The organism is Roseovarius sp. MMSF_3281, assembly GCF_030733685.1.
Taxonomy (GTDB): Bacteria; Pseudomonadota; Alphaproteobacteria; order Rhodobacterales; family Rhodobacteraceae; genus Roseovarius.
In genome coordinates, this window is the sequence record NZ_JASHIM010000018.1 from 1 (window position 1) to 55615 (window position 55615).

Below are 55615 nucleotides of genomic sequence, written 5' to 3' on the forward strand. Positions count from 1 at the left end.
CCCCCCCGGCCGGGGGCTTTGCCCCCGGACCCCCAGGATATTTGGAAAAAGAAGAAATCGGGGATTACTTGAGTATGATGACATTGCGCCGCGCCGTGCCTTGCTTGGTGTCGGCGATGGCCTCGTTGATCTGGTCCAGTGTCCAGCGGTTCGAGATCAGCTCGTCGAGTTTGAGCCGGCCCTGTTGGTACATGTCGATCATCCACGGGATATCGCGCTTGATCACCACGTCGCCCATTTTCGAGCCGACCATGGATTGCCCGGCGGCGGCGAAATTGGCGGCCTCGTAGGTGGAGGCGGCGCCCGAGGCGGGCATGCCCACCATGATCACCTTGCCACCCCCCGCGATGTAGCGCGGCGCCTGATCGTAGGCCTGTGCGGCACCCACGGTGACCAGTACTGCATCTGCCCCGCGCCCCATGGCCGCCTTGGCCGCGCGCCAGGGTTTGTCCTGGGTGGCGAGCACCCCGTCGGTGGCGCCAAAGGCCTTGGCGTCTTCGAGCTTGTCCGCGTTCATGTCCACCGCCACGATGCGCCGGGCGCCCGCGATGCGCGCGCCCTGGATGGCATTGAGGCCGACGCCGCCCGCGCCGATGACCACCACGTCCTGTCCCGCGCGCAGCTTCGCGGCATTGACCACGGCGCCGACGCCGGTGACCACCCCGCAGGCCAGCAGGCTGGCGGCGTCCATGGCCATATCGGCGGGGGCTTTGACCACCTGCGAGTGATGTACCACGACCTTTTCGGCAAAGGCGCCGCAGGCCATGGCCTGGTGCAGCTTGCCGCCGTCGGCCAGTGTCAGCGGGCCTTGATCGCCGTCATAGGGCGTTTCGCAGCCCGTGGGCCGCCCCGACCCGCAGGAGGGACATTCGCCGCAGGCGCGGATGAGCGTGACCACCACCGCGTCGCCTTCGGCCACGCCGGTGATGCCCGCGCCGACGGCGGTGACATGGCCCGCGGCCTCGTGGCCGTAAACCGCCGGAAGCGAGCCGCCCCATGCGCCTTCGGCAAAGGAAATATCCGAATGGCAAATGGCCACGGCCTCAAGCGTGACTTCGACCTCGCCCATTTCGGGGGCGCGCAGATTGACGTTTTCTATGGATAGCGGTTGCCCGAAGGCATGGCAGACGGCGGCCTTGATGGTTGGCATTGTTGTCCTCGCTCCCTGTTCGTTTTTCGCAGGATTACGGGAATGGCGCGCGGGTGCAAGCGGGGAATCTATGCCCTGTCGCGGGCGATATCGTCGATCAGCCGGGCCAGCCGCCCTGGCATCGAGAAAAACGGCGAGTGGCTGGCGGGCAGGGCGTGGACATCCTGCGCGGGCCAGCCTGCCGTCATGCTGCGCTGGTGTTCGGGCGGGATTGCCTGATCGTCGTCGCAGCGGATATAGGTTTTGGGCACGCTGGCATGGGCCTTGCCGAGCCGGATCGGCGTGGCCTGCGGTTTGATGGCCTGCACGCAGAGGTTTTGGCGGGCATAGTCCACTGTGCCTTCGGGGCAATCGTGATAGAGCGCCTTGGCCAGATGGCTGTCGCGGAAGGTGAAGCCCAAGCCATCCGGGGTTTTCTCGATCGCCTCCAAAAGCGGCTGGCGCGGGGCCTCCATCCGCATGTCGACAAGCGAGACCCCGTCGCGCGGCGCATAGGCGCAAAGATAGACCAGCCTTGCGATCTTGGCGGGCGCGGCCTGGGCGGCGGCGGAGATCGGGAAACCGCCCATGGAATGGCCGACCACGACGGCGGGTGTTTCAATCGCATCGAGGATCGCTTGGGCGTAAAGATCAAGGGTGACCTCGCCAAGGGGGCAGGGGGTGGCCCCATGGCCGGGCAGGTCGATGGCATTGACGCGATGCCCCATGTTTGTCAGTTCGGGGATCACATCGCGCCAACACCACGCGCCATGGCAGGAGCCGTGCACGAGAAGGATCTCAGACATGGCCGGTTTCCCTGAGGAAGTCGGTCAATACCTCGGCATAGGCCTTGGGCTGATCGACGCAGGGCAGATGCCCGGCCTTGCGCATCAGGTGAAACCGCGCGCCGGGAACAAGGTTGACCGTTTCGCGCACCAGGTCGGGCGGGGTGGAGCCATCCTCGGACCCGGCAATGCCAAGCGTCGGCAGGCGCAGGCCGCTGGTGGGGGTGTAGAAATCGGTGCCCGCAATGGCCGCGGCGCAGCCTGCATAGCCTTGGGCCGGGGTGCGTTCCAACATGTGCCGCCATGCCTTGATCTCGGGCGTGGCCTGGAAGGCGCGCGGAAACCACCGCTCAAGCGTGGCCCCTGAGAGCGCGGCAACGCCGCCCTGTTCCACCGCCGCGATCCGTTTGGCCCAGATCTCGGGCTGGCCGATCTTGGCTGCGGTGTTCGACAAGACCATGGCGCGCATCAGGTCCAGCCGCTTGACGGCGAGGCCCTGCGCCACCATCCCGCCAATCGACAACCCCACGAAAACGCAATCGCGGATACGCAGGTGATCCAGAAGCCGCTCGGCATCGCGCACCAGCGTGCCCATGGAATAGGGCCCCTTGGGGCAATCCGACAGCCCATGACCACGCATGTCATAGCGAATGATCCGCAGCCCCTCCGGCAAATGCGGCAGCACATCGTCCCAAAGCCGCAGGTCGGTGCCCAATGAGTTGGCAAAGACCAAGGGCGCGCCTTGGGGCGCGCCGTCCTCGCGGTAATGCAGGGCAATATCGCCCAGATCAGCCATCAGCATGTCTTGTCCTTCCTCGGTGCCCAATTGCCTTTGTCCTGAACATCGGGTCAAGCGGTTTAACGGCATGGCCCCGCCACAGGGGTGCGATTGGATCGGGGCACCATGCCGAATGGCCCTTGGTCAAATCACCCCGGTATGATCTTGGTCACATGGACCAAGCATGCCATGCAATTCGAAAAGGCCGCTTGCAGCACCAATCCGCCGCTGCCTAAACTGAACCGGAAATGGAACTGGGTCTTGCGTAGCGAAACGGCCAAGGCATTCCGGGGCTCTCAGAAGACGGGCTAGTTGTAGACAATGCAGTTCCAAGAAAACGGTCCAAGGCGGGAATTGACGTGAAACTTCGAGAACTGGAAGCGTTCGACGCATATATGAAATACGGTACGATGAAGGCCGCATCCGAAGAGATCGGTGTTAGCCAACCGATGATTTCAAGGCTTTTGAGCGCCCTTGAGGCCAAGCTTGGGTTTGCCCTGTTCGAGAAAAAGCGAAACCACCTGAAACCAACGCCGGAAGCGCATCTTTACCATGCTTCGGTCATGCGGCTCATATCGCAGATGAAAGAAACCACGCAGGACGCCGCGGCGATCGCGAACAACCAGCGGGGCAACATCGTTGTCGCGTCACAGCCCACTTTCGTGGACACGTTCCTGCTCGATGCCATTCGCAGTTTCCGCGAAAAGCATCGCGATGTCGGGATCCGCGTGCTTGACGTCGGAATGCGCGAATTGCTCAGGACGCTTGATAAGAAATACTGCGATGTCGCCCTCGGCATTACCCTTGAAACAGGGAATTACAGCGCACGCGTACGAAAGCTTGCCCGCTGCGAGGCGCGTTGCATCATGCATCGCGATCACCCCCTCGCGAAAGAGAAGAAAATTTCGAAAGACATGCTTCTGAATGAGGACTTCATTGACCTCATGCCGGACAGCCCCTTGCGAAAGCGCGTCGATGAAGTGATCCAAACCGAAAGCAAGGATCGCCGTACCGTTGTGGAAATGGGAACGATGCGCGGGGCTTGCGCCCTTGTGGATCGGGGCGTGGGTGTTGCGATTGTCGATCCCTTCGCAGAGCTTCTTCTGGGGGGCACTTCGGTGGTTTCGAAAAGGCTTGTACCGCGTATCGAATGGGATCTTGTCTTTCTGACACCGGATGATGTGCCCATCAGCCGTATCTCTGAATCCATGTTCACCGAGATCCAGTTGCAGGTTGCCAGGCTCAAGGGCATGGGCATTCTCGAAGAATGAAACCCGTCAGCCAACCTCGGCCCCGGCATTGACCTTGCAGGCACTGCCGTCTGCGATGGCTTGCCAATGCCAGCAGCGCACCTTGTGCCCCTTGGTCGCGACATCAAGGGTCGGGGGCTGGGCAACGCATTTCTCGGTACTGAATGGGCAGCGTGCCGCAAAGCGGCATCCTTTCGGAACATCGGAAAGTGACGGGACTTTGCCCTTGATGGTGTAAAGGTCGGCTTGGGGGTCGCTTTCGATGGTGGGCATCGCCTGCATGAGACCCTTGGTATAGGGGTGTAGCGGCGCCTCGAACAGGCTTTCGACGGTACTGTCTTCGATCACCTGGCCAAGATACATGACCGCCACGCGGTCGCAGATTTCCGCGACAACACCCATGTCGTGGGTGATGAAGATGACGCCCATGTCGAAATCGCGTTTCATCTGGGTGATCAGGTCAAGGATCTGGGCCTGCGTCGTCACATCCAATGCCGTGGTCGGTTCGTCCGCGATCAGCAACCTGGGCTCGCATACGAGGGCCATGGCAATCATGATCCGCTGCCGCATCCCGCCGGAAAGTTCGTGCGGATATTCCTTCAGCCGCTTTTCCGGCGATGGAATACCTGTCGCCGAAACCACTTTCAGCGCGGCCTCGGCGGCGGCTTTCCGGCTGACACGGCCATGGGCCTGAAGCGCCTCGATGATCTGATCCCCAACGGTATAGAGGGGGTTCAGCGAACTGGTCGTATCCTGGAAGATCATCGAGATATCCTTGCCCCTGATCCGCGAAAGCCTGTCTTCGCCCAGGGTAAGTAGATTCTCGCCGCCAAAAACGATCTCGCCCTCGAAGTCGGTGATATCCGGGTTGAGAAGCTGCATGATCGCTTCCGAGGTCACGCTTTTGCCGCACCCCGACTCGCCGACAACGCCAAGAATCTCGTTGCGGTCGACGTGAAAGGAAACGTCGTCCACGGCGGTAACCCGGCCCTTCTCGGTGTGAAAATGCGTTCGCAGGTTGCGGACATCAATTACGTGCGAAGCAGACATGGCGAAGTCCTTTCTTTCGGGTTATCGTTTGGACACGGCTTTGTTCGTGTGCGGATCAAGAAAATCGCGCAGGCCATCACCAAGGATATTCTGGCCCAGAACGATGCCAATGATCATCGCGCCGGGAAACACCGTCATCCACCAGGCCGAGGTGATGACGTTCTTGCCGTCATAAAGGATGTTCCCAAGGCTGGGATGCGGCGCCGGAATCCCCACCCCCAGGAAGCTCAACATGGCTTCGGTGATGATGGAGACGGCAAAGACAAAACTGGCCTGAACAATCAACGAGGACACGGTGTTCGGGAAGATATGGCGCCAGATGATGCGCGTGCGGCTTGCCCCCAGCGCGTGAAGCGCCTCGATATAGGGTTGTTCCTTGACGACAAGCGCGTTGGATCGCACCACGCGCGCGATCAGGGGCGTGTAAACCACCACCAGCGTCAGGATGACGTTTTGCGTCGTCGGGCCGAACACGGCGATAACCGAAATCGCCAGCAGGATCGCCGGGAAGGCCATAAGGCCATCGGTGATGCGCATCAAAAGGTGGTCAAGCGGTTTGAAATAAGCCGAGTAAAGGCCGATCGCCACGCCGATGACCGAGGAGAGCATGGCCACGCTGAACCCGATCAGAAGCGAAGCCCGGGTACCGTACATTACCCTGACATAGATATCCCTGCCGAAATTGTCGGTGCCCATCCAGTGTTCCAATGACGGCGGCTTGAGCCGGTCAATCGGGTTGATATCGAGCGGCTCATGCGGGGAAATCAACGGCCCCAAAAGGGCGATCAGGCAGATCACAACCGTCAGGCCAAGGCCGCACACAGCCAGCTTGTTCGCCAAGAAGCGCTTGATCGTCAGGCTGCGCTGTTCGTGTTTCAGGCGGTGTTTCGCGACCTTGAGGTCAGTGGAGAATTGGGGGGCGTCGGTCATTGGTCAAGCCTCACTCGCGGGTCAACGAACCCATAGATCAGGTCGATAAAGAGATTTATCAGCACATAGCCGAACGCCACGAGCAACACCGTGCCCTGGATCACCGGGAAGTCGCGGCGCTCGACCGAGTTGACGATCAGTTGGCCCAACCCGGGAATGTTGAAGACGAATTCGACGACGACGGCACCGGCAATCAGCGTCGTAAAGGTTTGCCCGATAATCTCGAGGATAGGGATAAAGGCATTGCGCAGCGTGTGCTTTATGACAATGACCGGGCGCGACAACCCCTTGGCACGCGCGGTCTTGACATAGGCATTGTTCATCACCTCCAGCATCGCGGCACGCGTGATCCGCGTGATAAGCGCCGCTTGGATGAACCCAAGAGAGATCGCTGGCAGCAACAGGAATTCGAGGTGGGTCAACAGGCCGTCAGACAAGGGCGCGTACCCCGCCACTGGCAACCAGTTGAGGAACACCGAGAAAAACAGGATTAGCAGCAGCCCCATAAGGAAGCTCGGGATCGAGATCCCGACAAGGGCAAAGCTCATCAAGGCGCCATCAATGGTTTTGCCACGGTTGAGCGCGGCAAACACACCCATGGGCAGCGCGACCGCGATGCCGATGATCTGGGCGAAGATGGCAAGCGACAAAGTCGGTCGGAAATAGTCGAGAAAGACCTCGGTGACCGGCGTTTGATTGTAAAGGGAATTTCCCAGGTCGCCTGTCAGGGCATTGCCCAGCCACAGGAAAAACTGCTGTGGAACAGGGCGGTTCAGGCCCAGTTCTTCCCTAAGCCGGTCAACATCCGCAGCCGAGGCATCAGGCCCCAAAATGACGCTGGCAGGGTCGCCCGGCGACAGATGCACCAGGGCGAACACCACCACGGCAACCACCCCGAGGACGGGGATGAGCGAAAGCAATCGCTTGACGATGTAACTTATCATTTGGCCTCCTGGTCGGCTTGAAAATGCACGCGGTCATCGCGTTTTTCGCCCTTTGTCTGGTCGCTGCCGTTGACAAAATCGTTGATCGCCCCGGCGGCGAATTCCGTCGATGTGCGCTTGGTCAGGAAATGCCCTTCCTCGGCGATCCATTGAACCTTGCAAGGCTTGCCTGCGGCGGTCAGGGCTTTGGCCATCGACATGGATTCCGACACCGGAACACGGGTGTCGCTGTCGCCATGAAGGATCAAAAGCGGGCAGCGAATATCGCCGGCCCGGTTCAGCGGCGCGATATGGTCGAAGAACTCGTGATGCGAGGCCGCATCGCCATATTCCATGGCGCGCAGCCTGCGCCGCCATGCAGGCGCCGTTTTCAGGAAATTGCCGAGATGCGACATCCCGGCGATCGCCACGGCAAAACTCCAAAGCGCTGGATGATGCGATATGGCCATCAGGGTCATGAAACCGCCGTAGCTGTGCCCCATGATCCCGACTTGACCGTCCTGCAAGCCGTATTGCGTGCGCAAGTGTTGCCGCAGGGCGATCACATCCCCCAGTGCGTCTGTCCTGTTTTTACCGTCATCAAGCCCGATGAAAGAGCGTCCGTAGCCCGCGCTTCCCCGGATGTTCGGCGCGATTACCGCGATGCCGCGTTCGACCAGACCTTCAAGGATCGGGCAATGCGAGCGTTCGAATTTACTCTCGGGACCGCCGTGAAGATAGATCACCGCCCGGCGGCTGTCGGAACGGCCCATGAGGACGAATTCGATATCGCGGCCATCGAAGGATGTGAAACGGCCAACCCTGTCCCGGCGATCCGCGGGTTTACCCAACGGACCGGCGGGCGTTTCGCCCTGTTGCGCCAGCGTATGTACCTGCGCCGCAGGGGGGCTGAAGGGATTGGATGTCACGGTCAAAAGGTTGTCTTCGCCAATAAAGCACATCGACTGTACGTGGATTGGCGCGCGCGTGAGGGTCTGTATGTCTTCAACGCCATCCAGCGTTGTTGCCACGATCTCGGATGCGCAGGCTTTGCCAAGGGTGATCGCCATGCGCCCCGTTTCCGGATGCAGGCAGAAATCCTGCACATCCTGCCCGGGTCTTTCGAAAACTGTCTCGACCGCTTCGGTGTCGATGGTCAGCTTGTGAATGCCGATCCATTCACCGCCAAGATCGCCCGAGAAAATCACGGTATTCCCGGAAAGGCGGCGCACACGGCCAATGCGCCCGGCCCCTGCGGCTAGCGGGGTTATCGCCACGGAATTCACGTCGAACACGCAAAATCGCCGGTCGATATTCGTCCGCTCTTCCAGCACCAAAAGCCGGTTTGGCGACAGCGCCAAGAGTTCTGTAAATACCGCGTCCGAGGAGGCAAGTTCGCGGATGTCGCCGGTTGAAACATCGGCTTGCATGATCCGATGGCGCGTTTCCGACGCGGCATTCTCCACGAAGCAACAGGTTCCGTCGTACATCTGTCCGCCGAAATAATGATAGGTGTTCGCCGCCTCGATCCAGGGCCGAAGGCTGCCATCATCCAGCAGCAGGAAAAGCTGCTCCCGTTCGGTGCACGCGTGATCGCATGCCAGGACCAGCCGAACGCCGGGCAGATCAACCAGCCAGAACCGTGTGACATTCAGCTCCGGGTCGATCAGCGCCTTGCGCATCCCGGTGCCCGGATCAAAACTCCATAGGCCCGTCGGCCCGGCTTCGTTGCTCAGGTAAAGGATTTCGCGCGCCCGCGCGTCCCAAGCCACCGCCTTCAGGCGCGTGTGCCGGGACGAGGGATCGTCTTTCAAGTCAAGCGGGGTGACAGCGTGATCAAACATTTTCACTCGCTACCTTCGTAAAGGTGGCAGGCGACCTTGTGAGTGCCGGAAATGGTTCGCGATGCCGGTACGACCTTCCGGCAAATATCGGTCGCATGCGGGCATCTTGTATGAAAGCAACAGCCGCTCGGGGGATCGAGCGGCGAGGGCACCTCGCCTGAAAGCTTGATCCGCTGCTTTTCGACCTTCGGGTTCGTCTTGGGAAGCGCCGAGATCAGCGCCTCGGTATAGGGGTGCTTGGGCGCGGCGAACAACTCTTCCGCGGTCGCGACCTCCACCAAGTTGCCAAGATACATGACGCCGATCCTGTCCGAGATGTACTTGACCACCCCAAGATCGTGCGAAATGAAAAGATAGGAAAGATCGAATGCCTCGCGAATGCGCTTCATAAGGTTCAGGACTTGCGCCTGGATCGACACGTCAAGCGCCGAAACCGTTTCGTCGCAGACCACCACCTTCGGGGTGAGCGACAAGGCGCGCGCAAGGTTGATCCGTTGCCGTTGCCCGCCGGAGAATTCATGCGGAAAGCGGAAGTAATGTTCACTGGACAGGCCGACCGTCTCAAGAAGCTCTATCACCCGGTCGGTGCGTTCCCTGCGGTTGCCAATCCCGTGGATGCTCATCACCTCTTCGAGGATCGAGCCGACCCGCATTTTGGGGTTGAGTGACGAATACGGGTCCTGAAACACCATCTGGAGTTCCCGGCGGAACTTGCCAAACTCGGCCTGCGTGGTCTCAAAGATATTCTGGTCCCGGTAATAACACGCACCGTCCGTCGGTTCGATCAGCCGCAAAAGCGTGCGCCCCAGGGTGCTTTTCCCGCAGCCGGATTCGCCGACCAGGCCAAAGGTTTCCCCCTCCATCAGGTCAAACGAAACCCCGTTCACCGCTTTGACATAGGCGTTGGGTTTGAACAGGCCTCGGCGGACCGGGAAATGCTGCCGAATGTCCGTGGCACGTAGCAGGGGCTGCGCGGCGCTTTGCGAAATGTCATGACCAGTGGCGGCACGCGACATGGGGCTTTCCTTTTTCGGTTGCTTGCAAGAGCGAGGCGATGCCGAACGCACCGCCTCGCGCGGGTGGCTTCCGGTCAGTCGGCGACCGACAGGTTCGACAGGATGATATTGTTGGAAACGGTGAAACCCTCGATCTTTTCGGAAAGACCGTGCAACGGCTTGTAGTTGCCATAGCGAATGTAGGGCGTGTATTCCATCACCTCGGCTTGAAGTTCGGTGAAAAGCTCAAGCGCCTTGTCGCGATCTTCGGTCACCCGGATTTCTTCGATCAGGCGGTCGATTTCGGGGCTGTCCGTCCATCCGGCATACTCGTTACGGGAATGCAGGAAGATCGCATTGATCGGCGTCGGCTCGAACGTGAATTCAGACGCGAACATATCCCAGGCTTCCGGGTCCGAGCGGTGTTCGAGCAGCGTTGCCCAATCGTATTCGGCCAGTTGCACGTTCAGGCCGACGTCCTGTAGCTGCTGCTGCACGATAACGGCCGCATAGAAGTGCAAAGGATAGGCGCGCGTGACAAGGAACGTCAGTTCTTCGCCGTCGTAAGACGATTCCGCGATCAGCTTGCGGGCCTTCTCGGCATCATCCTGATTGTAGTTCTCTTCGCCTGCGTCGTTGTACCAAAGCACCTGGTTCGGCGAGGCAAGGGAATGCTCAAGCGAATAGAACCGCTCGTTGCCCAAAGCGCCGTAGAGAATTTCGTTCATGTCGAGCGCCGCGCTGACGGCCTGTCGCAGCTTGATGTCGGTGAAAGGCCCGCTTTTCTTGTTAAAGAACAGGCCAAGGAAGGCATAGTCCTCCGCAAAGATCTTGAGGTCATCCGAGTCAAGCAACTGGTCGGCATTGTCATGCGGCAGGCGCAGGGCAATGTCATATTGTCCCGACCGCAGGCCCGACACACGGGTGGAGTCGTCGGTCACGATTTCCATGTAAACGTCATCGACGCCGGGTTCCTTGGCCCCGGCCAGACCGTTCGGCGGCGTATCGACCGAGCTGTAATCCTCGTACTTGGCAAGGTGCATTTCCTTGTCGGTGTCCCAGTTCGCAACCTTGTAAGGGCCGGTGCCCACGTATTCGGTCACGCCTTGTGCGGGGGCATTCTCGATGATCTCCTCGGGCATGATACCGGCGAATTGCATCGGGTTGCCGATCACCGAAAGCGTAAGCGGCGCCGCCTTGGCCAGCCTGAGTTCAAGGGTCAACTCGTCAACCTTCTCGAACGTGGCGTCCGACAGGGTTCCACGTGCCAGGATCGACTTTTCCTTCCAACGGTTCATGGAGGCAACGGCATCGTCAGCCGTCAGCGGCTCGCCGTTGTGGAAGGTGATCCCCTCGCGCAGCTTGATGGTATAGGTTTTTCCGTCATCACTCACTTCGATGGACTCGGCCAGAACCGGCTGCGGCTCGTAATCGGCATTGAGCGTTACCAGCGGCTCGAAAATCTGCGCGGCAAAATCCATCGTGGAATATGCTGTCGACATATGTGGGTCGATCGTTGGCGGAATGGTGTCATACGCGATGCGCACTTCCGTGCGGTCCTGCGCATGGGCGCCGGTCGCCATCAGGGCGACCGCCACGATGGCTGCGGATGATTTTAGCTTTCTAAGCATTGTCTTCTCCTCTGTTGAAGGTTTGGTTATTTCGCTTGCATGGCGTCTTGAGGTGACATGCAATCCAGCGACAACAGGGCCCGGGTGAAAACGCGGGCGCCGTTGATCGCATCTTGCATCGTGATGTCTTCTTCCGGGCAGTGGCTGCGCCCGTCGAGGCATGGCACGAAAAGCATCCCCGTCGGGCAAAGCCGCGCGATATGTGCCGCGTCATGGCCTGCGCCGCTCGGCATTTTCATCGAACTCAGCCCAAGCGCGGCGGCAGAGTCGGCCAGGGTATCAATGATCGGCCCTGCGCAATCGGTCGGTTGCGACGCGCTGAGAGGGTGGACCTCGATCCGCAATTGGTCTTGCTGGCAAACCGTTTCTTGCGCCCAATCGATGATGGGCTTCAGGAAACTGTCCAGCCGTTGTTGATCATCACTGCGCACTTCCACCGTTATCCGGGCCTCGCCGGGCACGGCGTTGGCGGCATCCGGGCGAATGCTGATCTTGCCGACGGTTGCGACGAGGTACTTGTTCGACGATTGGCAAGCCTTTGCCTGCGCATTGACCCTTTCCACGATCCTTGATGCGCCGACAAGCGCATCCTGCCGAAGGTTCATGGGGGTCGTCCCGGAATGATCGGCGCGCCCCGTGACCACGATTTCGTAGCGCCTGATGCCGACGATATTCGTCACGACGCCGATCTGCGTTTCGGTGGATTCCAGAACCCGCCCCTGCTCGATATGCAGTTCCAGGAAACCCGCCAGTTCGGCGTCGCCACGCAGGGCGCCGTTCAGTTTCCCGGGCGTGCCGCCCGCACGCCTGATGGCGTCGCCAAGCCGTTCGCCCGCTGGGTTGGTGTACTCAAGAAGATCGGCAGGCAGGTTGCCCGACATGGCGCGGCTGCCGATGCAGGAAACGCCATAGTCGCTGGGCTCTTCTGAAAGAAAGTCGATGACTTCCAGCGTGTGGCGCGGCTTTTCGCCACTTTCAACGATAGCCTGCACCGCTTCCAGCGCGGTGACGACGCCCAGGATGCCGTCGTATCTTCCGCCGTCGACAACGGTGTCAATGTGGCTGCCACCCGCCAGAACGCCAAGCCCCGGCTCAGCCCCGGCAAGTGCACCGATCAGGTTGCCACCGGCGTCGATGCGCGTTTCCAGGCCCGCCGCCTCCATCTCTTGCCGCAGCCAGTCTCTTGCAGATGCATAGAGGTCGGTGAAGGCACGGCGCGTCCAGGGGCGCCCGGGCAGGGTGAACTCGGAAAGTTTGTCCAACCTCCGTTGCAGCCGGTTCTCGCTCAGCTCCATTGAATTCTTCAAATCCTGTCTTGTTCACCGCGATGTTTGGGTCGGGAATTCCGGCCCAGACCGAGGCAGTTTTACTTTCGTTCAACCAGCTGCGGCCAGGGCACCCGATTTGCGCAATTTTCGAAGCCACATCCTGTTGCTTCGGACGGGGTGAAGGTTTCCCAGATTGCAATTTTTGTCAAATTATTTTTCTAGAATTCAAATTGGTTATACTGAGATTTAACGCCGTTGATACCGCCGGTGGCGATCCATTCCCCGGGAAATCCGTTGTGAAATCGGGCGGTCCGGCAAGGCCACGCCCCCGGTTGCCGCCGTTTCCATGGCGCGCCATCACGTCAAGAAAAGTTACTCGCCGCGCTGGATAACTTTGCGCGGTATCGTGGTACCCGGCCATCACATATCGCGCCGCCAGACGGCTTTGTTCCGCGGCTTTCCCGGCAGCGGTCAAACCTCAAAACCGATATTTAAAACAGTCACTTATTGGGAAGCGGTGCAGCACCAAGGTGTCATGCATGCAGGGTGCTGGGGCAGGGGGCATATGGCTGTCATAATAGCCACCGGTACGCCCCCGATATCTTGAATTCGTCAGTCACCGGGCCGGTTGAAGCCAAGGCGCTTGCGCCTCGGCCCCCAACTCGGTGAGCCGGTCTTCAGTCCAACCGGATATGCGCCATGATCTGCCCGTGATCCGAGGCCAGCTTGTTGTAAGGCGCCTCGGCGTGGGAGCCATCGGTGATATGATCGTTGAAGACGCTGAAATAGGTCATCTCGCCGATGCGGCCTTCGAAATCGGGGTGGAAATGGCGGCTGAGGTAGATCTGGTCGATGGATTCGAAAACCCCGCCGAAGGCCGTGGTATAGACCATGTCGCGCAGGGATTTGCGCACGAAAAGCCGCTCGGCGGGATGCAGCGACAGGCGCTCGACATCCTCGGTGATCTGGCGGTGTTCCTCGTCTGAATAGCGGCCCGAGCGGGATTGCGCATCGTGGCGCAGCATCCAGGCATAGTTCTTGAACGGGCGTTCCCCGCTGATGATTTCCGAACTCACCGCATGTTCGCCATCGTTGAAATCGCCCAGCACCATGACCGGGTGACCGGCCTCAAGTTCGGCCACGATCTCGCGCCGCAGAACCCAGGCCTCGGCCATGCGGCGGATCGCGGCGCGCAGGCTGCCCATGGCGCGGCCCACCGCGTCGTATTGCGTCAGGTCTTCTTCGGGGGCATGGTCCGCCCCTTGCGGTTTGATATATTCCCCAAGCTTCGATTTGAGGTGGCAGTTGAAGACGGTCACCACCCGATCCCCCACCGGCACACGTGCCTTGAGGATGGGCCGCGACAGGCGGCGCAGGGTGTAGTGACCGGCATCCGCATCTTCCATCCCGCGCAAGGGCGCAAAGGGAATGCGCAGCGGCTCGGGCAGGTCTTGAATGATCTCCGGCTGCCCCGCAAACCCAAAGCGTGACAGGATGGCCAGCCCGGGGCGGCGTTTGCCCGGCACGCCCTCGTCGGCGGCATTGGGGGCAAAGGCAAGGCTGGCCTCGCTATAGGGGTCCACCTTCAGTTTCTGGAAAATGACCTTGCGGTGATAGCGCTTGGACCGGTCGGGGATGGTGGCATCGTTCAATTCCGTGGCGCGCTGGTTGGTCTCCTCGACCACCGCGCGCAGGGCTTCGTCCTCGAAAATTTCCTGAAAACCCACGATATCGGCGTTCATCGACAAGAGTTGGTCGGCCATCCAATCCTCTTTCCACGCGTATTCCTCGGGGGTGTAGGATTGGAACTCGTAATATTCCTTGTCGGGGCCGATCAGGTTCTTGACGTTGAAACTGGCAATCGTGAACTCGGTCATTGGGGTCTCCGTCTGGAAGGTGGGTCAGGGCAGGGTGACAAGCGTATGGTCCAATCCGTCAAGGGCCGTGTCGATCAACGGGGCGATCCTGGCCCAATCGCCGCCCGCCAGGCCTGCGCCGATCATCGGATAGGCGATGCGCGCCCCGGAATGGGCCTGTGCCACGGCACGAAAGGCGCGGGACAATGCATCGTAGTCCACCAAGGGGCCGGGGCCCTGATAGTCGAACTGCGTGTAGGCATTGACCACGGTCAGGCGATGCGCACCGCAGGCCACCGTGGCCTGCGAAATCGTGCCCAGTTTCGCGGGGTCGCCCTTGGGTGTGGCCCGATCGGCGGCAAGGGCCTCGGGGAAGGTCTGGGCAATGATCCGGGCGATCCCGCCGCCCATGTTGTGAAAGCAATTGCAGCCGTGGACGATCACGTCGAACTGCCCGTCCCGGGCCAGTGCGATCAAATCGCCTTCGACCTGTTTCATGCCGGCTCCAGCGTATCGAGCGCGCGGGCAAACATGGCTTGGTCCACATTGCCGCCCGATATGGTGCAGATCACCGTATCGCCCTCGATCTCGTGGCCATGGAACAGTGCCGCGGCAAGGGCCACGGCGCCGCCGGGTTCGGCCACCACCTTGAGCCGCTGCCAAGCCTGCGCCATGGCGCGCAGGGCCTCGTCCTCGCTGACGACGATCCCGGGGCCACACAACCGCGTCATGATGGGAAAGGTCAACTGCCCCGGCGCGGGGGTGACGATGGCATCGCATATCCCGCCCGAGCCTTGCGCGTTCTGCTCGATCCGACCTGAGAGGAGCGAGCGCGCGGTATCGTCGAACCCTTCCGGCTCCACGGGCCGGGCGCGCATCCCCGGCGCCTCGGCCTCAAGCGCCAGTGCAATGCCCGAGGTCAGGCCGCCGCCACCGCAACAGACCAGTACATCGGCCTTCGTGACGCCCAGTTCGGCCGCTTGCGCGGCGATCTCAAGCCCGCAGGTGCCTTGCCCCGCGATCACCTCCGGCTCGTCATAGGGTTTGATCAGCGTGAGGCCGCGCTCGCTGCGCAGGGCCTCGCCCACCTTTTCGCGGCTTTCGCCGCCGGGGCGGTCATACAGCACCACCTCAGCCCCCAGGGCGCGGGTGTTGGCGATCTTGAGGGCAGGGGCGTCAGTGGGCATGACGATCACCGCCGGCACGCCGAATTCCCGCGCCGCCAGGGCCACGCCCTGCGCATGGTTGCCCGAGGAAAAGGCCAGAACCCCGCGCTTGCGCACCTCCGGGTCAAGCGCCGAGACCGCCGACCGCCCCCCGCGATACTTGAAGCTGCCGGTATGTTGCAGGCATTCGGGTTTGACCAACACGCGCCGTCCCGCGATCTCGTCCAGAAAGGGCGAGGACAAAAGCGGCGTGCGCCGCGCGTGACCTTTCAGGCGCTGGGCGGCGGCCCGGATCATGGTGATATCGCTCATAGGCTTTGCTCCAACAGGGTATGGATGGCCTCCAAGGCCTCCGTTTCATCAAGGAAAGGGACATGCCCCCGGTCGGGCACCGTGGCGGCGATCAGGCCGGGGTGACGCCCCTGCATCCTCTCCAATGTCTCGGCGGTCAGAAGGTCCGAGTTCGCGCCACGAATCGCGGCCAGCGGGATATCCTTCAACCCGTCGAACAAATCCCACAGGTTCGGCGCCTCGCCGACGCCGGCCTGACCGATCAATGCATCGCGCAGCTTCGGGTCATAACGCAGGACAAGCCCCGCGCCGGGGGCGTCCTCCCACATGAATTCCGCCTGTTCACGCCAGCGCGAGACCGGTACGCCGGGAAAATCATGCGCATGGCCCGAGGCCAGCGCCTGGGCGGCGGCATCCAGATCGGGGAAGGGGGGCGTTTTGCCCACGTACTCCATGATCCGCTCAAGGCCCTTCGGGTCCACCACCGGCCCGATGTCATTGAGCACCACCGCCTGCAAGCGGTCCGGGTGCGTCACCGACAGCGCCATGGAAATCAACCCGCCGCGCGAGGTGCCGATGATCGTGGCCCGCGCCAACCCCAGGTGATCCAGCAATTCAATCGCGTCCTCGCCCTCGCGCAGGATATTATAGGTCATCGGGTCGCTGGCGTATTCCGACTGTCCGCGCCCCCGGTAATCCATCCGGATAAGGCGCACGCCGGGCAGATGCGGCGCAAGATAGGAAAAATCCGTGCCATTGCGCGTCAGCCCCGCAAGGCACAGCACCGGGCGGCCTTCGCCCTCATCGGTATAATGCAGGCTCAGCCCATCGGATGTGGTGAAACGCGGCATGGTCAGACAAGCTCCGGAATGTTGGTCAGATCGGACAGGATGTGATGCGGCGCGGCGGGCAGGCGATCCACCGGGTCGCCCGCGCGATTGACCCAAGCGGTGGTGAAGCCATAGCCCGCAGCGGCCCCCGCATCCCACCCGTTGGACGAGACGAACAGCACCTCGTCGGGCGCAGATCCAAAGCGCGCGCCAACCATGTCATAGACTACCCGCGCGGGCTTGAAGACGCCCACGCTTTCCACCGACAGCACATCGTCAAGGTGGCCGCCGATGCCTGCCGATTGCACGGCGGCATCCAGCATGTCGGGGCTGCCATTCGACAGGATCGCGCAGTTCATTCCGCGCGCTTTCAGGGTGGCCAGCATGTCGGGCACCTCTGGATAGGCGGCCAACTCACGGTACAACTGCAACAGGCGGCTGCGCAGGTTCTCGTCGCCGTCCAGCTCCGAAGCCTCAAGCGCCCAGTCCAGCCCATCCTTGGTCACCTCCCAGAAATCGCAATGCTGGTCCATGACGGCGCGCAGCCATGAATATTGCAACTGCTTGAGGCGCCAATGCTCGGCGATCTGCGGCCAGTGCCTGGCAAAATCCTCGCGCCCGGGTTCCCCGGCGGCCATGCGCGTGGCGGCGGCCACGTCGAACAACGTGCCATAGGCATCGAAAATGCAGGTCGTGATCGGCATGGCCCCCCCCGTGGCCCCCTTGGCTTCTGACCAGAGAGTTGCATGGATCAGACGCTTGGGAAAGGGGCATTGCAGACCACGCGGGAAATGTTCCGCAGGTTGTTTGCAATCCTTGAGCGCAATGCTTAGACTCTTCGCCAGACAAACCCAAGCACCCGTGCATGGCACGGCCTTGCAAACCCATCCCCAAACAGATTGGATATTTTATGACAGAAGTCAAATCGGGCGACACTGTCCGCATTCACTATACCGGAACGCTGGCCGACGGCCAGACCTTCGACAGCTCCGAAGGCCGCGATCCGCTGGAGTTCACCGTTGGCTCGGGCCAGATCATCCCCGGCCTCGAAGCGGCCATCCCCGGCATGAACGTGGGCGACAAGAAAACCGTCGAAGTCCCCGCCGACGAGGCCTATGGCCAACCCGACCCCAACGCCCAGCAGGCCGTGCCGCGCGCCGAAATCCCCGACGACATCCCGCTCGATCTGGGCACCCAATTGCAGGTGCAAACCCCGCAAGGCCAGGTGATGCCGGTCACCGTGGTCGACGTGACCGAGGAACAGGTGACACTTGACGCCAACCACCCGCTGGCGGGCAAGGACCTGACCTTCAACATCGAACTGGTCGAAATCGCCTGAACCGCGACCGACAGATGGCTTCAAGGCGCGCGCAGGCCCCCCTGCGCGCGCTTTTCTTTGGCGCATCCCGCCTTGGCCGGGGCATGCGCGGATCGGTCTTGTGGAATTAAAGCGTTTCGCGAAAAACCTGAATCACAGATGTTCGCGAAACGCAGTGCTCCGCTCAATCGTTGCACGCGTTCCGCCTTTCGCCGATGTCTCGGGTTAAAGGCGGAACGCTTTAAGCGGCCAAACGGGCCTCTTGTCCAAGCCCGTTCGAACGGGCTTGCAGAACGCGGTTTGAAAACCGCGCATCAAAGCGCCTTGCAAGGCGCTTGCAGAAAGCCGTTTCGAAACGGCTTGCCCCGATGATCAAACCTCCAGCAAAACCGCCCCCGTGCGGCCCGGTGCCATCACCGCCTCCTGCGCCTTGGCGCAATCCCCAAGCGTGAAACGCGCGCCGATTTCGGGGGCCAGTGCGCCCGAGGCCAAGGCCTCGTGCAGCCGCGCGATCATCGCCTGCCTTTGCGCCGGTGGCAGGATATAGATCAGGGTGATGTCGATCTTCAGCGCTTTGAACAGGTAGGGGCCGAAGGGCAGGGTGGGGGCCATCTCCTTGCCCGACCCGTAAGCGGCGATCGTGCCAAGGGGCGCCATGACCTCGGCCAGCAAATCCACGTTAGCCCCGAATTCCACTTCCACTGCGCGGGCCACGCCCTCGGGCGCCGCACCGGTGACCTGCGCGGCCAGCTCGGGGTCGGCATAATCAAAGACATGATCGGCCCCGGCATCGCGCACCCGATCCATCGCCTTGGGCGAACAGGTCGCGATCACCCGCGCGCCGCCGGCCTTGGCCAATTGCACCGCGTTATGGCCCACGGCCCCCGCACCGCCCGCGACAAGCAGGGTTTGCCCGGCCACATCGCCGCCGCCGAATACCACCTGCGCCGCCGTCAGCCCCGGAATCCCCAAGGTCGCCCCGACCTCAAGCGGCACGCCGCCGGGCAGGGCCACCGCCTGCTCGGCGGGCAGGGCGATGTACTCTGCCGCGGTGCCAAAGGCGCGCTGCCACTGGCCGTTCCAGATCCAGACCCGCTCGCCAATACGGCCCGCATCCACATCCGCGCCCACGGCCTCGATCACCCCGGCCCCGTCGGAATGCGGCACGACCTGCGGAAAGGCGGGCTTGGTCACCCCGGGCCGCGCCCCGGCGCGCGCCTTGGCATCCGACGGGTTCACGCCCGAATAGGCCAGCCGTACCAACACCTCGCCCGCGCCGGGGGCGGGGGCCTCTATCTCGCCAAGCGCCAAAACCTCGCTGGCGGGGCCGAAGCTGTCATAAGTGATTGCACGCATGTTGAAGGGCCTTCTTCCGATGTCACATCAAGCACCGGTTTAGCGAAGAGTGACCGGACTTTCCACCAAGGCTTGCGCGCTGCCTGATGTTGCGCGACGCCCGGCACCGACACACCGTTCTGCTGGTATTGCCTGCCGTCTTCGCCGTGCACCCCGGCCTGCATGCGCGTCACCGCCCAGACGCATCTCCCGGGCTGCTCTCGTCGCAAGAACGCCGCTGGGCCCGGGAAATGTCCGGGCCTCCCGAAACGCGTCGCGCGTAATGTAAAGGTTGCGGCCCGAAGGCCTGTCTTACTCGGTGCGCCGCAGACGGATCACCACGTCGACACTTGCAATCTCGGCCCCGTCGGGCGCCTTGGGCAATTGCGAGATCTGCAGTTCTTCCGAGGGCGCATCGGTCAGCCGATCCTCGCCTTCCCAGAAGAAATGCGGGTGGTCATGGGTGTTGGTGTCGAAATAGCTTTTCGACCCATCGACGGTGACTTCCTGAATCAGCCCCGCATCGCAAAACGCCTTCAGCGTGTTGTAAACCGTGGCCAGCGACACGCTTTCGCCCATGTCCTGTACATCCGAAAACAGGCTTTCGGCGGTCACATGGCGATGTTGCCCATCGCCCACCAAAAGCGTGGCCAGCGCCACGCGCTGCCGCGTCGGCCGCAGGCCCGCGCCCGCCAACCAATCGGTGCTTCGTTTCACAGCCTCTGTCGTCATCGCGCAAGTCTTCCTTTATCCTCCTGCATATATAAAAGCCGATACAGGTGAATTTCAAACAATTTCCCCCTCTGCGCGTCGCGGTCGCAGGGGCCAACAGGCTTGCAAGGGCCAATTCCACGGTGATACAGGAGGCCGCAACAGTTCACCCGGACCAAGGAAAGGGCCGCCACGCATGGCCGATTACCCGAGCAGCTTCAACCGCGACGACCTTCTCAAATGCGCCAAGGGCGAGCTTTTCGGCCCCGGCAACGCGCAATTGCCAGAGCCGCCGATGCTGATGATGGACCGGATCACCGATATTTCCGGCGATGGCGGCCAACACGGCAAGGGCCACGTTGTTGCCGAATTCGACATCACCCCGGACCAGTGGTTTTTCGAATGCCACTTCCCCGGCAACCCGATCATGCCGGGCTGCCTCGGTCTCGATGGCCTGTGGCAACTGACCGGCTTCAACCTCGGCTGGCGCGGCTGGCAGGGGCGGGGCTATGCGCTGGGCGTGGGCGAGGTGAAGCTCACCGGCATGGTGCGCCCCGATCGCAAGATGCTCACCTATTACGTCGATTTCACCAAGGCGGTGCAAACCCGCCGCCTGACCATGGGCGTGGCCGATGGCATCGTCGAAGCCGATGGCGAGGTGATCTATCAGGTCAAGGATATGAAAGTGGCGCTCAGCGAAAGCTGAGGCGATACGCCCATGGACCTGCCCCCGTGCCCCGAATGCGCCTCCGGCTACACCTATGAAATGGACGCCCTTCTGGTCTGCCCGGAATGCGGCCACGAATGGTCCGCCTCCGCAGACGCACAAGATGTCATCCGCGACAGCGTCGGCAACCCGCTGGCCGATGGCGATACCGTCACCGTGATCAAGGATCTCAAGCTTGGCGGCACCTCCTCCTCGGTCAAGGTGGGCACCAAGGTCAAGAACATCCGGCTGGTCGATGGCGACCACGATATCGACTGCAAGATTCCCGGCGTCGGCCAGATCGGCCTGAAGTCGCAGTTCGTCAAGAAGGTCGCGAAGTAGCGGGCGGCCCCCGCTTTTTCCTGGCCCAAGTACCCCGGGGGTTTGGGGGCAGCGCCCCCAAGGCCTGCGTGGCCTGAACGCAACCCAACCCCTTGTGGCATCGCCACGCCGCATGGCAATGGTCCTTCGTGCTTGCACCATCGGGCAGCCCTGTCATACACAGTTGCCAACAAACCGAAGGAGGCCACATGCGCCGCGTCGTCGTTACAGGGCTGGGGGTTGTCTCCAGCATCGGCAACAATGCCGAAGAGGTTCTCGCCTCGCTCAAGGCCGGGAAATCCGGGATCACCGCCAACGAGGCCATGGCCGAGCATGGCTTTCGCAGCCAGATTGCCGGTGACGTGAAACTCGACGTTACCGAACACGTGGACAAACGCACCCTGCGATTCATGGGGCCGGGGGCGGCCTATGCCCATATCGCCATGGGGCAGGCCATCGCCGATGCCGGGCTTGAGGAAAAGGATATCGTCAACCCGCGCACCGGGCTTGTCGCGGGCTCGGGTGGGCCCTCGACCTCGGCCATGCTGGTCGCGCATCAAACCGTACTGGAAAAAGGCTCGCCCAAGCGGATCGGGCCCTTTGCCGTGCCCAAATGCATGTCGTCCACCGTGTCGGCCAACCTGTCGACGGCCTACCAGATCAAGGGCATCAACTATTCCATCACCTCGGCCTGTTCGACCTCGCTGCATTGCATCGGCAATGCCGCCGAACAGATCATGATGGGCAAACAGGACGTGATGTTCGCCGGCGGCGGGGAAGAGCTTGACTGGACCCTCTCGTGCCTTTTCGACGCGATGGGCGCGATGTCGTCGAAATACAACGACACGCCGGAAAAAGCCTCGCGTGCCTTCGATGCCGACCGCGACGGATTCGTCATCGGCGGCGGCGGCGGCATGCTGGTGCTGGAAGACCTGGACCACGCCAAGGCGCGCGGCGCCAAGATCTATGCCGAGGTCACGGGCTATGGCGCCACCTCGGACGGTCACGACATGGTCGCCCCCTCGGGCGAGGGGGGCGAACGCGCCATGCGCATCGCACTGTCCACGCTGCCCGAGGATCGCAAGGTGGGCTATATCAACGCCCATGGCACCTCCACCCCGGTGGGCGACGTGGGCGAGGTCGAGGCCGTGCGCCGCGTCTTTGGCGAGGGCACGACACCGCCGATCAGCTCCACCAAGTCCATGACCGGCCACAGCCAGGGGGCCACCGGTGCGCAGGAGGCGGTTTACTGCCTGCTGTCGCTGGAACATGATTTCATCATCCCCTCGATCAACGTGGAAACCCTTGATCCCGCGCTTTCGCCTGCCGAAGTCGCGACGGCCCGCGTCGACAATGCCGGGCTTGATAGCGTCATGACCAACAGCTTCGGCTTTGGTGGCACCAACGGATCGATGATCCTCAGCAAATATCACGGATGATTTTCACATGAGCAATTCCATGCAGGGAAAACGCGGCCTCATCATGGGCGTGGCCAACGACCGCTCCATCGCCTGGGGCATCGCCAAGGCCATGGCCGGGGCCGGGGCCGAGCTGGCCTTCACCTACCAGGGCGAAGCCTTCGGCAAGCGGGTCGAACCGCTTGCCGCCTCGGTGGGCAGCGATTTCCTTGTCGATGTGGATGTCACCGATGACGCCTCTCTGGATGCCGCCTTCGAAAAGCTGGCCACGTATTGGCCGACGATTGATTTCGTGGTGCACGCCATCGCCTATTCGGACAAGTCCGAACTGACCGGCCGCTTCATGAATACCAGCCGCCAGAATTTCAAACACAGCCTTGAAATTTCGGCCTATTCCTTCATCGACGTGGCGCGCCGCGCCTATCCGCTGATGAAGGACAACGGCGGCACACTTCTGACACTGACCTACCAAGGCTCCAACAAGGTTGTGCCCAACTACAATGTCATGGGCGTGGCAAAGGCGGCGCTGGAATCCTCCACCCGCTATCTGGCCAATGACATGGGGCCTGATGGCATCCGCGTGAACGCCATCTCGCCCGGCCCGATGAAAACCCTGGCCGGGGCGGCCATCGGCGGGGCGCGCAAAACCTACAAGCATACCGATATGAATGCGCCGCTGCGGGCCAATGCCACGCTCGAGGCGGTGGGCGGCACCGCTGTCTGGCTGGCCTCGGATGCGGGCGCCTGCACCAGCGGCGAGATCATCCACGTCGACGGCGGGTATCACGTGCTGGGCATGCCGCAGGCGGAAAATCTCTGACCACAAATTACCTCGGGTTTGCCCTATTTGGTCCCAAGCGTGCCCCATTTTCGCCATGTGATGTGGTCAAAATCATGGCATGAGACAAAGAGCATCAACTCAAACCCTGCTGAAATCCGAGAAGGCCCGCCTTCGTCAGGACGCGTATGAGCGCCGCGCGCGCAGCGCGAAGCGTTGGGGGCGGCGCTGCATGTATCTTTGCCTTCTGGGCGGTTTCGTCGCCGTATGGCAGGATCCGGGCTATGGCCCCAAGATCAAGGGCGCGCTTGCCGATGCGGCGCATTCCGCCGATGTCTACCTTGGCGGCGATGGCAACGCGCGTCAAATCGTGCTGGCCGCCCTGACGGATGTGCCGGGCTAAGACCCAACCCCAAACCCGCGATTGTCGGCCGACAGCCACATGGCGGCACGGCCCGCCGATACGCACGGCACAACACCGGGGCGTTGTCATAAAATCGTGACACATGGATCGGTTGATCGCGGCACCACCGATCCCCACCTCTTAATGTATGACACATCAAAACCGCACCCACCCGAACGTGCCCGGCGTGGATCAGTCGGACCGGAACGTTCCCGCGAACCTGCGCCAATCCGGCCCGACCCCTGTGCAAATGCTGATCTCGACCCGGGTGCGCAAATCCCCCTTCTGGCACCTGTCGATCGAGGCCGGCGCATGGCGCGCCACGGTCTATAATCGCATGTATCACCCGCGCGGCTATGCCCGCCCCGAAGACGGCGGCGCGATGGCCGAATACCGCGCGCTGGTCAACGGTGTGACCCTCTGGAACGTGGCCGTGGAACGCCAGATTTGCGTCAAGGGCCCCGACGCCGAGGATTTCGTCAATACCGTCATCACCCGCGACGCCACCAAGATCGAACCGATGCACGGCAAATACTGCATCCTGTGCAACGACAAGGGCGGCATCCTGAACGACCCCGTGCTTTTGCGTCTGGCCGAAGATGAGTTCTGGTTCTCGGTCTCGGACAGCGACCTGATGCTATGGCTGCAAGGGGTCAACACCCCCCGCCGCTGGGATGTCGATATCACCGAACTCGACGTCGCCCCCCTGCAAATCCAAGGCCCCCTGTCCGAAGACCTGATGGCCGACCTCATCGGCGAGGAGGTGCGCAGCATTCCCTATTACGGGATGATGGAGGCCAAGATCGAAGGCTGCCCCGTTGTCATCAGCCAAACAGGCTTCAGCGGTGAAAAGGGATACGAAGTGTATGTCCGCAACGCCTCGGAAACCGCCGAACCCGTATGGTACGGCATTCGCGGTATCGGCGCGCGCTATGGCCTGCGGGTCATTGCCCCGGGCCACCACCGCCGGATCGCGGCGGGTATCCTGTCATGGGGGCAGGACATGGATGCCGAAACCTCGCCCTTTCAGGTCAACCTTGCCTATCAAGTGCCGCGCAAGAAAACCGCCGATTACATCGGCAAACAGGCCCTCGAACAGCAGCGCGCCCAGATCGAGGCGGGGCAATACCCCTTCGCCCTCAAACTGGTGGGGCTGAAAATGGGCGGGTTGCCGATCACCGATTACGCGCCCGATTTCTGGCTTGTGGCCGATGAAAAGGGCAGGCGCTGTGGCTATGTCACGTCGCCATGGTATTCGCCGGACCTAGAAGAAAACATCGCCTTGGCCTATGTGCCGTGGGATCATTCGGCTATCGGCACGCGCCTCAAGGTGGAACTTCCTGAAATGTATCAGGAAACCTCGGGCAAATCCGTCGATGCGGTGGTCAGCGATGTGCCCTTCGTCGCCTCGGAACACCCAAGCGCGCGGGAACGGCGCAAAGCCGGTTAGAACCACTGCCCCGGTTCCATCAGGCCCAGATCCAGCAACTGGCGCGAATGCCACTCGAACCGCGTGGAATTGTGCCACTTGAAGGTTTCGATATCGAAGGTGGAACCGGGGTTCGACTTCAACGCCTTGGCCGTCCGGAACGAGACGATCGCGGCAGTCAGGTTGTGATGCCAAGGGCAGGCATAGGTGTTGTATTCCTCGTCTGAAAACGTGTGGTCGTCGCGCAGGGTCAGTTCGGGCTTGGATTTGAACAATGCGATCCGGTCGATCTTGCGGCGCTTGGCGGGGATGTGCTCTTCATAGCGCCAGCGCAGGCCGCCGAAGAAATCCAACTGCCGTTCCTTGGGATAATTGTGATTGTCCGGATCGTTGCGGGCCAATGCATAGTAGCCCGATTTATCCAGATGCGCGTCTTCCAGCGACACCGCGTTGGGATGCGCCTCTAGGTTCCCGGCATAAAGGTCCACCACGTAGCACAGCATCGCGTCGCGCCGCTCTTCGGTGTGGAAGGTCAGCAACTCTCCAACCGTGCGTGTTTCGCAGAAAGGGTAAAACAAGTATTCGGCGTTATAGCAGTAATACAGCCAAAGCCCCGGCGCGGCGGCGCTGACGCGATTGACCGCATCAAAGCAATCGTCCCCCCGCACCACGTCAAAGTTGATCCGCTCCACCTTGTCGGCCACGTCGTCGGGCAACCCGAAAGCCTCGGGCATGAGGACCAGCAGCGTCTTGAATCCACAATCCAGATGATGCCGCACGGTGCTGCCGATCTCCACGTCGTCCTCGACGAAAATCAAGGCCACCGGCCCCTTTGCAAGGGTCGTGTCGGCTGTTTTCAGAAAGGTATCAAGATTGTCGTGTCGCATCACCGGCCTCGGGTTTTTGGCGCTAACGTCGGCCAATTCGTGGTCCATTGCAAGGCACCCGTTCATTGGTGTAGGGAAGCGCCCTGAAACTCTGCAGGAGCATGCCCGTTATGGCCGATCCGAAAAAACTTTTTATTAAGACCTACGGCTGCCAGATGAACGTTTACGACAGTGAACGCATGGCCGAGGCCATGGGCGGCGCGGGGTATGTCGAAACCAACAGCCCCGATGACGCCGATATGATCCTGCTCAACACCTGTCATATCCGCGAAAAGGCCGCCGAGAAGGTCTATTCCGAACTGGGCCGCTTCCGCAGCCTCAAGGATGAAAACCCCGATCTGAAAATCGGCGTGGCGGGCTGCGTGGCACAGGCCGAGGGCGAAGAAATCATGCGCCGTCAACCGCTTGTGGACATGGTCGTCGGCCCGCAAAGCTATCACCGCCTGCCACAGATGGAGGCCAAGGCCCGCGAGGGCAAGAAGGCGCTCGATACCGATTTCCCGCTGGATGACAAGTTCGAGACCCTGAAAAACCGCCCCAAGGCGAAACGCGGCCCCACCGCCTTCCTGACCGTGCAGGAAGGTTGCGACAAGTTTTGCGCCTTCTGCGTGGTCCCTTATACCCGCGGGGCCGAGGTCAGCCGCCCCGCCACCCGTATTCTCGACGAGGCCCGCGACCTGGTCGACCGCGGCGTGCGCGAAATCACCCTGCTGGGTCAGAACGTCAACGCCTACCACGGCGAAGGCCCCGACGGAAACGATTGGAGCCTTGCACGCCTGATCTGGGCCCTCAACGACATCGACGGGCTTGAACGTATCCGCTTCACCACCTCGCACCCCAACGACATGGACGAGGCCCTGATCGAAGCGCATGGGACATGCGAAAAACTCATGCCCTACCTGCACTTGCCGGTGCAATCGGGCAGCGACCGCATCCTGAAACGGATGAACCGCAAGCACACCGCCGAAAGCTATATCCGCCTGATCGAACGCATCCGCGCCGCGCGCCCCGATATCCTGATGTCGGGCGATTTCATCGTCGGCTTCCCCGAGGAAACCGATGCCGATTTCCAGGCCACAATGGACCTGATCGAAGAGGTGAAATACGGCTACGCCTTCTCGTTCAAATATTCCACCCGTCCCGGCACCCCGGCGGCGGAACGCGCGCAGCTTGACGAGGATGTGAAATCAGACCGCCTTTACCGCCTGCAAGAGCGGATCACCCACCACCAACGCGCCATACAGGACGCCATGGTCGGCCGCGAGGTCAGCGTTCTGTTCGAAAAACCCGGTCGGCTTGAGGGGCAGATGGTCGGCAAATCCGAATACCTGCACGCCGTGCACGTGGCCGATTGCACCGCCCAACCGGGCGAAATCGCCCGAGTCAAGATCGTCGAAAGCGGGTCGAACTCCCTGTCGGGTCAACTCGTGGGCTGAACCGGGCAGGGCGGGCGCCTCTGATTCCGACCGCAATCGCGTCCATCGCGGCGGGCAGGGGTTAACGATGCAGGCCCAAACCGCCGGCCTGCGCCGGATCACAGGGCCGGGCCGGGGCGCGGCCAATCCGCCCTAAGTGGACGAATTTACAAGATTTTTGGCCTTCGCCTGCCGAATTCTCGGTATAGTTAGTTATTGTTTCCACTGCCGACACAATATCTGGTGAATTTTTCTTCACATCGGTCCTAAACTTGTTAAAGTGAAAGGATAATTCGTTGAGGGCTTGTTGTTTTTCGGCCCTCGTGGGGGAAGTAAACAAGGACAGTGGCTGTGGTGAAAGATTTTTCCAAGACAGTTCGCAGCGTTCTGGGGGGGCTCGCTGCCGTCACCCTCGGACTTGCAGCATCGGCAGAGGCCGGTCTGGCGCAGCAAGGCCAACGCACGGTCAAGGGTGAGATTTATCAACCCGGCATCTGGGTCGATCCCGACGGGTGCGAACACTGGGTGATGGACGACGGTGTCGAAGGGTACATGTCGCCGCACGTCAATCGCCAGGGTATCCCGGTGTGCCGTCGTGGCAATGTTTGCGGGGTGATGAACTCCGATCAGTATTTTGCCACCGACAGCGCCAAGATCAGCGTCGCGGGCCAACGCCGCCTTCAGGAATTCTTCCAGACAACCGGCGCTGTCTCTTACATCATCACCGGCCACACCGACAGCCGCGCCTCGGACAGCTACAACATGCGGCTTTCCTATCGCCGGGCGAACTCGGTGGCGCGCGTGGCCCAAAGTGTCGGGGCGCGTATCGCCGATGTCCGCGGGTATGGCGAACGCATGCCCAAGGCAACCAACAACACAGCGGCGGGCATGCAGAAAAACCGTCGCGTCGAAATCATCTGCATCAACTAGGGGGCGGTCCAATGACATATTTGAAACTCATGCTTGCCGTGCCCGTTGCCGGGCTTCTGGCCGCCTGCGATGCAGGCCCCAACAAGGCCTATGACCGCCAGCTTTTTGATCGTGACCACCTCAGCACTATGAATGCAGGTATCTGGGTCGATCCCAACGGCTGCGATCACTGGATCATCGACGACGGGGTCGAAGGCTATCTTTCGCAACGGCTCGACAAATACGGCAAACCGGTATGCTCCGGTACGGCCCCGCCGACCGTCGCCACCGGCGATTTCAAGCAAGGCTCCACAGGCATGATCGGGGATCCGATCTAAGGTGGTGCCGCATGCATATGCTATTGGAAACAGCCGCAGGGTCACGTCCTGCGGCTGTTTTCGTCTCAAATCCATGACATTTCACCACCCGCCCTTGCGCCCACCTGCGCAACTTGGCACCCTTTTCCCCAAAAGCTGCCAACCTTGGAGATCTGATTGAACACCACCGTGTTGCCTCCCGCCGAAGATGCCCTGCACGAAGCGGCCATTGAATTTCCCGACAACCGTCTTTTGATCGACCTTTGCGGCGAATACGACCGCAACCTTGCCGACATCGAACAGAAGATGGGCGTGCAGATCCTGCGCCGGGGCAACCAGCTTGTCGTCATGGGGGACCAGGCGGCGGCAAAGGAAACCGTCGAGGTTCTGACGGCCCTCTACCAACGCTTGGAGACCGGCAAGCCGGTCGAGGCGGCGGATGTCGACCGCGAATTGCGTATGGACACCACCGACGATGACACCGGCACCCGCGATGGCGACCAGCTTGAGATGTTCAAGGGCGGCCGGGTCGAGATCAAGACCCGCAAGAAACTGGTCGAACCGCGCACCGATGCGCAAAAGGCCTATGTCCAATCGCTCTTCGGCAATGAACTGGCCTTCGGCATCGGCCCGGCGGGCACCGGCAAGACCTATCTCGCCGTGGCGGTGGGGGTGTCGATGTTCATTGAGGGCCATGTCGATCGGATCATCCTGTCGCGCCCCGCGGTTGAGGCAGGCGAGAAACTGGGTTACCTGCCGGGCGACATGAAAGACAAGGTCGATCCCTACATGCAGCCGCTTTACGACGCGCTGAACGACTTTCTGCCCGGCAAGCAACTGGCCAAGCTGATCGAGGAAAAGCGCATCGAGATCGCGCCGCTGGCCTTCATGCGGGGCCGGACACTGGCCAATGCCTTTGTCGTTCTGGACGAGGCGCAAAACGCCACCTCCATGCAGATGAAGATGTTCCTGACACGGCTGGGCGAAGGCTCGCGCATGGTCATCACCGGCGACCGAAGCCAGGTCGACCTGCCGCGCGGTGTGACCTCCGGGTTGCACGACGCCGAACGCCTGCTGAAATCCATCCCCAACATCGCCTTCAACTATTTCTCGGCCCGCGACGTCGTCCGCCACCCGCTGGTGGCCGCGATCATCGAGGCCTACGACAAGGATAACCCCGCAGGTTGACGGCCTGCGCAAAACCCGCCAAAGCCTTTTCTTCTTTTCGCAAATATCCCGGGGGTCCGGGGGCTGGCCCCCGGCAGTTGCCAGATGCTCACCGATACATTGATTGAGGATGCCCGCTGGCAAGAGGCCGGGCTGGGTGACCTTGCCGAAGCCGCCGCGCGAGCCACGCTGGCGCATCTCGGCCTGGCCCCGGCGGATTGGGAAGTCGCCGTGCTGGCCTGTGATGACGCGCGCATCGCCACGCTCAATGCCGCGTTTCGCGAAAGGCCCACCCCCACCAATGTGCTCAGCTGGCCTGAAACCGATCTGGCGCCCGCGGCCCCGGGCGCCGTTCCCGAAAAGCCCCCGCAAGGGGGCGACGAGGGGCCGCAGCACCTTGGCGATATCGCCATCGCCTATGACACCTGCGCCCGCGAGGCCGCGGAACAGGGCAAACCCATGGCCGATCACGTTACCCATTTGCTGGTCCATGGTACGCTTCACCTGCTGGGCTACGATCATATCCGTGACGAAGATGCCACTTTGATGGAAGCAACCGAAGTGGCCATACTTGGCAAACTGGGCCTTGGTGACCCATATTAAGCTTTGACCGGGGGCCGCGCCCCCTTAACCTGGACGAAAGAGACAATGGGCGACAGTACCGAAGACTCCTCTAACGCAGCGCAACGCGCGCAGCCCCAAGGGCAGGACGAGCACGATCACCACGATCACCACGACGAAGACCAGGGCGGGTTTTTCCGCCGCATCATCGGGGTTCTGACCCCCGGCGAGGACGACGCCCAAGGCGACGACATCGACCCCGACAGCCGCCGCCCCGCCAACGCCGGCCCCGGCATGGGCAACCTGCGCGACATGGCGGTCGAGGATGTCGCCATCCCCAAGGCCGATATCGTCTCGGTCCCCTCCGATACCTCGAAAGACAACCTGGTGCAGGTCTTCCGCGACAGCGGCATGACCCGCCTGCCGGTCTACGAGGGCACCCTCGACAGCCCCATCGGCATGGTCCACCTCAAGGATTTCGCCCTCAAGCACGGTTTCAACGGCAAGGGCGGGCGCTTCTCGCTCAAGGATACCCTGCGCCCGCTGCTTTACGTGCCGCCCTCCATGCCCATCGGCGTGCTCTTGCAGAAAATGCAAAGCGAACGGCAGCACATGGCGCTGGTCATCGACGAATACGGCGGGGTGGACGGCCTTGTAACCATCGAAGACCTGATCGAACAGGTGGTCGGCGAAATCGAAGACGAACACGACATCGACGACGATCAATACTGGACACGCGAACGCCCCGGCACCTACCTCGCGCTGGCCAAAACCCCGCTTGAGGAATTCGAAGAGGAAATCGGCCAGTCGCTGACCGACACCGAGGAGGTCGACGAGGAAGAAATCGATACCCTGGGCGGGCTGGTCTTCATGCTTCTGGGCCGGGTGCCGGTGCGCGGCGAGGTGGTCGAACACCCCGCCGGTGTCTCCATCGAGGTGACCGAGGCCGACCCCCGCCGCATCAAGCGCCTGCGCGTCCGCATGCCCGAGGCACAGGATGGCTAAGCCATGCCCGACGTCCCCGCCGCCGCCCCGCGCCTGAGCGAAAGGGCCGCCGCCCTGCGCCCCCGCTGGCGCTGGGCGCTGCTATTCGCGCTCGGGGCCGTGGCGGCCACGGGGCAGGCGCCCTTGGGTCTCTGGTGGCTCTCGATCCCCGCCTTTGCCGCCTGCCTTGCGATCCTGCCCGCGCTGCCCGACTGGCGCGCGGCGGCCTGGGGCGGGTGGGCGATGGGCGCGGGCTATTTCGCGCTTGCGCTCAACTGGATCGTGGAACCTTTCCTTGTCGACGCCGCGCGCCACGCGTGGATGGCCCCCTTTGCGCTTTTCGGCCTTGCCGGCGGCCTTGCGCTGTTCTGGGCGCTGGCCGCCGGGCTGTCGCGCCGCCTGCGTGGCGGCGCGCTGGGCCTTGCCTGCGCCCTCACCCTGTCCGAGGCCCTGCGCGGCACCGTTCTGACCGGCTTTCCATGGGCGCAGCCGGGCCACGCGCTGATCGACAGCGCGCTTTTGCCGCTGGCCGCGCTTACAGGGCCGCTTGGCCTTACCTTCGCGCTTCTGGGCAGCGCCACGGCCTTGGGCGCGCTGCTCACTGGCCCGCGCCTGCCCGGCGCGCTGGGCCTTGCGGCCTTTGCCGCGCTTTTTGCCGTGGCGGGCCAACTGCCCCCCGCGCCCGCCACACCCCAGGACGCGCCCACCGTTCGCCTGGTCCAGCCCAACGCGCCCCAGCACCAAAAATGGGACCCGGCCCATATCCAGACCTTCTTTGACCGCCAGATCGCCTTTACCGCGGAACCGGGGCAGGGCGGCCACGCCCGCCCCGATCTCATCGTCTGGCCCGAAACCGCGGTGCCGGTGCTTCTCAACAACGCAGAACCTACCCTCGACGGGATCGCCCGCGCCGCCCAGGGCGCGCCCGTGGTCCTTGGCCTTCAACGGCACGACGACCGGCGGCTTTACAACTCCCTCGTGGCGCTGGATGCCTCGGGCCGGGTCAGCGCACTTTACGACAAGCACCACCTTGTGCCCTTCGGCGAATATATCCCCTTCGGCGACCAGCTGCAGAAAATCGGTATCACCGCCTTTGCCGCGCAACGCGGCAACGGCTATTCTCCGGGGCCCGGCGCACAGGTGATCGACCTTGGGCCAGCCGGGTTTGCCCTGCCGCTCATCTGTTACGAAGGTGTCTTTCCGCAGGATGTGCGCGCCGCCCCCCGGCGCGCCGATGTCATGCTTCTGGTCACCAATGACGCATGGTTCGGCGAAAACTCCGGCCCCTATCAGCACCTCGCCCAGGCCCGCCTGCGCAGCGCCGAGATGGGCCTGCCGATGATCCGTGTGGCCAATACCGGGGTCTCGGCCATGATCGACGCACGCGGGCAGATCACCGCGCAGATCCCCCTGAACAAGGCCGGGTGGCGCGACGCGGCCCTGCCGCCCCCCATGGCCCCCACACCCTATGCTCGCATGGGCGACCTGCCCATGCTTGCCGCACTGCTGGCCCTCATGGTCCTGTGCTGCCTTTATCCCGTGCTTGGGCGCAGGGGGACTTAGCGATTGACGCCACTGGCCCTTCGGCGTAACCACGCCTGAACCCCGTCACAACGGCTTCCTGGCGTGACGGCAGACATTAATGGAGCACCTTACATGTCCCGACAGAACTATATCTTCACCTCCGAATCCGTCTCGGAGGGCCACCCCGACAAGGTCTGCGACCGGATTTCCGACGCCATCCTCGATGCCTTCCTCGAAGAAGAGGCCAACGCCCGCGTCGCCGCCGAAACCTTCGCCACCTCGGGCATGGTCGTCATCGGGGGCGAGGTGGGCCTCTCGGATCAGGACAAGCTGCGCAACTACATGGGCCGGATTCAGCAGATCGCCCGCGATTGCATCCGCGATATCGGCTATGAACAGGAACAGTTCCACTGGAACACCTGCCACGTGCTGAATTTCCTGCACGAACAATCCGCCCATATCGCCCAAGGCGTCGATCGCGACGGGGCAGGGGATCAGGGCATCATGTTCGGCTATGCCACCAATGAAACCGACGCGCTCATGCCCGCGCCGATCCAGTTTTCACACGCCATCCTGCGCCGTCTGGCCGAGGCGCGCAAATCCGGGGCCGAACCCACCCTGCGCCCCGATGCCAAAAGCCAGATTTCCCTGCGCTACGAAGATGGCAAGCCGGTCGAGGTCACCCAGATCGTGCTGTCCACCCAACACGAAAGCGAAAACCAGAACAGCGACGACATCCGCGCCATCGTCGAGCCTTACATTCGCGAGGTTCTGCCCGCCGAGTGGATCAACGACAAAACCGAATGGTGGGTGAACCCCACCGGCACCTTCGTCATCGGCGGTCCCGATGGCGATGCGGGCCTTACCGGGCGCAAGATCATCGTCGATACCTACGGTGGCGCCGCGCCGCACGGGGGCGGGGCCTTCTCCGGCAAGGACCCTACGAAGGTCGACCGCTCGGCGGCCTATGCCGCGCGCTATCTGGCCAAGAACGTCGTCGCCGCCGGCATGGCCGAGCGTTGCACCCTGCAACTTTCCTACGCCATCGGTGTCGCCAAGCCGCTGTCGATCTACGTGGATACCCACGGCACCGGCGAAGTGGACGAATCGCAGATCGAAAAGGCCATTCGCCAATCCATGGATCTCACCCCGCGCGGCATCCGCGAGGCGCTGGATCTTAACAAACCGATCTACCAGCGTACGGCGGCCTATGGTCACTTCGGCCGCGAACCCGAGGCCGATGGCGGGTTCAGTTGGGAACGCACCGATCTGGTCGAGACCCTCAAGAAAGCCGTGTGATTTTCGCCCGCCCCAAGTGCGTTTCGTACGACTTGTACGTTTCTCCTTCGGGGCGAGGCGATTTTCGTACAAAACTCGCGTACAAAACGTACGAGTCGTACAGAATTCATGAGCTCTGATAAGCATCCCTCCGGCGCCCCGTGGCGCAACTTTTATGGCCGTTTCAAGGGCAAGGGCCTGCGTAAATCGCAAGAGGCCTACCTTGACGAAGACCTTGCCAAATTGTCCCCCGGGGCGGTCGGCTGGGACGTGAACCCCGAACGGGAACCCGTTGATTTATCATCGCTTTTCGGGGATCGCGATGTCTGGCTCGAGGTTGGGTTCGGCGGTGGCGAACACATGGTTCACCAGGCCGTGCAGAACCCGGGCGTGGGGTTCATCGGCTGTGAGCCTTATATCAACGGCGTCGCCATGCTCTTGGGCAAGATACGCGACTCCGGGGCGCAAAATATTGCGGTCCACCCCGGTGACGCCCGCGATATGTTCGATGTTCTGCCCGCCGAAAGCATTTCCCGCGCCTTCCTTTTGTACCCTGATCCCTGGCCCAAGAAACGCCACCACCGCCGCCGTTTCGTCACGCCCGAACATCTGGAGCCGCTCTCTAAGGTGTTGAAAAAAGGAGCAATTTTTCGTGTGGCCACGGATATTCCCGACTATGTCCGCCAAACCTTGGAGCAGGTGCCGCGCCACGGGTTCGAATGGCTGGCCGAGCGCCCGGAAGATTGGCGAACCCCTTGGAATGATTGGATTTCTACCCGGTACGAGCAAAAAGCCCTGCGCGAAGGCCGGGTGCCGCACTACCTGACGTTTCGTAAGACGGGATGATGCGCGGCGGCGTCGTGAAATTCGACATGAGAAAGCCTATATAATCGTGTGATATCAAAAGACTGTTGCGCAATCTTCATGCGGAATGCCTTGTGTCATTCGGCATGTTTCCCAAGCTCACCCCAACCCGCCCAAGGGCCACGAACACAAGCCAAAACCGTCTTCGCGCCCCTTGCAGCTACCCCTATGCGCCACTAAGACTCCGTTAGCAACTGATCGCTAAAGATCCCTCCACACTTACAGGCAGGCGAATATGACAGACCCATTCGAGACTTACATGAATACCCTCGTCCCCATGGTGGTTGAGCAAACCAGCCGCGGCGAGCGCGCCTATGATATCTTCTCGCGCCTGCTCAAGGAGCGGATCATTTTCGTCAACGGCCCCGTGCACGACGGCATGTCGAGTTTGATCGTGGCGCAGCTACTACATCTTGAGGCCGAGAACCCGAAAAAAGAAATCTCGATGTATATCAACAGCCCCGGTGGCGTGGTCACCAGCGGCCTGTCGATCTACGACACCATGCAATACATCAAGCCGAAGGTCAGCACGCTGGTCATCGGGCAGGCGGCCTCGATGGGCTCGCTTCTGTTGACTGCTGGTGCCGAAGGCATGCGGTTTTCTTTGCCCAACAGTCGAATCATGGTTCACCAGCCCTCGGGCGGCTACCAGGGTCAGGCGACCGACATCATGATTCACGCCGAAGAGACGATGAAACTCAAGAAGCGGCTTAATGAAATTTACGTGAAGCACACCGGCCAAACCCTTAAAAAGGTTGAAGATGCGCTTGAGCGTGACAACTTCATGTCGCCTGAGGAGGCCAAGAAATGGGGCCTTATCGACGAAATCGTCGAAAACCGCGCCAAGGGTGACGACGACGGCGACAAGTAAAAGGGCCTGCCGCGCCCTTCCCGGGCGCGGTGATTTTTGACATTGTGGTGGTGTTTCACCTGTCTTAAGCTGGCCCGATCGAAATAAGGACGAAGCGGCGCGCAAGCGCCTGCAAAACCGGGGCAAAAGGCCCGAAAGGTACGTGATGGCGAACAACTCTGGCGGCGACAGCAAAAACACGCTCTATTGTAGCTTTTGCGGTAAAAGCCAGCATGAGGTGCGCAAACTGATTGCTGGGCCGACCGTGTTCATCTGTGATGAATGTGTCGAACTCTGCATGGATATCATCCGCGAAGAAACCAAGAGCGCGGGCCTGAAATCCAGCGAAGGCGTGCCCACACCGCAGGAAATCTGTCAGGTTCTGGACGACTACGTAATCGGCCAGGCCATGGCCAAGCGTGTTCTCTCGGTGGCCGTGCACAACCATTACAAACGCCTCAATCACGCGGGCAAAAGCGATATTGAACTGCAAAAGTCCAATATCCTTCTGATCGGTCCGACGGGCTGTGGTAAAACACTTCTGGCGCAGACCTTGGCGCGCATTCTCGATGTGCCTTTCACCATGGCCGACGCCACCACGCTGACCGAAGCGGGCTACGTCGGTGAGGATGTGGAAAACATCATCCTCAAACTGCTGCAGGCCAGCGAATACAACGTCGAACGGGCACAGCGCGGTATCGTCTATATCGACGAGGTCGATAAGATCACCCGCAAGTCCGAAAACCCTTCGATCACCCGTGATGTCTCGGGGGAGGGCGTGCAGCAGGCGCTGCTGAAGCTGATGGAAGGTACCGTTGCCGCCGTGCCGCCGCAGGGCGGGCGCAAGCATCCGCAGCAGGAATTCCTGCAAGTGGACACCACCAACATCCTGTTCATCTGCGGCGGTGCTTTCGCGGGCCTCGACAAGATTATCTCGCAGCGCGGGAAAGGCAGCGCCATGGGCTTCGGGGCCGATGTGCGCGACGTGGACGAACGCGGCGTGGGCGAGGTCTTTACCGATCTCGAGCCTGAAGACCTTCTCAAGTTTGGCCTGATTCCGGAATTCGTGGGCCGCTTGCCGGTGATTGCCACCTTGGAAGATCTGGATGAAGATGCGCTTGTCACCATCCTGACCGAACCGAAGAATGCCTTGGTCAAACAGTACCAACGTCTTTTCGAGCTTGAGGATGCCCAACTCACCTTCACCGACGACGCGCTCAAGGCGATTGCCAAGCGGGCGATTGAACGCAAAACCGGCGCTCGCGGCTTGCGGTCGATCCTCGAAGACATCCTGTTGAACACCATGTTCGACCTGCCGGGCATGGAAGGCGTGGAAGAGGTTGTCGTGAACGAAGAGGCCGTGACCTCGGAGGCCGCCCCGCTGATGATCTATGCCGATCAGAAAAAAGAAGGCACAAGCGCGGGCTGATCGCTGCGACAGGCCAACAGTTTCCAAGCCCCGCCCCGACAGGCGGGGCTTTCTTTTGTTCAAAGGGGGATGGAGGACCACTGGACTTTGCCCTGTCAATTCGCCATACAGACACCAAGTTATCGGGAGATACTCATGGGCATTCTCAACACTCTTCTGCGCGCTGTAACATGGTGGAACGGGCAGACGCTCAACACCCAGCTTTACACATGGCGTAAGGGCGTCAAGATGGGCGAGGATGAGCAGGGGAACGTGTTCTATCGCGACCGCGAGGACAAGCGCCGCTGGGTCATTTTCAACGGCGAGGCCGAGGCAAGCCGCGTCAGCCCTGATTGGCACGGCTGGCTGCATCATACCTACAATGAACCGCCCACGGACCGTCCGCTTACCCATAAAACCTGGGAAAAGCCTCATGAAGAAAACCTGACAGGCACGGCCCTTGCCTATGCGCCTGCCGGGTCCATCCGCCGCCCGGCCCCGATTGAGCGGAAGGATTACGAGGCTTGGTCCCCTGAATAAGGCGCGCGTCTATGTCTGAAAATACCACCGAAGTGATTGTCGGCGGCGCGGTGCTGGCCGTGGCCCTTGGCTTTCTGGTTTATGCCGGTCAGGCCACGGGGCTGTCCGGCGGGCAGGATGAATACCAACTGGCCGCCAGCTTCCGCAGTGCAGATGGCGTTGATGTGGGCACCGATGTTCGCATGGCGGGTGTCAAGGTGGGCCGGGTGACGGGCATTCAACTTGATCCCGGTACCTATCGCGCCAGCACGGTTTTTACCGTGCAGGAGGGCATCGAGGTTCCCGACGATAGCGCGGTATCTATCAGTTCCGAAGGGCTTTTGGGGGGCAACTATGTCGAAATCCTGCCCGGCGGCTCGCCGTTTTATTTTGAACCCGGCGATGAGATCGAGTTCACCCAAGGTTCCGTCAGCCTTGTTTCGCTTCTGATGAAATTCGTGGGTGGGGATGAGGACAACGGAGAATGATCCGTTTCGTCCTTGCCATGACCTTCGCCTTCTCGACAAGCGTTGTCGCGCAGCAGGCCGTGGATGTCGGTACGGGGGCCGTCTTGCGCGGCCTCGACAAGGTTGCCGGCGATGTCGTGGACATGACCCTGCGCAATGGCGAAAGCGCCGATATAGGGCGGTTGACAGTGCGTTTGGGAGAATGCCGTTACCCCGAGGGCGATCCTGCCGCTGATGCTTTCGCCTTTGTGACCGTTGAGGAACAGGGGCGAGAAGCCCCGGTGTTCCAAGGCTGGATGATCGCCTCATCGCCGGCGTTGAATGCGATGGAACATGCGCGCTATGACGTTTGGGTCATGCGCTGCAAGACGGACTGAGGGTCGTCACACAACGGTACGGCATTTATGTCCGCCTCGATGTGCAAAGCTTCATGCAATCTTTCGTGGTACGTGGCACGGGCGATTTCGACCGCGCCCAGGGATTGGAGGTGCGGGGTGATGAACTGTGTATCAAAAAGTGTAAAGCCGCAGCGCCGCAGGTGATCTATCAGATGCGCCAAGGCCAGTTTTGAACCATCCCTGCGCGGCGATACCATGCTTTCCCCGAAAAACGCACCGCCAAGCGTGACACCATATACCCCGCCTGCAAGCTTTGTGCCCTGCCAGATTTCCAGAGAATGGGCATGATCCAGCTTGTGAAGCGCCGTATAGAGCCGGTGAATTTCACCATTTATCCACGTGTCTTCGCGGTTGGCACAGGCCATCAGGACGTGCTCGAAGGCATGGTTCAGCGTGACAGTATAGTCCGCCTTCCGCATCCGCCGCCCGAGCGATCGGGATATGTGAAACCCGTCAAGGGGCAGGATGCCACGGCGGCGCGGATCGACCCAGAACACCTCGGGATCGTCGCGATGCTCGGACATCGGGAAAATCCCCGCAGCATAGGCGCGAAGCAAAAGCTGTGGGGTCAGGATCGCGTCGGGCTCGCTCATTGCCGTTCGGTGGATTTCTCCAAAAGGAATTAACGTTTCAGTATCGTCACTTTCTTCATGGCTGCAATCGCGCTTGCCGCCGTAGGCGCATGGATCGACTTTCATTACGTCGAGAGAAGCCGCATCCCGAAGAATGCCTGTCTTGGCCTGTCGCGGTCTTGCCAGTTGGGCCCCCAAGCCGGGAGCCTTGCGCTTAACCCTGAAGGTTGGTTTCCAACCAGTGTTCAAGCCAGTGGATATTGTAATCCCCGGTCAGGATATCCTCTTCCTGCAACAAGGCATGGAACAGCGGCACCGTGGTATCCACGCCATCCACAATCAATTCGCCCAGGGCGCGGTTCAGCCGCGTCAGGGCGCCTTGCCGGTCCTTTCCGTGCACGATGAGCTTGCCGATGAGGGAGTCATAGTAGGGCGGAATGCTGTAGCCATCGTAAAGCGCCGAATCCATCCGCACGCCAAGGCCGCCGGGTGCATGAAACTGGGTGATCTTGCCGGGGCGGGGCGAAAACTCGGGCAGTTTTTCGGCGTTGATCCGGACCTCGATGGCATGGCCATTGATTTGCAGGTCATCTTGGGTGAAGGACATCGGGTGCCCCTCGGCCACGCGGATTTGCTCCTGCACCAGATCGACACCGAAAATCGCCTCGGTCACCGGGTGTTCCACCTGCAAACGGGTGTTCATCTCGATGAAATAAAACTCGCCGTTTTCATAGAGGAACTCGATGGTGCCCGCGCCGGTATAATTGATCTTGGCCACGGCATCGGCGCAAATCTTGCCGATCCGCGCGCGTTCTTCTTCGGAAATGCAGGGGCCGGGGGCCTCCTCGAACACTTTCTGGTGACGCCGCTGAAGTGAGCAATCCCGCTCACCCAGATGAACGGCGTTGCCCTTGCCATCGCCAAAGACCTGAATCTCGATGTGGCGCGGAGTAGTGAGGTATTTCTCGATATAGACCTCATCGTTGCCAAAGGCGGCCTTGCCTTCAGAGCGTGCGGTCATGAAGGCATGTTCCATCCCGGCGGCGTTTTGTGCCACCTTCATGCCGCGACCACCGCCACCGGCGGTGGCCTTGATGATTACCGGATACCCGATGTCCTCGCCCAATTTTTTGGCCTCTTCCAAAGAGGCGACACCACCGTCTGACCCGGGCACACAAGGCACGCCCAGTTGCTTCATGGTGTCCTTGGCGGTGATCTTGTCTCCCATGACGCGGATATGCTCGGCCGTGGGGCCGATAAAGGTCAGGTCATGATCCTCGACGATCTGTACGAAGTTCGCGTTTTCCGACAAAAACCCATAGCCGGGGTGAATGGCCTGTGCGCCAGTCACCTCACAGGCCGCGATGATCGCCGGGATCGACAGGTAGCTATCGGTGCCCGGGGGCGGACCAATGCAAACCGATTCATCGGCCATGCGCACATGCATGGCATCGGCATCGGCGGTGGAATGCACGGCAACGGTTTGGATACCCATCTCACGCGCCGCACGAATGACGCGCAGGGCGATCTCACCACGGTTGGCGATCAGGATCTTGTCGAACATGAGGCGATCCTTATTCGATAATCATCAAGGGCGCGCCATATTCCACGGCGGCACCATCTTCGACCAGAATACGCTTCACCGTGCCACCGCGCGGGGCGGGGATGTGGTTCATGGTCTTCATTGCCTCGACGATCAGCAGGGTATCACCTTCGGCCACCTTGTCACCCACACTGACAAACGAGGGCGCACCGGGTTCGGCCTGCATGTAAACAGTGCCTACCATAGGCGATGTCACGGCACCGGGGTGGCTTGCCGGGTCTTCGAAAGGTGCGCTTTCGGCTGGGGCTGCGGCAGGGGCCGCTGCGGCAGGCGCCTCAGGTGCGGCTGCGGGGGCAGGGGCAGCGGCGCTGACTTGAGCTACAACCTCCTGACGGCGGCTGACCTTGACGTTGAGCGTATCGTTTTCGCCATAGTCCCGCTTGACCGCGAGTTCCGTCAAGTCGTTGTCATTCAGGACTTCGGCAAGAGCTTTGATAAAGGCGACATCTGCGTCATGGGTTTTGTTCGGCATCGGGTTCCTCGACCGTTGCAGCGAAAATTTAACTACCGCCGCGTTCATTGTTGTGGCCGCTTATAGGGCAAGCGCTTGCCCTAGAAAAGCAGGCAATCGACCTGCAAAATGGGGTAATCCGTGGCGGAATGCGAGGGGGAATTTCAAAAAAGCTTACCCTGCGTCCGCTATTATAACGGCATACCGGATAATTTGGCCACCAACTCGGCCAGTTTGCGCGCCCCGAACTTCTCCAAAAGCCGTGCGCGATACACCTCGACCGTGCGGTAACTCAGTCCCAACTCCAGGCCGACCTCCTTCGAGGTCAGCCCCCGACATGTCAGGATGGCCACTTCCCGCTCTCGCTGTGTCAACTCCACGAGGGGGCGTTCCTCCGACAAATCGGCAAATGACCATATTCCGCGCTGAAACGGATCATCCGGCGTCAGGGATTGTCCCCGCACCCGGCACCAGAACAACTCTCCGTTGCGGCGCTTCATGACCCTTTCGTCGGAATAGTGCCCGGTTTCGCGCATGGCGGCAAGGGCACGCTCACCGATCCGGCTATAGTCTTCGATCGACGGGTAATAGCGCGCTAAGGGCACGCAGGCATAATCCGCCGGGTCATCGCCAAAAATCGCGGCGAATTGCAGGTTCACGTGTTGGATGATCCGCTTTTCCAAAACGGCAAGGCCCACCGGGGCATGATCAAAGGCAAGCGCGGTCATCTCCATGCCTGCCTTATGCCCGCTAAACACTGCATATGCAAAGGCCCGGCGCTTGCAAACAAGGGCCAAACGCCTTAGATGCGCCGCATCATGCGGTCGCAGCCTACCCGCTCAAAACAAAACAAGGACTAATATTATGAGAACTCTTGTCATCTGCTCAGGCGGGCTGGATTCTGTCACGCTTGCCTATAAGGTCGCCACCGAACGCAGTTTGGTGGGGCTGCTTTCTTTCGACTATGGCCAACGTCATGCCAAGGAACTGGACTCCGCCGCCGCCTGCGCTGCGCGGCTTGGCGTGCCGCATCACGTTATCGACATCCGCAATGTCGGCGCGGCGCTGTCCGGTTCGGCGCTCACCGACGAACTGGATGTTCCCGATGGCCACTATGCCGAAGACACCATGAAGGTCACGGTGGTCCCCAACCGCAACGCCATCATGCTGGCGATCGCCTTCGGTATGGCCTCGGCGCAAAAGGTTGATGCGGTGGCCGCCGCCGTCCATGGGGGCGATCACTTCATCTACCCCGATTGCCGCCCCGGCTTCATCGAGGCTTTCCAGAGGATGGAAGACAAGGCCCTCGAAGGCATGGGGGAGGTCGAACTTTACACTCCCTTCGTCACCATCTCGAAGGCCGAAATCGTCACGGAAGGGGCCAAGCACAACACCCCCTTTGCCGAAACATGGTCCTGCTACAAGGGCGGCGAGGTGCATTGCGGGCGTTGCGGCACCTGCGTGGAACGGCGCGAGGCCTTCCATCTTGCCGGCATCGACGACCCCACCGAGTACGCCGATCCCGATTATTGGCGGCAAGCCACCCGAACGGAGGGTGCGTGATGTATACGATCACCAAGGAATTCCACTTTTCCGCCTCGCATCAGTTGTTTGGCGTGCCGGAAGGTCACCAATGCGCCCGCCTGCATGGTCACAACTACATCGTGGTGGTGGAACTCAAGGCGGCGGAACTGAACGCGTGTGGCTTCGTGCGCGACTACCTCGATCTCGCCCCGCTTAAACGCTATATCGACGATGAGCTGGATCACCGGCACCTCAACGACGTGCTTGGCGATGACATGGTCACCGCCGAGCGCATGGCTAAGCATTTCTACGACTGGTGCCATGCCAAATGGCCCGAAGTCAGTGCCGTAAAGGTCAGCGAAACTCCCAAGACATGGGCGGAATACAGGCCGTGAGCGACCAAGACACAATTCGGGTGTCCGAGATTTTCGGGCCGACCATTCAGGGCGAAGGCGCCCTGATCGGCGTGCCCACGGTTTTCGTGCGCACCGGCGGCTGTGACTATCGCTGTAGCTGGTGCGACAGCATGCACGCCGTCGATAGCGCCTATCGCGAAACGTGGAAACCCATGCAGGCCAAGGACGTGATGGCCGAGGTGGAACGCCTCTCCGGCGGCGCGCCCCTCATGGTCACGCTCTCAGGTGGCAACCCGGCGATTCAACCCTTCGGCCCACTGATCAAGGTGGGCCGCGCGCGCGGCTATCGCTTTGGCCTCGAAACCCAAGGCAGCGTGGCGCGTGATTGGTTTGCCGATCTTGATATGCTGGTGCTAAGCCCCAAGCCGCCTTCGAGCCAGATGGAAGTGGATTGGGATATATTCGATACTTGCATCAAAGCCGGCCGGGGGGCTGAAACAGTCCTGAAAATCGTGATCTTTGACGAGGTGGATTACCTATGGGCCCGTGACGTGGCCGCGCGCTACCCCGATTTGCCAATCTACCTGCAACCCGGCAATCACACACCACCGCCGCCCGAGGATGACACCGCAGTGGTCGACCAAGAGGGTGTCGATGCGCGCATGCGCTGGCTGGTGGACCGGGTGATTGCGGACAAATGGTACGAGGCCCGTGTTTTGCCGCAGCTGCATGTCATGCTCTGGGGCAACAAGCGCGGCGTTTGAGGAGAGAAAGACAATGAGCGACGATATCTACAAGAATCTCAAGCAGTTGGGTGGCGATACGGTACAGCCGCAAAGCCCCGAAGAGGCCGAACTGGAACGCGTACAAAACCCACAGGCCGACGTGGCCTATAACGTGCGTTTCGTGTGCCCGGAGTTCACCTCGCTTTGCCCGATGACCGGACAGCCCGATTTCGCCCATCTGGTGATTGACTACGTGCCGGGCGAGTGGCTGGTGGAAAGCAAATCGCTCAAGCTGTTTCTTACCAGCTTTCGCAACCACGGTGCCTTTCACGAGGATTGCACCGTGACGATTGCCCGCCGCCTGGCCGATTTTCTTGAACCGAAATGGCTGCGCATTGGGGGCTATTGGTACCCGCGCGGCGGCATCCCCATCGACGTCTTTTACCAAACCGGGCCACAGCCCGAAGGCGTCTGGCTTCCAGATCAGGGCGTTCCTCCCTATCGCGGGCGGGGGTAAATGCGTTACGGGAATGCCGGTGCAAGCCGTTTCGAAACTGCGTAATCCAAGCCCGTTCGAACGGGCTTGGTATCCTGAATTTGCGTTAAATTACCGACAGGGGGCGCGATAATAGGTGCCATCACCATTGGCATAGGCACATTGATTGTTGGCCCGGTGCCGGGCCACCAAGGCCCCTGCCGCGGCCCCCGCAAGGGTCGACACCACGACCCAGTCATTGTCGGCGCCAAGCACCTTGGCGCTGACAAGGCCAAGCCCCCCGCCCACAAGGGCCCCTGTCATTTCGCGTTCTTGTTCGGCCGACATGCAACCGGCAACACCCATCATGGCCACAAGGCCAAGCGCTTTCAGGCTGATCTTCATGGTAACTCCTTCGCCACTCGATTGACCGCTCCAGTCTAGCACAAACGCGTGAAAAAAAACGCGGTAAAACCCATGGAGATGGGCGAATAGTTGCCATAGAGGGGCGGGGTTCAATCAGTTCAACTGCGCGGTTCGTCTGAGTGTTCCAACAAAAATCGGGCCGGTCAAACTCCGGCCCGATAGAAAGGTTAGACCGGCCCGGGTGGGCCGCTTCACAGGGAAGGTTATTCGTCGCGGTTCATGCGGTTTTCGATCAGCTCATCCACAACGCTGGGGTCGGCCAGCGTCGAGGTATCGCCAAGACTACCATAGTCGTTCTCGGCGATCTTGCGCAGGATACGGCGCATGATCTTGCCTGAACGAGTCTTGGGCAGGCCGGGGGCCCATTGAATAAGATCGGGCGCCGCAATCGGGCCAATCTCTTGGCGAACCCAAGTCCGAAGCTCCTTGCGCAGCTCTTCTGTGGGCTCTTCGCCGGACATCAGTGTGACATAGCAATAGATGCCTTGCCCTTTGATATCATGAGGATAGCCAACCACCGCGGCCTCGGCCACTTTCGAGTGGGCGACCAATGCGCTTTCCACTTCGGCGGTGCCCATCCGGTGGCCCGACACGTTGATCACGTCGTCCACACGTCCGGTAATCCAGTAATCGCCATCCTCGTCGCGGCGGCAACCGTCACCCGCGAAATAATAGCCTTTGTAGTCCGAGAAATAGGTTTTCTCGAACCTCTCATGGTCGCCCCAAACGGTACGCATCTGACCGGGCCAGCTGCCTTTCATGCAAAGCACGCCTTCGGCCGGGTACTCGTGGATTTCCTCACCGCTGGTCGGCTCAAGCACCACGGGCTGTACGCCAAAGAAGGGTTTCATGGCCGAGCCGGGCTTGGTGGCGTGGGCGCCGGGCAGGGGAGTCATCATATGGCCGCCGGTCTCGGTCTGCCACCACGTGTCGACGATCGGGCAGTTCCCATTGCCCACAACCTCGTTGTACCAGTTCCAGGCTTCGGGGTTGATCGGTTCACCCACTGTGCCCAGAACCTTGAGGTCGCTGAGGTCGTATTTGTCAACGAATTCAGTACCCTGCCCCATAAGCGCACGGATCGCGGTGGGGGCGGTATAAAACTGATTAACCTTGTGTTTTTCGCACACGGCCCAGAACCGGCCAGCATCCGGATAGGTCGGCACACCTTCGAACATCAGCGTTGTCGCGCCATTGGCGAGCGGGCCATAGACGATATAGCTGTGGCCGGTGACCCAGCCCACGTCGGCAGTACACCAGAAGATATCGCCTTCGTGGTAGTCGAAGGTGATTTCATGAGTCATGGATGCCCAAACCAGATAACCACCGGTCGTATGGACCACGCCTTTGGGCTGGCCGGTCGAGCCGGAGGTGTAAAGGATGAACAGCGGGTCCTCGGCGTTCAGTTCTTCGGGCGGGCAATCGGCATCGACCTTTTCCAGCTCCTCATGCAGCCAGTAGTCATCGTTCGAGCGCCAAGCGATCTGATCGCCGGTATGCTTGACGACGAGGCATTTCACATCATCCGTGTCATGCAAAAGCGCTTGGTTGACGTTGTCTTTCAGCTTGGTCCGGCGGCCACCACGCGGGGCGGTGTCGGCGGTGATCACCAGCTTGGCGTCACAGCCATTGATCCGCGCGCCAAGCGCGTCGGGCGAGAAGCCCGCGAAAACGATCGAATGGATCGCACCGATGCGGGCACAGGCCAGCATGGCATAGGCCGCTTCCGGGATCATCGGCAGGTAGATCACCACGCGGTCGCCTTTGCCGATCCCGAGGTTCTTGAAAACATTGGCCATTTTGCAGACGTTTTCATGCAGCTCGTTATAGGTGATGTGCTGCGCTTCATCCGTCGGCTCATCGGGTTCCCAGATGATCGCGGTTTGATCGCCGCGCGTGGCAAGGTGCCGGTCGATACAGTTGGCCGCGACGTTCAGAGTGCCGTCTTCAAACCATTTGATGGACACATTACCGAAGTCGTAGTTGACGTTCTTGACCTTGGTGAAAGGTTTGATCCAGTCGACACGCTTGCCGTGCTCGTTCCAGAAGCCTTCAGGGTCATTGATGGACGCGGCGTACATTTCTTCGTATTTCGCGGCATCCACATGAGCGTTTGCGGCCATTTCAGAGGAGGGCGGATAAGTTTTGTCAGACATGTCAGACCTTTGGCTTTTTGAAAATTCGGTCAATGGTTAGGGGCCTGCCCGGTGGGATGCAACCCTAGGTGGGGCAGGTGTTCGCGCGTCAGATGGCCAGATACTCGGCCCGAAGCTCTTCGTTTTCAAGAACTTCCGCCGCCGCTCCATCAAAGACGATTGAGCCGGTGTCGAGGATGACCGCGCGGTCGGCAAGTTCAAGCGCGCGCACCGCGTTCTGCTCAACCAGAACCGTCGTAATGCCCTGTTCCTTGATGATGCGGAGCGTTTTCTCGATCTCGTCCACAATCACCGGGGCAAGGCCCTCGTAGGGTTCGTCCAGCAACAAGACCTTGATGTCACGAGCCAAGGCACGGGCGATTGCCAGCATTTGTTGTTCGCCACCCGAAAGGGTCACGCCCTCTTGCCTGCGGCGTTCCCCGAGACGAGGGAACAACTCGTAAAGGCGGTCGATCGACCAACCGATAGGCGGGGCAATCTGGGCAAGTTGCAGATTTTCTTCCACCGTCAGGCCGGGAATGATGCAGCGGTCCTCGGGTACAAGGCCGATCCCGGCGACGGCCGCCTGATGGCTTTTCATATTGTGAAGCGGCTGGTGGTCCAGCCAGATCTCACCATGGTTGACCTGCGGACTGTCCATCCGTGCGATCGAGCGCAGGGTAGTGGTTTTCCCGGCACCGTTACGCCCCAGAAGGGCAAGGATTTCGCCTTCGTGGACGTTGAAGCTGATGCCTTGAACGATATAGCTTTCGCCATAGTAGGATTGCATTTCCCACACCGACAGGAAGGCCGGGGCGGTTTCGGCGTAGTTCTTGCCCTTGGAGAAGTCGGGTTTGACGTTCATCTCGTGATCTCCTTTTTACGCCGTTTCGCCAAGATAGGCTTCGCGCACCTTCGGGTGGCCCTTGATCTTGTCCGGCGTATCTTCGACCAGCGGTGTGCCCTGGGCCAGAACGGTGATCCGCTCGGCAAGGCTGAATACCACGTGCATATCGTGTTCGATGATGGCGATGGTGATATCACGCTCGTCCTTGATCTGCTTGAGCAGGTCGATCGTGTTGTTGGTATCGGCCCGCGCCATGCCGGCGGTTGGTTCGTCCAGCAGCAGAAGCCGAGGCTCCTGCGCCAGACACATGCCGATCTCAAGGCGCCGTTTGTCACCGCGGCTCATCGAGGCCGAGTGCATGTGGCGCTTGTCGGCCATGTTCAGGCTTTCAAGCATGTTTTCCGCCTGATCCACGATCTCTTTCTCGTTCGCGGTATCCTCCACGGCGTGCATGCGGAAGGCGCCGTCGCGTCTGGCGAAGATTGGGATCATCATGTTCTCCAGAACGCTCAGATCACCGAAGATTTCCGGTGTCTGGAATACCCGTGAGATTCCCATCTGGTTGATCTCATAGGGTTTGCGGCCCAGAACGCTTTGCCCGTCGAACATGACGCTGCCCGTATCGGGGATCAGCTTACCAACCAGACAGTTGAGCAGGGTGGATTTGCCCGCCCCGTTGGGGCCGATGATCGCGTGGCATGAGTTTTCTGCCACGCTGAGGTTGACGTCGCCCAGGGCCTGAAGGCCACCGAAGCGTTTGTTGACGTCCTTGACTTCAAGAATGCCCATCGTTGGCCCTCCTTATTCTGCGGGTTCGGTGCTGGTGGATTTTTCGGACTTGTCGTCGGCTTTCTTGCGTCCGAAGAGGCGCGAAATCCGTTGACCGGCCTCGACCAGACCACCGGGCAGGAAAATGACAACCAGCATGAACATCAGGCCCAGCGTAAGGTGCCACCCCTTGCCGATGAAGGGGTAAATCAAGGTTACGATCAGGTCCTCAAGGCCATCGGGCAGGAAGGCGAACCAGCCATGCAGGATGTCCGAGTTGATCTTGGACAGGATGTTTTCCATGTATTTGATCAGACCTGCACCAAGGACCGGACCGATCAGGGTGCCGACACCGCCGAGAATGGTCATCAACACCACCTCACCCGAGGCGGTCCAGAACATGCGCTCGGCACCGGCAAGAGGGTCCATGGCGGCCATCAGGCCACCGGCCAGACCGGCATACATGCCCGAGATCACAAAGGCCGCCAAAGTATAGGGTCGTGCGTTCAGGCCAGTATAGTAGAGGCGTTGTTGGTTCGATTTGATTGCCCGCAACATCATGCCGAATGGCGAACGGAAGATGCGGATCGACAGGTAGAACGATAGCAGCATGATGATGGCGCAAAAGTAATAACCGTTCGAGAAAGTGAACGCCCAATCGCCGATCTCAAGTTGCGAACTTCCGCGCATTTCCATGCCGAAAAAGCCCGGAACCGGGATGTTGTCGCCTGTGGCCGCGCCATCAAGAACCCGCGGGTCATCAAGCGCCAGTTGCAAGCCGGTTTCGCCACCTGTAATCGGCGTCAGAACCGAGTAGGCCAAGGCATAGGTCATCTGTGCAAAGGCCAATGTCAGGATCGAGAAGTAGATGCCCGAGCGGCGCAGCGAAACATAGCCAATCACCAAGGCGAACAGACCTGCGGTGATCACCGACAAGATGATCGCCGGTACCACGTTCATGCTAAGCAGTTTGAACATCCAGACGGCAGCGTATGAACCTACCCCAAGGAAGGCAGCATGTCCGAAGCTGAGGTATCCGGTCAGGCCGAAAAGAATGTTGAAGCCGATGGCGAATATCCCGAAAATCACGAACCGTTGCATAAGGTCGGGGTAGCCGGCATTGAATTGAGCCATGGCAGACCCGACGGGGAAGGGATTCAGGATAAACGGAGCGAACAACGCTAGCGCCGCCACGAGGATCAAAAGCGAGGTGTCTTTCTTGTTGAGGCCTAGCATGGATCAGTCCTCCATCACGCCTTTGCGACCCATGAGGCCACGCGGACGTGTCAGCAGAATAAGAATGGCGACCAGATAGATAATGATCTGGTTAATACCGGGAATCAGGTCGATGATCTCTTTCATCGAGGCGAAGCTTTCGAGGATACCCAGAAGGAAACCGGCAAGCACCGCGCCCGGCAAAGAGCCCATGCCACCCACGACGACGACCACGAAGCTGAGCACGAGGAAATCCATGCCCATGTGGTAGTTTGGCGAGTTGATCGGCGCATACATCACCCCGGCAAGCCCTGCCACGGCGGCGGCGATGCCGAACATGATGGTAAAGCGTTTGTCGATGTTGATTCCCAGAAGGCCCACTGTATCGCGATCTGCCATACCGGCCCGGACGACCATCCCGAATGTTGTGAATTGCAGGAAAGCGAATACCGCACCGATGATGAGGGCCGCGAAGGCAAAGTAGACCAGACGCCAGTATGGATAGATGATCTGGTTGGCCTCCATCCCCAGCATCGCACCAAAGTCGAATGAGCCGGTGAAGGCTTCTGGCGCGGGTGTCGGGATCGGGTTGGCCCCATAGAAATACTTGATGATCTCTTGCAGTACGATGGCAAGGCCGAAGGTTACAAGGATCTGGTCGGCATGTGGGCGGTTATAGAAATGCTTGATAAGCCCGCGCTCCATGACCACGCCGATCAGGATCATGACCGGAATCGCGAAGAGGATGGCCAGCGGGACAGCCCAGTCGATGATTGTTTCGCCGGTTTGCTGGCCAAAAAGGTCGTATACGTAAGGAACATCCACTTTCAATGGATTGCCCAGAAAGTCGGTCCGTGATTCATCAACGACCTCATGGCTGAGGGTGATGATCCGAGAGAGGGTCACGGCACAGAATGCACCGATCATGAACAACGCCCCGTGGGCAAAATTCACAACCCCGAGCGTGCCGAAGATAAGAGTAAGGCCTAGCGCAATGAGGGCGTAGGCAGAGCCCTTGTCGAGCCCGTTTAGAACTTGGAGGATGATTGCGTCCATCATTCCACCCTTCGCGATTCAGTGTGATTGAGGCGTGATCACCATGCCGGGATCAGGCGTGTTCGGTCGCGCACGTATTGTGCGCGACCGGGACGGCGATTTTATGCGCCGTCGTTGCACGATCCTAGTGCGCCACCCTGGAATTGCGGGTGATCCGGGGCGTAGGTGACTTGCTCGGCAGGGGTCACTTCCACGATCTCCAGAAGGTCGAATTCGCTGGTCGGGTTTTCTTTACCCTTCACGACGAGAACGTCCTTGAAGCACTGGTGATCGTCGCCGCGGTACAGCGTCTTGCCATTACCCAAGCCGTCGAACTCGAAGTCTTCAAGCGCTTCGACGACTGCGCAGGGCTGGAAGCTGCCGGCGCGTTCACAGGCATCCGCATAGAGCAGGGTTTGCACATAGGTGGTGTGCGCGGCCTGGCTCGGCGGGAAGCCGTATTTTTCGCCGAAGGATTTGACGAATGCTTTCGAGCCTTCGTCGGTCAGCGACCAGTGCCAGTTGGTGGAGCCGAAGATGCCCTTCACATTGGCGCCCGCGCCGCGTGCCATCAGGCGCGAATAAAGCGGAACGATGATCTGGAAGTCCTTGCCGTTCACCTGCTTGTCGCGCAGGCCGAACTGAACCGCGTTGGTCAGCGAGTTCACCATGTTGCCGCCGTAGTGGTTCAGAACCAGCGTGTCGGCACCCGATTGCAGAACCGGTGCGATGTAGGACGAGAAGTCGGTCTGCGTCAGCGGCGTTTTCACGGCGGCGACGGTTTCCCAACCCATGGCTTCGGTCGAAGAGCGCACGGCTTCCTCGGTGGTGTAGCCCCAGTTGTAGTCGGCGGTCAGGTGATATGCCTTGCGGTCATCGCCGTAGGCGTTCTTCAGAACCGGCGCCAGAGCGGCGCCCGACATGTACGAGTTGAAGAAGTGGCGGAACCCGTTGGCCCGCTTGTCTTTACCCGTGGTGTCGTTCGAGTGGGTCAGACCCGCCATGAAGATAACACCGGCCTCTTGGCAAAGCGCCTGCACGGCCACGGCCACGCCCGAGGACGAGCCGCCGGTGATCATCACTGCGCCGTCTTTTTCGATCATCGACTTGGCCGAGGCGCGTGCGGCGTCCGATTTGGTCTGTGTGTCGCCGGTGACGTATTCGACTTTCTTGCCCAGAATGCCGTTCCCTTGCAGCGCTTTCGAGCTGAAGGTGTTCATCATGCCGCCGTCGCCACCACCGTTCAGATGCTCGACCGCCAGCTCATAGGCGCGCAGTTCGTCCGCGCCCTCGTCGGCGTAGGGGCCGGTTTGCGGCACGTTGAAGCCAAGCGTGACCGTGCTGCCGGTGGGCTCGTTGGTGTAAGCCGCGGCGCTCGAGGCGGTGAAGATCGTCGGAAGCGCGACGCCGGCACCAGCAACAGCGCTGGTTTTCAGCAGACCACGACGAGTCAGGTTCGAATTGGACATTGATATCCTCCCGTTGAAAAATTCGATCGGGGAGGGCCTCCTCTGCGCCTCCCCAAACGGCACAAGTGTGCAAAGGGATTATCGCAAGGAGTAAGAAAATTACGCAACATCTGCTTCTGCGGGCACGATTTTTTTGTAAAAAAATAGACAGAATGACTTTTCGAGTTGTAAATTACTACGCATTCCGCCACAGAAGCCTATTGAATCTTTAGGGTTTTCGTAATGTCGACCAGCTCCATTATCGGAACGCGCATCCGCGAGAAACGCATGGCGCTGGGCATGCGACAAACAGAGTTGGCAAGTGCGGCGGAAATATCCCCTTCGTATCTGAACCTTATCGAACATAACCGTCGCAGAATCGGCGGGCGGACGCTTTTGAAGCTGGCCGCGGCCTTGGAGGTCGAGCCGACGTTGCTTTCAGAAGGGGCTGAGGCCACACTCCTGTTGGCCTTGAAAGGGGCTGCCGGATCGCGCAAGGAATTGAAGGCGGAAACCGACCGGCTGGAAGAATTCGCCGGGCGTTTTCCGGGATGGGCGCAGTTGGTGGCCGCGCTTCATCAACGTGTCGAGACCTTGGAAAGAAGTCTTCAAAACCTGACCGATAGGATGGCGCATGACCCGCATTTGGCCGCGTCGCTGCACGAGGTTATCTCAACGGTCACAGCGATCCGGTCCGCGGCTTCCATTCTGGCTGATACGCAAGAGATCGAGCCCGAGTGGCAAAACCGGTTTCACAGGAACATAGGCGAAGACAGCCGGAGATTGGCCGAAGGGGCACAAGCCCTTGTACGATACCTTGAAGCCGGTCCCGATAGCGACGCTGAAGTCCTGTCACCACAGGATGAGGTCCAAGCCGTTTTGGCCGAAACCTCCTATTACCTTGAACCTATTGAAACGGCCGGTGAACCGAAGGCGGCCGTGGATGGCACCTTGGAAAAGCTGTCGGCCAAGCTTGAGAGTGACGCATCCCGGGGTATGCTTCGTGAGTACCTAGATGGGTATGCCGACGACGTCGCGCGTGTCCCGTTGAATGACTTGCGCGGTGCGATTTCGACATTGGGGATTGAGCCGGATGCCTTGGCGCAACGGTTCGGGGTTCAATTGCCATTGATCTTTCGGCGGCTTGCGTCGCTGCCCGAAGATGAAGTTGGTCCGGTTGGATTAATCGTCTGCGATAGCTCGGGGACGCTGCTTCAACGCAAGGAGGTTGCCGGTTTCGGGGCACCCCGTGTTGCAGGAGCTTGTCCGCTATGGCCGATTTTTCAGGCATTGCGGCAACCTTCCGCGCCGTTGCGTGTTCATCTGCGCCAAAGCGGACGTGAGAATGTAACGCTTCTGGCCATGGCCGCAGCCGAACCTGTTACGCAGGCAACGTTTGACCAACCGGCCTTGATAAACGGGTACATGCTGTTGCTACCGGTACGCGAAGATGCCAGCGTGCCGACGGTTGATGTTGGTATTTCCTGCCGGATCTGTCCGCGTAACGCCTGTGCCGCGCGGCGAGAACCTTCAATAATGTCAGAGGTTTTTTGACTTGTGAGGCGAGTTTCACGATAAACGATTATACGCAACGCGCGATGACGCCGGAGGGGAGGCCGGTGCCATGAACAAAAAAGTGCTTTTGATCGAAGATGAGCCGAATATCATTGAGGCGGTCAGCTTTATCTTGATGCGCGACGGATGGGAGGTGAAAACCCATTCGAACGGGCACGATGCCATGGATGCGGTGCGCAGGCGCGAGGCGGATATCGTCATTCTGGATGTCATGCTTCCGGGGCGCAGTGGATTCGACATCCTGAAAGACATTCGTTCAGATCCTGCACTGGGGGACACGCCCGTCCTGATGCTGACGGCCCGAGGGCAGGACAAGGACCGCGAGATGGCCGAAAGGGTCGGTGCGAACCGATTTATGACAAAACCGTTTTCCAACGCTGATGTTTTGGATGCTGTAAGGGCATTGGTGGCTGAACATGAGTGAAGACGGCCGCATACCGGTTTTCGTCGAGCGTAAAACCTACCGCCGTCGTCGCATGGCCGATGCTGCGCGCATGCTTCCAATGCTTGGGGCTATGCTGTTTTGTTTGCCGCTGCTTTGGGCCATCGACGAAGAGCCCCGAACAGCATTGACGATGTTCTATCTTTTTCTGGTCTGGGTCGGGCTTTGCGTCGTCTCTGCTGTCATATCGGCCCATTTGCCGACTGAAGCCGACAATTCACAAACCGAAGACCAGACCGAGGGCCCTTGAATGGCGTCCTTGAATGCGCTTGCGATTGTCTGCGTTCTTTATGTCGTGGTCTTGTTTTCGGTGGCTTTTGCCGCTGATCGAGCGGCGCTGCATGGGCGCGGGGCATGGCTTCGCTCGCCGATTGTCTACACGCTTTCGCTTTCGATCTATTGCACGGCCTGGACATTTTACGGCGCGGTTGGTTTCGCCGTGCGCTCGGGGCTGGAGTATGTGACGATTTATCTTGGTCCGACGCTTATCATGATTGGCTGGTGGTGGACCCTGCGCAAAATGGTGCGCGTAGGGCGTAGCCAAAGGATCACCTCGATCGCGGACTTGATCTCGTCGCGCTATGGTAAGTCGAATACCCTTGCGGTTTTCGTCACCCTTCTGGCCGTGATCGGAACGACCCCCTACATTGCCCTGCAACTGCAATCTGTCACCTTGTCGTTCCAGATTTTCGCCGAGAATGACCTTCTCCAGCGGCAAACCGTCAGCCAGCAATCAATTGCTTTCTGGGTTGCCGGTGGCCTTGCCGTTTTCACGATTCTCTTTGGCACGAGAAACCTTGACGCCAATGAACGGCATCATGGTGTGGTCATGGCGATTGCGCTGGAAGCCGTTGTGAAACTCTTCGCGCTATTGGCGGTCGGTGTCTTCGTGGTCTGGGGGTTGTCGGGTGGCATTGGCGAAACGCTGGCACGCATTGACGCGTCGCCCATCAAGAATTTCGAAGTCAGCGGCAGTCGCTGGGTCGGGTTGACCATGTTGTCGGCGGCCGCCTTCATCTGCCTGCCGCGCATGTTCCAGGTCATGGTTGTCGAAAACGAGGACGAAAGCCACTTGCGCACCGCGGCATGGGCCTTCCCTGCCTATTTGATGGCGATGAGCCTTTTCGTGGTACCCATCGCCGCGGTCGGACTGGAAAAACTCCCGTCGGCCTCTAACCCGGATCTGTTCGTTTTAACGCTGCCTTTACAGGAAGGTCAGGATGGCTTGGCCATCCTTTCGTTCCTCGGCGGCTTCAGTTCCGCCACGTCGATGGTCATCGTGGCTGCCATTGCATTGTCCACGATGGTTTCAAATCATATCGTCA

Annotated in this window: 60 protein-coding genes and 1 riboswitch (1 of these 61 cut by a window edge); of the genes, 31 read left to right on the forward strand and 29 right to left on the reverse strand. The window is 60.6% G+C overall.

Annotated elements, in window-relative coordinates:
* Positions 1-64: 64 nt before the first annotated feature.
* From RBB32_RS15670 to pcaD, 3 genes are all read right to left on the reverse strand, one after another.
* Positions 65-1150: a zinc-binding dehydrogenase gene (locus tag RBB32_RS15670; RefSeq protein WP_306154072.1), complete on the reverse strand. Its 1086-nt coding sequence runs from the start codon at positions 1148-1150 to the stop codon at positions 65-67.
* A gap of 68 nt (positions 1151-1218) precedes the next feature.
* The gene (locus RBB32_RS15675) at positions 1219-1935 is read right to left on the reverse strand and encodes an alpha/beta fold hydrolase (RefSeq protein WP_306154074.1); all 717 of its coding nucleotides are present in this window, start codon (positions 1933-1935) and stop codon (positions 1219-1221) included.
* Entirely contained in the window at positions 1928-2716 is a 789-nt protein-coding gene (pcaD, locus tag RBB32_RS15680; RefSeq protein WP_306154076.1) for a 3-oxoadipate enol-lactonase, read from the reverse strand. Before pcaD ends, RBB32_RS15675 begins: the two co-directional genes overlap by 8 nt.
* Positions 2717-2851: 135 nt before the next feature.
* On the opposite strand from pcaD, the gene RBB32_RS15685 reads away from it, so the two are divergent.
* The gene (locus tag RBB32_RS15685) at positions 2852-3004 is read left to right on the forward strand and encodes a hypothetical protein (RefSeq protein ID WP_306154078.1); all 153 of its coding nucleotides are present in this window, start codon (positions 2852-2854) and stop codon (positions 3002-3004) included.
* A 47-nt stretch (positions 3005-3051) separates the two neighbouring features.
* Complete coding sequence (locus tag RBB32_RS15690) at positions 3052-3963, forward strand: LysR family transcriptional regulator (protein WP_306154080.1); 912 nt, start codon at positions 3052-3054, stop codon at positions 3961-3963.
* Positions 3964-3969: 6 nt separating this feature from the next.
* Here RBB32_RS15690 and RBB32_RS15695 read toward each other — a convergent pair whose 3' ends face one another.
* The 12 genes from RBB32_RS15695 to RBB32_RS15750 all read right to left on the reverse strand — a co-directional run bounded on the left by RBB32_RS15695 (position 3970) and on the right by RBB32_RS15750 (position 17430).
* Positions 3970-4992, reverse strand: a complete 1023-nt coding sequence (locus RBB32_RS15695) for an ABC transporter ATP-binding protein (RefSeq protein ID WP_306154082.1) — start codon at positions 4990-4992, stop codon at positions 3970-3972.
* A gap of 21 nt (positions 4993-5013) precedes the next feature.
* Entirely contained in the window at positions 5014-5922 is a 909-nt protein-coding gene (locus tag RBB32_RS15700) for an ABC transporter permease (RefSeq protein WP_306154084.1), read from the reverse strand.
* Positions 5919-6866, reverse strand: a complete 948-nt coding sequence (locus RBB32_RS15705; RefSeq protein WP_306154086.1) for an ABC transporter permease — start codon at positions 6864-6866, stop codon at positions 5919-5921. The genes RBB32_RS15700 and RBB32_RS15705 overlap by 4 nt, the downstream gene beginning before the upstream one ends.
* On the reverse strand, positions 6863-8689 hold the full coding sequence (locus tag RBB32_RS15710) for a S9 family peptidase (protein ID WP_306154088.1): 1827 nt from the start codon (positions 8687-8689) through the stop codon (positions 6863-6865). Before RBB32_RS15710 ends, RBB32_RS15705 begins: the two co-directional genes overlap by 4 nt.
* Before the next feature lie 2 nt (positions 8690-8691).
* The gene (locus RBB32_RS15715; protein WP_306154090.1) at positions 8692-9705 is read right to left on the reverse strand and encodes an ABC transporter ATP-binding protein; all 1014 of its coding nucleotides are present in this window, start codon (positions 9703-9705) and stop codon (positions 8692-8694) included.
* Positions 9706-9779: 74 nt separating this feature from the next.
* The gene (locus RBB32_RS15720; RefSeq protein ID WP_306154092.1) at positions 9780-11315 is read right to left on the reverse strand and encodes an ABC transporter substrate-binding protein; all 1536 of its coding nucleotides are present in this window, start codon (positions 11313-11315) and stop codon (positions 9780-9782) included.
* Between the two features lie 26 nt (positions 11316-11341).
* Positions 11342-12610, reverse strand: coding sequence for a Zn-dependent hydrolase (locus RBB32_RS15725; RefSeq protein WP_306154094.1), 1269 nt, complete (start codon positions 12608-12610; stop codon positions 11342-11344).
* Positions 12611-13260: 650 nt separating this feature from the next.
* Positions 13261-14460, reverse strand: coding sequence for an endonuclease/exonuclease/phosphatase family protein (locus RBB32_RS15730; protein WP_306154096.1), 1200 nt, complete (start codon positions 14458-14460; stop codon positions 13261-13263).
* A 24-nt stretch (positions 14461-14484) separates the two neighbouring features.
* Positions 14485-14937, reverse strand: a complete 453-nt coding sequence (locus RBB32_RS15735; protein ID WP_306154098.1) for a macro domain-containing protein — start codon at positions 14935-14937, stop codon at positions 14485-14487.
* The gene (locus RBB32_RS15740) at positions 14934-15917 is read right to left on the reverse strand and encodes a threonine/serine dehydratase (RefSeq protein WP_306154100.1); all 984 of its coding nucleotides are present in this window, start codon (positions 15915-15917) and stop codon (positions 14934-14936) included. The genes RBB32_RS15735 and RBB32_RS15740 overlap by 4 nt, the downstream gene beginning before the upstream one ends.
* Positions 15914-16747, reverse strand: coding sequence for an alpha/beta fold hydrolase (locus RBB32_RS15745; RefSeq protein ID WP_306154102.1), 834 nt, complete (start codon positions 16745-16747; stop codon positions 15914-15916). Before RBB32_RS15745 ends, RBB32_RS15740 begins: the two co-directional genes overlap by 4 nt.
* 2 nt (positions 16748-16749) lie before the next feature.
* Positions 16750-17430, reverse strand: a complete 681-nt coding sequence (locus RBB32_RS15750; RefSeq protein WP_306154104.1) for a haloacid dehalogenase type II — start codon at positions 17428-17430, stop codon at positions 16750-16752.
* A gap of 206 nt (positions 17431-17636) precedes the next feature.
* Between RBB32_RS15750 and RBB32_RS15755 the strand changes: the two genes are divergently transcribed.
* Positions 17637-18065, forward strand: coding sequence for a peptidylprolyl isomerase (locus RBB32_RS15755; protein ID WP_306154106.1), 429 nt, complete (start codon positions 17637-17639; stop codon positions 18063-18065).
* Between the two features lie 351 nt (positions 18066-18416).
* Here the strand turns inward: RBB32_RS15755 and RBB32_RS15760 are convergent, their stop codons facing one another.
* Both RBB32_RS15760 and irrA read right to left on the reverse strand, forming a co-directional pair.
* Positions 18417-19400, reverse strand: a complete 984-nt coding sequence (locus RBB32_RS15760) for an NADPH:quinone reductase (protein ID WP_306154108.1) — start codon at positions 19398-19400, stop codon at positions 18417-18419.
* A gap of 291 nt (positions 19401-19691) precedes the next feature.
* Positions 19692-20111 carry an iron response transcriptional regulator IrrA gene (gene irrA / locus RBB32_RS15765; protein ID WP_306154110.1) on the reverse strand — a complete coding sequence of 140 codons (420 nt, stop codon included), beginning with the start codon at positions 20109-20111 and terminating at the stop codon, positions 19692-19694.
* A 175-nt stretch (positions 20112-20286) separates the two neighbouring features.
* On the opposite strand from irrA, the gene fabA reads away from it, so the two are divergent.
* From fabA to RBB32_RS15795, 6 genes are all read left to right on the forward strand, one after another.
* Complete coding sequence (gene fabA, locus RBB32_RS15770; protein ID WP_306154113.1) at positions 20287-20796, forward strand: bifunctional 3-hydroxydecanoyl-ACP dehydratase/trans-2-decenoyl-ACP isomerase; 510 nt, start codon at positions 20287-20289, stop codon at positions 20794-20796.
* 12 nt (positions 20797-20808) lie between these two features.
* On the forward strand, positions 20809-21138 hold the full coding sequence (locus RBB32_RS15775) for a zinc ribbon domain-containing protein YjdM (RefSeq protein ID WP_306154115.1): 330 nt from the start codon (positions 20809-20811) through the stop codon (positions 21136-21138).
* Between the two features lie 188 nt (positions 21139-21326).
* Positions 21327-22556, forward strand: coding sequence for a beta-ketoacyl-ACP synthase I (gene fabB, locus RBB32_RS15780; RefSeq protein WP_306154118.1), 1230 nt, complete (start codon positions 21327-21329; stop codon positions 22554-22556).
* Positions 22557-22563: 7 nt separating this feature from the next.
* Positions 22564-23355, forward strand: a complete 792-nt coding sequence (locus tag RBB32_RS15785; RefSeq protein WP_306154119.1) for an enoyl-ACP reductase — start codon at positions 22564-22566, stop codon at positions 23353-23355.
* Between the two features lie 79 nt (positions 23356-23434).
* The gene (locus RBB32_RS15790; protein WP_306154121.1) at positions 23435-23716 is read left to right on the forward strand and encodes a hypothetical protein; all 282 of its coding nucleotides are present in this window, start codon (positions 23435-23437) and stop codon (positions 23714-23716) included.
* A gap of 148 nt (positions 23717-23864) precedes the next feature.
* Complete coding sequence (locus tag RBB32_RS15795) at positions 23865-25166, forward strand: glycine cleavage T C-terminal barrel domain-containing protein (protein WP_306154126.1); 1302 nt, start codon at positions 23865-23867, stop codon at positions 25164-25166.
* Here the strand turns inward: RBB32_RS15795 and RBB32_RS15800 are convergent.
* Positions 25163-26032, reverse strand: a complete 870-nt coding sequence (locus RBB32_RS15800) for a glycosyltransferase family 2 protein (RefSeq protein ID WP_306154128.1) — start codon at positions 26030-26032, stop codon at positions 25163-25165. The two genes, RBB32_RS15795 and RBB32_RS15800, sit on opposite strands and share 4 nt — an antisense overlap.
* 110 nt (positions 26033-26142) lie before the next feature.
* Here RBB32_RS15800 and miaB point away from each other — a divergent pair, with 110 nt between their 5' ends.
* The 14 genes from miaB to RBB32_RS15870 all read left to right on the forward strand — a co-directional run bounded on the left by miaB (position 26143) and on the right by RBB32_RS15870 (position 38672).
* Complete coding sequence (gene miaB / locus RBB32_RS15805) at positions 26143-27468, forward strand: tRNA (N6-isopentenyl adenosine(37)-C2)-methylthiotransferase MiaB (RefSeq protein ID WP_306154130.1); 1326 nt, start codon at positions 26143-26145, stop codon at positions 27466-27468.
* Between the two features lie 330 nt (positions 27469-27798).
* The gene (locus tag RBB32_RS15810) at positions 27799-28377 is read left to right on the forward strand and encodes an OmpA family protein (RefSeq protein WP_371931075.1); all 579 of its coding nucleotides are present in this window, start codon (positions 27799-27801) and stop codon (positions 28375-28377) included.
* Positions 28378-28388: 11 nt separating this feature from the next.
* Entirely contained in the window at positions 28389-28694 is a 306-nt protein-coding gene (locus tag RBB32_RS15815) for a hypothetical protein (protein ID WP_306154132.1), read from the forward strand.
* Between the two features lie 156 nt (positions 28695-28850).
* On the forward strand, positions 28851-29861 hold the full coding sequence (locus RBB32_RS15820) for a PhoH family protein (RefSeq protein WP_306154135.1): 1011 nt from the start codon (positions 28851-28853) through the stop codon (positions 29859-29861).
* 84 nt (positions 29862-29945) lie between these two features.
* Positions 29946-30443, forward strand: a complete 498-nt coding sequence (gene ybeY, locus RBB32_RS15825; protein ID WP_306154137.1) for an rRNA maturation RNase YbeY — start codon at positions 29946-29948, stop codon at positions 30441-30443.
* Between the two features lie 45 nt (positions 30444-30488).
* Positions 30489-31406, forward strand: a complete 918-nt coding sequence (locus RBB32_RS15830) for a transporter associated domain-containing protein (RefSeq protein WP_306154139.1) — start codon at positions 30489-30491, stop codon at positions 31404-31406.
* Between the two features lie 3 nt (positions 31407-31409).
* Positions 31410-32948: an apolipoprotein N-acyltransferase gene (gene lnt / locus RBB32_RS15835; protein WP_306154141.1), complete on the forward strand. Its 1539-nt coding sequence runs from the start codon at positions 31410-31412 to the stop codon at positions 32946-32948.
* A gap of 39 nt (positions 32949-32987) precedes the next feature.
* A riboswitch (SAM-SAH riboswitch) is annotated at positions 32988-33035 on the forward strand.
* Positions 33036-33041: 6 nt separating this feature from the next.
* Positions 33042-34208 carry a methionine adenosyltransferase gene (gene metK, locus RBB32_RS15840; RefSeq protein WP_306154143.1) on the forward strand — a complete coding sequence of 389 codons (1167 nt, stop codon included), beginning with the start codon at positions 33042-33044 and terminating at the stop codon, positions 34206-34208.
* 108 nt (positions 34209-34316) lie between these two features.
* Positions 34317-35033 carry a tRNA (guanosine(46)-N7)-methyltransferase TrmB gene (gene trmB / locus RBB32_RS15845; protein WP_306154145.1) on the forward strand — a complete coding sequence of 239 codons (717 nt, stop codon included), beginning with the start codon at positions 34317-34319 and terminating at the stop codon, positions 35031-35033.
* 253 nt (positions 35034-35286) lie between these two features.
* Complete coding sequence (locus tag RBB32_RS15850; protein ID WP_306154147.1) at positions 35287-35922, forward strand: ATP-dependent Clp protease proteolytic subunit; 636 nt, start codon at positions 35287-35289, stop codon at positions 35920-35922.
* Positions 35923-36067: 145 nt separating this feature from the next.
* Entirely contained in the window at positions 36068-37330 is a 1263-nt protein-coding gene (gene clpX, locus RBB32_RS15855; protein ID WP_306154149.1) for an ATP-dependent Clp protease ATP-binding subunit ClpX, read from the forward strand.
* A gap of 135 nt (positions 37331-37465) precedes the next feature.
* Complete coding sequence (locus tag RBB32_RS15860) at positions 37466-37849, forward strand: NADH:ubiquinone oxidoreductase subunit NDUFA12 (protein ID WP_306154151.1); 384 nt, start codon at positions 37466-37468, stop codon at positions 37847-37849.
* Positions 37850-37860: 11 nt separating this feature from the next.
* Complete coding sequence (gene mlaD / locus RBB32_RS15865; protein ID WP_306154153.1) at positions 37861-38316, forward strand: outer membrane lipid asymmetry maintenance protein MlaD; 456 nt, start codon at positions 37861-37863, stop codon at positions 38314-38316.
* Positions 38313-38672: a DUF2155 domain-containing protein gene (locus RBB32_RS15870; protein WP_306154155.1), complete on the forward strand. Its 360-nt coding sequence runs from the start codon at positions 38313-38315 to the stop codon at positions 38670-38672. Before mlaD ends, RBB32_RS15870 begins: the two co-directional genes overlap by 4 nt.
* Here RBB32_RS15870 and aat read toward each other — a convergent pair.
* The 4 genes from aat to RBB32_RS15890 form a co-directional block, all read right to left on the reverse strand.
* Positions 38636-39286 carry a leucyl/phenylalanyl-tRNA--protein transferase gene (aat, locus tag RBB32_RS15875; protein ID WP_306154157.1) on the reverse strand — a complete coding sequence of 217 codons (651 nt, stop codon included), beginning with the start codon at positions 39284-39286 and terminating at the stop codon, positions 38636-38638. The genes RBB32_RS15870 and aat overlap by 37 nt on opposite strands.
* A 193-nt stretch (positions 39287-39479) precedes the next feature.
* Positions 39480-40829, reverse strand: a complete 1350-nt coding sequence (accC, locus tag RBB32_RS15880) for an acetyl-CoA carboxylase biotin carboxylase subunit (protein ID WP_306154159.1) — start codon at positions 40827-40829, stop codon at positions 39480-39482.
* 10 nt (positions 40830-40839) lie between these two features.
* Positions 40840-41340, reverse strand: a complete 501-nt coding sequence (accB, locus tag RBB32_RS15885) for an acetyl-CoA carboxylase biotin carboxyl carrier protein (protein ID WP_306154161.1) — start codon at positions 41338-41340, stop codon at positions 40840-40842.
* Positions 41341-41510: 170 nt separating this feature from the next.
* Positions 41511-42047 (reverse strand): LuxR family transcriptional regulator, encoded by a 537-nt coding sequence (locus tag RBB32_RS15890; protein ID WP_306154236.1) that lies wholly within the window; start codon positions 42045-42047, stop codon positions 41511-41513.
* A 136-nt stretch (positions 42048-42183) separates the two neighbouring features.
* Between RBB32_RS15890 and queC the strand changes: the two genes are divergently transcribed.
* Genes queC through queF form a run of 4 tightly spaced genes read left to right on the forward strand, consistent with a single transcriptional unit; the run spans position 42184 to position 44441 of the window.
* Positions 42184-42882 (forward strand): 7-cyano-7-deazaguanine synthase QueC, encoded by a 699-nt coding sequence (gene queC, locus RBB32_RS15895; RefSeq protein ID WP_306154165.1) that lies wholly within the window; start codon positions 42184-42186, stop codon positions 42880-42882.
* Positions 42882-43238 carry a 6-carboxytetrahydropterin synthase QueD gene (queD, locus tag RBB32_RS15900; RefSeq protein ID WP_306154167.1) on the forward strand — a complete coding sequence of 119 codons (357 nt, stop codon included), beginning with the start codon at positions 42882-42884 and terminating at the stop codon, positions 43236-43238. Before queC ends, queD begins: the two co-directional genes overlap by 1 nt.
* Positions 43217-43963, forward strand: coding sequence for a 7-carboxy-7-deazaguanine synthase QueE (gene queE, locus RBB32_RS15905; protein WP_306154169.1), 747 nt, complete (start codon positions 43217-43219; stop codon positions 43961-43963). Before queD ends, queE begins: the two co-directional genes overlap by 22 nt.
* Positions 43964-43976: 13 nt before the next feature.
* On the forward strand, positions 43977-44441 hold the full coding sequence (gene queF / locus RBB32_RS15910; RefSeq protein ID WP_306154171.1) for a preQ(1) synthase: 465 nt from the start codon (positions 43977-43979) through the stop codon (positions 44439-44441).
* A 90-nt stretch (positions 44442-44531) separates the two neighbouring features.
* Here queF and RBB32_RS15915 read toward each other — a convergent pair whose 3' ends face one another.
* The 7 genes from RBB32_RS15915 to RBB32_RS15945 all read right to left on the reverse strand — a co-directional run bounded on the left by RBB32_RS15915 (position 44532) and on the right by RBB32_RS15945 (position 52294).
* Positions 44532-44804 carry a glucose-6-phosphate isomerase gene (locus tag RBB32_RS15915; RefSeq protein WP_306154174.1) on the reverse strand — a complete coding sequence of 91 codons (273 nt, stop codon included), beginning with the start codon at positions 44802-44804 and terminating at the stop codon, positions 44532-44534.
* A 224-nt stretch (positions 44805-45028) separates the two neighbouring features.
* Positions 45029-46981 carry an acetate--CoA ligase gene (gene acs, locus RBB32_RS15920; RefSeq protein WP_306154176.1) on the reverse strand — a complete coding sequence of 651 codons (1953 nt, stop codon included), beginning with the start codon at positions 46979-46981 and terminating at the stop codon, positions 45029-45031.
* Between the two features lie 88 nt (positions 46982-47069).
* Entirely contained in the window at positions 47070-47825 is a 756-nt protein-coding gene (locus tag RBB32_RS15925) for an ABC transporter ATP-binding protein (RefSeq protein WP_306154178.1), read from the reverse strand.
* 15 nt (positions 47826-47840) lie between these two features.
* Entirely contained in the window at positions 47841-48596 is a 756-nt protein-coding gene (locus RBB32_RS15930; protein ID WP_306154180.1) for an ABC transporter ATP-binding protein, read from the reverse strand.
* A 12-nt stretch (positions 48597-48608) separates the two neighbouring features.
* Positions 48609-49811 carry a branched-chain amino acid ABC transporter permease gene (locus RBB32_RS15935; protein WP_306154182.1) on the reverse strand — a complete coding sequence of 401 codons (1203 nt, stop codon included), beginning with the start codon at positions 49809-49811 and terminating at the stop codon, positions 48609-48611.
* 3 nt (positions 49812-49814) lie between these two features.
* The gene (locus RBB32_RS15940) at positions 49815-50846 is read right to left on the reverse strand and encodes a branched-chain amino acid ABC transporter permease (RefSeq protein WP_306154185.1); all 1032 of its coding nucleotides are present in this window, start codon (positions 50844-50846) and stop codon (positions 49815-49817) included.
* Positions 50847-50947: 101 nt separating this feature from the next.
* Positions 50948-52294: a substrate-binding protein gene (locus RBB32_RS15945; protein WP_306154187.1), complete on the reverse strand. Its 1347-nt coding sequence runs from the start codon at positions 52292-52294 to the stop codon at positions 50948-50950.
* A gap of 222 nt (positions 52295-52516) precedes the next feature.
* Between RBB32_RS15945 and RBB32_RS15950 the strand changes: the two genes are divergently transcribed.
* The 4 genes from RBB32_RS15950 to RBB32_RS15965 all read left to right on the forward strand — a co-directional run.
* The gene (locus RBB32_RS15950) at positions 52517-53827 is read left to right on the forward strand and encodes a helix-turn-helix domain-containing protein (protein ID WP_306154189.1); all 1311 of its coding nucleotides are present in this window, start codon (positions 52517-52519) and stop codon (positions 53825-53827) included.
* 70 nt (positions 53828-53897) lie between these two features.
* Positions 53898-54272: a response regulator transcription factor gene (locus RBB32_RS15955; RefSeq protein WP_306154191.1), complete on the forward strand. Its 375-nt coding sequence runs from the start codon at positions 53898-53900 to the stop codon at positions 54270-54272.
* Positions 54265-54540, forward strand: coding sequence for a hypothetical protein (locus RBB32_RS15960; protein ID WP_306154193.1), 276 nt, complete (start codon positions 54265-54267; stop codon positions 54538-54540). The genes RBB32_RS15955 and RBB32_RS15960 overlap by 8 nt, the downstream gene beginning before the upstream one ends.
* Positions 54541-55615 carry the start of an ATP-binding protein gene (locus RBB32_RS15965; protein ID WP_306154195.1) on the forward strand. 1616 nt of this gene lie beyond the right edge of the window, so 1075 of the gene's 2691 nt are visible here — the first part of the coding sequence; it begins with the start codon at positions 54541-54543; its stop codon lies off the right edge, out of view.

Coding starts and splice junctions, on each gene's coding strand:
- RBB32_RS15915 (WP_306154174.1), bottom strand. CDS start 44,804: ATGAAGATCAGCCTGAAAGCGCTTGGCCTTGTGGCCATGATGGGTGTT.
- queE (WP_306154169.1), top strand. CDS start 43,217: ATGGGCGGAATACAGGCCGTGAGCGACCAAGACACAATTCGGGTGTCC.
- RBB32_RS15740 (WP_306154100.1), bottom strand. CDS start 15,917: ATGAGCGATATCACCATGATCCGGGCCGCCGCCCAGCGCCTGAAAGGT.
- RBB32_RS15745 (WP_306154102.1), bottom strand. CDS start 16,747: ATGCCGCGTTTCACCACATCCGATGGGCTGAGCCTGCATTATACCGAT.
- RBB32_RS15945 (WP_306154187.1), bottom strand. CDS start 52,294: ATGTCCAATTCGAACCTGACTCGTCGTGGTCTGCTGAAAACCAGCGCT.
- pcaD (WP_306154076.1), bottom strand. CDS start 2,716: ATGCTGATGGCTGATCTGGGCGATATTGCCCTGCATTACCGCGAGGAC.
- RBB32_RS15715 (WP_306154090.1), bottom strand. CDS start 9,705: ATGTCGCGTGCCGCCACTGGTCATGACATTTCGCAAAGCGCCGCGCAG.
- RBB32_RS15795 (WP_306154126.1), top strand. CDS start 23,865: ATGACACATCAAAACCGCACCCACCCGAACGTGCCCGGCGTGGATCAG.
- RBB32_RS15725 (WP_306154094.1), bottom strand. CDS start 12,610: ATGGAGCTGAGCGAGAACCGGCTGCAACGGAGGTTGGACAAACTTTCC.
- queC (WP_306154165.1), top strand. CDS start 42,184: ATGAGAACTCTTGTCATCTGCTCAGGCGGGCTGGATTCTGTCACGCTT.
- RBB32_RS15695 (WP_306154082.1), bottom strand. CDS start 4,992: ATGTCTGCTTCGCACGTAATTGATGTCCGCAACCTGCGAACGCATTTT.
- RBB32_RS15675 (WP_306154074.1), bottom strand. CDS start 1,935: ATGTCTGAGATCCTTCTCGTGCACGGCTCCTGCCATGGCGCGTGGTGT.
- RBB32_RS15730 (WP_306154096.1), bottom strand. CDS start 14,460: ATGACCGAGTTCACGATTGCCAGTTTCAACGTCAAGAACCTGATCGGC.
- irrA (WP_306154110.1), bottom strand. CDS start 20,111: ATGACGACAGAGGCTGTGAAACGAAGCACCGATTGGTTGGCGGGCGCG.
- queD (WP_306154167.1), top strand. CDS start 42,882: ATGTATACGATCACCAAGGAATTCCACTTTTCCGCCTCGCATCAGTTG.
- mlaD (WP_306154153.1), top strand. CDS start 37,861: ATGTCTGAAAATACCACCGAAGTGATTGTCGGCGGCGCGGTGCTGGCC.
- RBB32_RS15890 (WP_306154236.1), bottom strand. CDS start 42,047: ATGACCGCGCTTGCCTTTGATCATGCCCCGGTGGGCCTTGCCGTTTTG.
- RBB32_RS15755 (WP_306154106.1), top strand. CDS start 17,637: ATGACAGAAGTCAAATCGGGCGACACTGTCCGCATTCACTATACCGGA.
- RBB32_RS15930 (WP_306154180.1), bottom strand. CDS start 48,596: ATGGGCATTCTTGAAGTCAAGGACGTCAACAAACGCTTCGGTGGCCTT.
- RBB32_RS15935 (WP_306154182.1), bottom strand. CDS start 49,811: ATGCTAGGCCTCAACAAGAAAGACACCTCGCTTTTGATCCTCGTGGCG.
- RBB32_RS15815 (WP_306154132.1), top strand. CDS start 28,389: ATGACATATTTGAAACTCATGCTTGCCGTGCCCGTTGCCGGGCTTCTG.
- RBB32_RS15850 (WP_306154147.1), top strand. CDS start 35,287: ATGACAGACCCATTCGAGACTTACATGAATACCCTCGTCCCCATGGTG.
- RBB32_RS15760 (WP_306154108.1), bottom strand. CDS start 19,400: ATGCGTGCAATCACTTATGACAGCTTCGGCCCCGCCAGCGAGGTTTTG.
- miaB (WP_306154130.1), top strand. CDS start 26,143: ATGGCCGATCCGAAAAAACTTTTTATTAAGACCTACGGCTGCCAGATG.
- RBB32_RS15830 (WP_306154139.1), top strand. CDS start 30,489: ATGGGCGACAGTACCGAAGACTCCTCTAACGCAGCGCAACGCGCGCAG.
- RBB32_RS15960 (WP_306154193.1), top strand. CDS start 54,265: ATGAGTGAAGACGGCCGCATACCGGTTTTCGTCGAGCGTAAAACCTAC.
- accB (WP_306154161.1), bottom strand. CDS start 41,340: ATGCCGAACAAAACCCATGACGCAGATGTCGCCTTTATCAAAGCTCTT.
- RBB32_RS15705 (WP_306154086.1), bottom strand. CDS start 6,866: ATGATAAGTTACATCGTCAAGCGATTGCTTTCGCTCATCCCCGTCCTC.
- RBB32_RS15685 (WP_306154078.1), top strand. CDS start 2,852: ATGATCTTGGTCACATGGACCAAGCATGCCATGCAATTCGAAAAGGCC.
- RBB32_RS15955 (WP_306154191.1), top strand. CDS start 53,898: ATGAACAAAAAAGTGCTTTTGATCGAAGATGAGCCGAATATCATTGAG.
- fabA (WP_306154113.1), top strand. CDS start 20,287: ATGGCCGATTACCCGAGCAGCTTCAACCGCGACGACCTTCTCAAATGC.
- RBB32_RS15800 (WP_306154128.1), bottom strand. CDS start 26,032: ATGCGACACGACAATCTTGATACCTTTCTGAAAACAGCCGACACGACC.
- RBB32_RS15870 (WP_306154155.1), top strand. CDS start 38,313: ATGATCCGTTTCGTCCTTGCCATGACCTTCGCCTTCTCGACAAGCGTT.
- RBB32_RS15790 (WP_306154121.1), top strand. CDS start 23,435: ATGAGACAAAGAGCATCAACTCAAACCCTGCTGAAATCCGAGAAGGCC.
- RBB32_RS15700 (WP_306154084.1), bottom strand. CDS start 5,922: ATGACCGACGCCCCCCAATTCTCCACTGACCTCAAGGTCGCGAAACAC.
- RBB32_RS15925 (WP_306154178.1), bottom strand. CDS start 47,825: ATGAACGTCAAACCCGACTTCTCCAAGGGCAAGAACTACGCCGAAACC.
- RBB32_RS15950 (WP_306154189.1), top strand. CDS start 52,517: ATGTCGACCAGCTCCATTATCGGAACGCGCATCCGCGAGAAACGCATG.
- fabB (WP_306154118.1), top strand. CDS start 21,327: ATGCGCCGCGTCGTCGTTACAGGGCTGGGGGTTGTCTCCAGCATCGGC.
- RBB32_RS15720 (WP_306154092.1), bottom strand. CDS start 11,315: ATGCTTAGAAAGCTAAAATCATCCGCAGCCATCGTGGCGGTCGCCCTG.
- RBB32_RS15735 (WP_306154098.1), bottom strand. CDS start 14,937: ATGAAACAGGTCGAAGGCGATTTGATCGCACTGGCCCGGGACGGGCAG.
- trmB (WP_306154145.1), top strand. CDS start 34,317: ATGAGCTCTGATAAGCATCCCTCCGGCGCCCCGTGGCGCAACTTTTAT.
- RBB32_RS15940 (WP_306154185.1), bottom strand. CDS start 50,846: ATGGACGCAATCATCCTCCAAGTTCTAAACGGGCTCGACAAGGGCTCT.
- RBB32_RS15775 (WP_306154115.1), top strand. CDS start 20,809: ATGGACCTGCCCCCGTGCCCCGAATGCGCCTCCGGCTACACCTATGAA.
- aat (WP_306154157.1), bottom strand. CDS start 39,286: ATGAGCGAGCCCGACGCGATCCTGACCCCACAGCTTTTGCTTCGCGCC.
- acs (WP_306154176.1), bottom strand. CDS start 46,981: ATGTCTGACAAAACTTATCCGCCCTCCTCTGAAATGGCCGCAAACGCT.
- clpX (WP_306154149.1), top strand. CDS start 36,068: ATGGCGAACAACTCTGGCGGCGACAGCAAAAACACGCTCTATTGTAGC.
- RBB32_RS15785 (WP_306154119.1), top strand. CDS start 22,564: ATGAGCAATTCCATGCAGGGAAAACGCGGCCTCATCATGGGCGTGGCC.
- RBB32_RS15750 (WP_306154104.1), bottom strand. CDS start 17,430: ATGCCGATCACGACCTGCATTTTCGATGCCTATGGCACGTTGTTCGAC.
- ybeY (WP_306154137.1), top strand. CDS start 29,946: ATGCTCACCGATACATTGATTGAGGATGCCCGCTGGCAAGAGGCCGGG.
- lnt (WP_306154141.1), top strand. CDS start 31,410: ATGCCCGACGTCCCCGCCGCCGCCCCGCGCCTGAGCGAAAGGGCCGCC.
- queF (WP_306154171.1), top strand. CDS start 43,977: ATGAGCGACGATATCTACAAGAATCTCAAGCAGTTGGGTGGCGATACG.
- accC (WP_306154159.1), bottom strand. CDS start 40,829: ATGTTCGACAAGATCCTGATCGCCAACCGTGGTGAGATCGCCCTGCGC.
- RBB32_RS15670 (WP_306154072.1), bottom strand. CDS start 1,150: ATGCCAACCATCAAGGCCGCCGTCTGCCATGCCTTCGGGCAACCGCTA.
- RBB32_RS15860 (WP_306154151.1), top strand. CDS start 37,466: ATGGGCATTCTCAACACTCTTCTGCGCGCTGTAACATGGTGGAACGGG.
- metK (WP_306154143.1), top strand. CDS start 33,042: ATGTCCCGACAGAACTATATCTTCACCTCCGAATCCGTCTCGGAGGGC.
- RBB32_RS15710 (WP_306154088.1), bottom strand. CDS start 8,689: ATGTTTGATCACGCTGTCACCCCGCTTGACTTGAAAGACGATCCCTCG.